Annotated in this window: 49 protein-coding genes, 1 tRNA gene and 1 pseudogene; 32 read left to right on the top strand and 19 right to left on the bottom strand. The window is 66.7% G+C overall.

The genetic code is table 11. The features are described 5' to 3' along the window. Positions 1-64: 64 nt before the first annotated feature. Positions 65-1,264 carry a tyrosine--tRNA ligase gene (gene tyrS, locus EA796_RS21800; RefSeq protein WP_122110138.1) on the bottom strand — a complete coding sequence of 400 codons (1,200 nt, stop codon included), beginning with the start codon at positions 1,262-1,264 and terminating at the stop codon, positions 65-67. Between the two features lie 182 nt (positions 1,265-1,446). Here tyrS and EA796_RS21795 point away from each other — a divergent pair, with 182 nt between their 5' ends. Together EA796_RS21795 and EA796_RS21790 are read left to right on the top strand one after the other, a co-directional pair. Next, positions 1,447-2,874, top strand: coding sequence for a peptidoglycan DD-metalloendopeptidase family protein (locus EA796_RS21795; RefSeq protein WP_122110137.1), 1,428 nt, complete (start codon positions 1,447-1,449; stop codon positions 2,872-2,874). Positions 2,875-2,877: 3 nt separating this feature from the next. After that, entirely contained in the window at positions 2,878-3,969 is a 1,092-nt protein-coding gene (locus EA796_RS21790) for an anhydro-N-acetylmuramic acid kinase (RefSeq protein ID WP_122110136.1), read from the top strand. Between the two features lie 81 nt (positions 3,970-4,050). Here EA796_RS21790 and erpA read toward each other — a convergent pair whose 3' ends face one another. The 4 genes from erpA to argC form a co-directional block, all read right to left on the bottom strand. Continuing rightward, complete coding sequence (gene erpA, locus EA796_RS21785) at positions 4,051-4,401, bottom strand: iron-sulfur cluster insertion protein ErpA (protein WP_021443725.1); 351 nt, start codon at positions 4,399-4,401, stop codon at positions 4,051-4,053. Between the two features lie 73 nt (positions 4,402-4,474). Beyond that, positions 4,475-4,885 (bottom strand): polymer-forming cytoskeletal protein, encoded by a 411-nt coding sequence (locus EA796_RS21780; protein WP_021443726.1) that lies wholly within the window; start codon positions 4,883-4,885, stop codon positions 4,475-4,477. Positions 4,886-4,894: 9 nt separating this feature from the next. Continuing rightward, positions 4,895-5,617 carry a DUF6776 family protein gene (locus EA796_RS21775; protein ID WP_256679243.1) on the bottom strand — a complete coding sequence of 241 codons (723 nt, stop codon included), beginning with the start codon at positions 5,615-5,617 and terminating at the stop codon, positions 4,895-4,897. Beyond that, positions 5,614-6,648, bottom strand: coding sequence for an N-acetyl-gamma-glutamyl-phosphate reductase (argC, locus tag EA796_RS21770; protein WP_021444856.1), 1,035 nt, complete (start codon positions 6,646-6,648; stop codon positions 5,614-5,616). The genes EA796_RS21775 and argC overlap by 4 nt, the downstream gene beginning before the upstream one ends. 133 nt (positions 6,649-6,781) lie before the next feature. Between argC and hemJ the strand changes: the two genes are divergently transcribed. The 5 genes from hemJ (at position 6,782) to EA796_RS21745 (ending at position 11,306) form a co-directional block, all read left to right on the top strand. Further along, positions 6,782-7,210 carry a protoporphyrinogen oxidase HemJ gene (hemJ, locus tag EA796_RS21765; RefSeq protein ID WP_122110135.1) on the top strand — a complete coding sequence of 143 codons (429 nt, stop codon included), beginning with the start codon at positions 6,782-6,784 and terminating at the stop codon, positions 7,208-7,210. Positions 7,211-7,220: 10 nt separating this feature from the next. Further along, complete coding sequence (locus tag EA796_RS21760; RefSeq protein ID WP_122110134.1) at positions 7,221-8,183, top strand: nitronate monooxygenase family protein; 963 nt, start codon at positions 7,221-7,223, stop codon at positions 8,181-8,183. Further along, entirely contained in the window at positions 8,180-9,445 is a 1,266-nt protein-coding gene (locus EA796_RS21755; protein ID WP_122110133.1) for an alanine racemase, read from the top strand. Before EA796_RS21760 ends, EA796_RS21755 begins: the two co-directional genes overlap by 4 nt. Before the next feature lie 97 nt (positions 9,446-9,542). Beyond that, on the top strand, positions 9,543-10,508 hold the full coding sequence (locus tag EA796_RS21750) for a DUF805 domain-containing protein (RefSeq protein WP_122110132.1): 966 nt from the start codon (positions 9,543-9,545) through the stop codon (positions 10,506-10,508). 9 nt (positions 10,509-10,517) lie between these two features. Continuing rightward, positions 10,518-11,306 carry an SDR family oxidoreductase gene (locus tag EA796_RS21745; RefSeq protein WP_122110131.1) on the top strand — a complete coding sequence of 263 codons (789 nt, stop codon included), beginning with the start codon at positions 10,518-10,520 and terminating at the stop codon, positions 11,304-11,306. 149 nt (positions 11,307-11,455) lie between these two features. On the opposite strand, the gene EA796_RS21740 is transcribed toward EA796_RS21745, so the two are convergent. Next, a complete protein-coding gene (locus tag EA796_RS21740; RefSeq protein WP_122110130.1) occupies positions 11,456-12,937 on the bottom strand; it encodes an AAA family ATPase in 1,482 nt (493 codons plus the stop codon). Positions 12,938-13,027: 90 nt separating this feature from the next. Here EA796_RS21740 and EA796_RS21735 point away from each other — a divergent pair, with 90 nt between their 5' ends. Further along, a complete protein-coding gene (locus EA796_RS21735) occupies positions 13,028-13,366 on the top strand; it encodes a histidine triad nucleotide-binding protein (protein WP_021443136.1) in 339 nt (112 codons plus the stop codon). Positions 13,367-13,451: 85 nt separating this feature from the next. After that, positions 13,452-14,099, top strand: a complete 648-nt coding sequence (coq7, locus tag EA796_RS21730) for a 2-polyprenyl-3-methyl-6-methoxy-1,4-benzoquinone monooxygenase (protein WP_021443135.1) — start codon at positions 13,452-13,454, stop codon at positions 14,097-14,099. Positions 14,100-14,147: 48 nt separating this feature from the next. Here the strand turns inward: coq7 and EA796_RS21725 are convergent, their stop codons facing one another. After that, on the bottom strand, positions 14,148-14,570 hold the full coding sequence (locus EA796_RS21725) for an OsmC family protein (protein ID WP_122110129.1): 423 nt from the start codon (positions 14,568-14,570) through the stop codon (positions 14,148-14,150). A 235-nt stretch (positions 14,571-14,805) separates the two neighbouring features. Between EA796_RS21725 and crp the strand changes: the two genes are divergently transcribed. Beyond that, complete coding sequence (crp, locus tag EA796_RS21720; RefSeq protein WP_021443133.1) at positions 14,806-15,450, top strand: cAMP-activated global transcriptional regulator CRP; 645 nt, start codon at positions 14,806-14,808, stop codon at positions 15,448-15,450. 57 nt (positions 15,451-15,507) lie between these two features. On the opposite strand, the gene trpC is transcribed toward crp, so the two are convergent. From trpC to rpe, 6 genes and pseudogenes are all read right to left on the bottom strand, one after another. Beyond that, positions 15,508-16,347 carry an indole-3-glycerol phosphate synthase TrpC gene (gene trpC, locus EA796_RS21715; protein WP_122110128.1) on the bottom strand — a complete coding sequence of 280 codons (840 nt, stop codon included), beginning with the start codon at positions 16,345-16,347 and terminating at the stop codon, positions 15,508-15,510. Beyond that, positions 16,344-17,390: an anthranilate phosphoribosyltransferase gene (trpD, locus tag EA796_RS21710; protein ID WP_122110127.1), complete on the bottom strand. Its 1,047-nt coding sequence runs from the start codon at positions 17,388-17,390 to the stop codon at positions 16,344-16,346. The genes trpC and trpD overlap by 4 nt, the downstream gene beginning before the upstream one ends. Next, positions 17,387-17,983 (bottom strand): aminodeoxychorismate/anthranilate synthase component II, encoded by a 597-nt coding sequence (locus tag EA796_RS21705; RefSeq protein ID WP_021444357.1) that lies wholly within the window; start codon positions 17,981-17,983, stop codon positions 17,387-17,389. Before EA796_RS21705 ends, trpD begins: the two co-directional genes overlap by 4 nt. Positions 17,984-17,995: 12 nt before the next feature. Further along, the gene (trpE, locus tag EA796_RS21700; RefSeq protein ID WP_122110126.1) at positions 17,996-19,474 is read right to left on the bottom strand and encodes an anthranilate synthase component I; all 1,479 of its coding nucleotides are present in this window, start codon (positions 19,472-19,474) and stop codon (positions 17,996-17,998) included. Between the two features lie 66 nt (positions 19,475-19,540). Further along, a pseudogene (locus EA796_RS21695) lies at positions 19,541-20,361 on the bottom strand (phosphoglycolate phosphatase). Beyond that, positions 20,358-21,032, bottom strand: a complete 675-nt coding sequence (gene rpe / locus EA796_RS21690) for a ribulose-phosphate 3-epimerase (protein ID WP_021445645.1) — start codon at positions 21,030-21,032, stop codon at positions 20,358-20,360. Before rpe ends, EA796_RS21695 begins: the two are co-directional and overlap by 4 nt. 136 nt (positions 21,033-21,168) lie before the next feature. Between rpe and EA796_RS21685 the strand changes: the two genes are divergently transcribed. Continuing rightward, positions 21,169-22,161: an alpha/beta hydrolase family protein gene (locus EA796_RS21685; RefSeq protein ID WP_122110124.1), complete on the top strand. Its 993-nt coding sequence runs from the start codon at positions 21,169-21,171 to the stop codon at positions 22,159-22,161. On the opposite strand, the gene EA796_RS21680 is transcribed toward EA796_RS21685, so the two are convergent. Genes EA796_RS21680 through EA796_RS21670 form a run of 3 tightly spaced genes read right to left on the bottom strand, consistent with a single transcriptional unit; the run spans position 22,158 to position 24,614 of the window. Beyond that, positions 22,158-22,919 carry a TerB family tellurite resistance protein gene (locus EA796_RS21680; protein WP_122110123.1) on the bottom strand — a complete coding sequence of 254 codons (762 nt, stop codon included), beginning with the start codon at positions 22,917-22,919 and terminating at the stop codon, positions 22,158-22,160. The two genes, EA796_RS21685 and EA796_RS21680, sit on opposite strands and share 4 nt — an antisense overlap. Position 22,920: 1 nt before the next feature. Further along, entirely contained in the window at positions 22,921-23,592 is a 672-nt protein-coding gene (gene murU, locus EA796_RS21675) for an N-acetylmuramate alpha-1-phosphate uridylyltransferase MurU (RefSeq protein ID WP_122110122.1), read from the bottom strand. Further along, a complete protein-coding gene (locus EA796_RS21670) occupies positions 23,589-24,614 on the bottom strand; it encodes an aminoglycoside phosphotransferase family protein (RefSeq protein WP_122110121.1) in 1,026 nt (341 codons plus the stop codon). Before EA796_RS21670 ends, murU begins: the two co-directional genes overlap by 4 nt. A gap of 125 nt (positions 24,615-24,739) precedes the next feature. On the opposite strand from EA796_RS21670, the gene EA796_RS21665 reads away from it, so the two are divergent. The 12 genes from EA796_RS21665 (at position 24,740) to EA796_RS21605 (ending at position 39,762) form a co-directional block, all read left to right on the top strand. Continuing rightward, positions 24,740-27,520 (top strand): LPS-assembly protein LptD, encoded by a 2,781-nt coding sequence (locus EA796_RS21665; RefSeq protein WP_122110120.1) that lies wholly within the window; start codon positions 24,740-24,742, stop codon positions 27,518-27,520. Next, complete coding sequence (locus tag EA796_RS21660; protein WP_122110119.1) at positions 27,501-28,793, top strand: peptidylprolyl isomerase; 1,293 nt, start codon at positions 27,501-27,503, stop codon at positions 28,791-28,793. The genes EA796_RS21665 and EA796_RS21660 overlap by 20 nt, the downstream gene beginning before the upstream one ends. 100 nt (positions 28,794-28,893) lie before the next feature. After that, positions 28,894-29,892, top strand: coding sequence for a 4-hydroxythreonine-4-phosphate dehydrogenase PdxA (pdxA, locus tag EA796_RS21655; protein ID WP_122110118.1), 999 nt, complete (start codon positions 28,894-28,896; stop codon positions 29,890-29,892). A gap of 130 nt (positions 29,893-30,022) precedes the next feature. Then, positions 30,023-30,832 (top strand): 16S rRNA (adenine(1518)-N(6)/adenine(1519)-N(6))-dimethyltransferase RsmA, encoded by an 810-nt coding sequence (gene rsmA / locus EA796_RS21650; protein ID WP_122110117.1) that lies wholly within the window; start codon positions 30,023-30,025, stop codon positions 30,830-30,832. Between the two features lie 28 nt (positions 30,833-30,860). Then, positions 30,861-31,241 (top strand): Co2+/Mg2+ efflux protein ApaG, encoded by a 381-nt coding sequence (gene apaG, locus EA796_RS21645; RefSeq protein ID WP_021444782.1) that lies wholly within the window; start codon positions 30,861-30,863, stop codon positions 31,239-31,241. Further along, entirely contained in the window at positions 31,241-32,065 is an 825-nt protein-coding gene (locus EA796_RS21640; protein WP_122110116.1) for a symmetrical bis(5'-nucleosyl)-tetraphosphatase, read from the top strand. Before apaG ends, EA796_RS21640 begins: the two co-directional genes overlap by 1 nt. Then, a complete protein-coding gene (gene glpE, locus EA796_RS21635; RefSeq protein WP_122110115.1) occupies positions 32,062-32,391 on the top strand; it encodes a thiosulfate sulfurtransferase GlpE in 330 nt (109 codons plus the stop codon). Before EA796_RS21640 ends, glpE begins: the two co-directional genes overlap by 4 nt. A gap of 623 nt (positions 32,392-33,014) precedes the next feature. Continuing rightward, on the top strand, positions 33,015-34,937 hold the full coding sequence (locus tag EA796_RS21625; protein WP_021444785.1) for a PrkA family serine protein kinase: 1,923 nt from the start codon (positions 33,015-33,017) through the stop codon (positions 34,935-34,937). A gap of 74 nt (positions 34,938-35,011) precedes the next feature. Then, a complete protein-coding gene (locus EA796_RS21620) occupies positions 35,012-36,283 on the top strand; it encodes a YeaH/YhbH family protein (protein WP_122110114.1) in 1,272 nt (423 codons plus the stop codon). Positions 36,284-36,295: 12 nt separating this feature from the next. Further along, entirely contained in the window at positions 36,296-37,861 is a 1,566-nt protein-coding gene (locus tag EA796_RS21615) for a SpoVR family protein (RefSeq protein ID WP_021444787.1), read from the top strand. 61 nt (positions 37,862-37,922) lie between these two features. Next, complete coding sequence (locus EA796_RS21610; protein WP_122110113.1) at positions 37,923-38,435, top strand: DUF4136 domain-containing protein; 513 nt, start codon at positions 37,923-37,925, stop codon at positions 38,433-38,435. A gap of 97 nt (positions 38,436-38,532) precedes the next feature. Beyond that, positions 38,533-39,762 (top strand): multifunctional CCA addition/repair protein, encoded by a 1,230-nt coding sequence (locus EA796_RS21605; protein WP_122110112.1) that lies wholly within the window; start codon positions 38,533-38,535, stop codon positions 39,760-39,762. 52 nt (positions 39,763-39,814) lie between these two features. On the opposite strand, the gene folK is transcribed toward EA796_RS21605, so the two are convergent. Both folK and folB read right to left on the bottom strand, forming a co-directional pair. Beyond that, positions 39,815-40,348, bottom strand: a complete 534-nt coding sequence (folK, locus tag EA796_RS21600) for a 2-amino-4-hydroxy-6-hydroxymethyldihydropteridine diphosphokinase (protein ID WP_122110111.1) — start codon at positions 40,346-40,348, stop codon at positions 39,815-39,817. Further along, entirely contained in the window at positions 40,339-40,695 is a 357-nt protein-coding gene (folB, locus tag EA796_RS21595) for a dihydroneopterin aldolase (RefSeq protein WP_021444791.1), read from the bottom strand. The genes folK and folB overlap by 10 nt, the downstream gene beginning before the upstream one ends. 75 nt (positions 40,696-40,770) lie before the next feature. Between folB and plsY the strand changes: the two genes are divergently transcribed. Then, positions 40,771-41,340 carry a glycerol-3-phosphate 1-O-acyltransferase PlsY gene (gene plsY / locus EA796_RS21590; RefSeq protein WP_122110110.1) on the top strand — a complete coding sequence of 190 codons (570 nt, stop codon included), beginning with the start codon at positions 40,771-40,773 and terminating at the stop codon, positions 41,338-41,340. On the opposite strand, the gene tsaD is transcribed toward plsY, so the two are convergent. Further along, the gene (gene tsaD, locus EA796_RS21585; protein ID WP_122110109.1) at positions 41,337-42,362 is read right to left on the bottom strand and encodes a tRNA (adenosine(37)-N6)-threonylcarbamoyltransferase complex transferase subunit TsaD; all 1,026 of its coding nucleotides are present in this window, start codon (positions 42,360-42,362) and stop codon (positions 41,337-41,339) included. The genes plsY and tsaD overlap by 4 nt on opposite strands. A 203-nt stretch (positions 42,363-42,565) precedes the next feature. On the opposite strand from tsaD, the gene rpsU reads away from it, so the two are divergent. The 8 genes from rpsU to EA796_RS21545 form a co-directional block, all read left to right on the top strand. After that, a complete protein-coding gene (rpsU, locus tag EA796_RS21580; RefSeq protein WP_003296736.1) occupies positions 42,566-42,781 on the top strand; it encodes a 30S ribosomal protein S21 in 216 nt (71 codons plus the stop codon). Positions 42,782-42,928: 147 nt separating this feature from the next. Then, positions 42,929-44,911, top strand: coding sequence for a DNA primase (dnaG, locus tag EA796_RS21575; RefSeq protein WP_122110108.1), 1,983 nt, complete (start codon positions 42,929-42,931; stop codon positions 44,909-44,911). A 67-nt stretch (positions 44,912-44,978) separates the two neighbouring features. Further along, positions 44,979-46,826 carry an RNA polymerase sigma factor RpoD gene (gene rpoD, locus EA796_RS21570; protein ID WP_031303673.1) on the top strand — a complete coding sequence of 616 codons (1,848 nt, stop codon included), beginning with the start codon at positions 44,979-44,981 and terminating at the stop codon, positions 46,824-46,826. A 275-nt stretch (positions 46,827-47,101) separates the two neighbouring features. Beyond that, positions 47,102-50,836 (top strand): bifunctional diguanylate cyclase/phosphodiesterase, encoded by a 3,735-nt coding sequence (locus tag EA796_RS21565; protein ID WP_122110107.1) that lies wholly within the window; start codon positions 47,102-47,104, stop codon positions 50,834-50,836. Positions 50,837-50,852: 16 nt separating this feature from the next. Beyond that, positions 50,853-50,929 (top strand) — tRNA-Ile (locus tag EA796_RS21560). Between the two features lie 422 nt (positions 50,930-51,351). Then, positions 51,352-52,122 carry a nuclease-related domain-containing protein gene (locus EA796_RS21555; protein ID WP_122110106.1) on the top strand — a complete coding sequence of 257 codons (771 nt, stop codon included), beginning with the start codon at positions 51,352-51,354 and terminating at the stop codon, positions 52,120-52,122. Positions 52,123-52,153: 31 nt separating this feature from the next. Further along, positions 52,154-52,555: a lysozyme inhibitor LprI family protein gene (locus EA796_RS21550; protein ID WP_178082593.1), complete on the top strand. Its 402-nt coding sequence runs from the start codon at positions 52,154-52,156 to the stop codon at positions 52,553-52,555. 27 nt (positions 52,556-52,582) lie between these two features. After that, positions 52,583-52,977 (top strand): winged helix-turn-helix domain-containing protein (locus EA796_RS21545; protein ID WP_305956004.1); only part of this gene is annotated, 395 nt, incomplete at its 3' end.

Genomic DNA, 52,977 nt, shown 5'->3' with positions numbered 1-52,977 from the left:
AGCGCTGAAGTGGCGCGCATTCTACCGCCAGCAGAACGCGCGTCAAGCATAAATTGCAGTTTTATTACTCAGCCTTGAGCGTGATGCGCGCAAAGGCCTTCTTGCCGGCCTGGCAAACGTGGGTCGCCCCCACCTTGAACAGAAAGGCCCGATCGACTACTTCGCCATCCACGCGCACACCGCCAGAGCCCAGCAGGTCGCGCGCAACGGCGGCGTTCTTCACCAACCCCGCCTTATTAAGGACGGAGGAAATCGGCATATCCTCGGCCGAGGCCAGTTCCACCTCGGGCAGATCCTCGGGCAGCTCGCCTTCTTTCATGCGGTTGCCGGCAGAACGATGCGCAGTGGCCGCCGCCTCTTCACCATGGAAGCGGGCGACGATTTCTTCGGCCAGCTTGATCTTGATGTCGCGCGGATTGGCGCCCTGCTCGACGTCGAGCTTGAACTGCTCGATCTCTTCCATGGAGCGGAAGCTGAGCAGCTCGAAGTAACGCCACATCAGCGCATCCGGCATGGACACCAGCTTGTTGTACATCACCCCCGGCGCTTCCTGGATGCCCACATAGTTACCCAGGGATTTGGACATCTTCTTCACGCCGTCCAGCCCTTCCAGCAGCGGCATGGTGACAATGCACTGCGACTCCTGCCCATAGGCGCGCTGCAGCTCGCGCCCCATCAGCAGGTTGAACTTCTGGTCGGTGCCGCCAAGCTCGACGTCGGCTTTCAGCGCCACCGAGTCGTAGCCCTGCACCAGCGGATAGAGGAACTCGTGAATGGCAATGGGCTGGTTGCTGGTGTAGCGCTTGTCGAAATCGTCGCGCTCGAGCATGCGCGCCACGGTGTACTGCGAGGCCAGACGAATGAAGTCGGCCGGCTTCAGCGCATCCATCCAGGTGGAGTTGAACGCGACCTCGGTCTTGGCCGGATCGAGGATCTTGAACACCTGCTGCTTATAGGTCTCGGCGTTATCCAGCACCTGCTCGCGGGTCAGCGGCGGGCGGGTGGCGCTCTTGCCGCTGGGGTCACCGATCATGCCGGTGAAGTCGCCGATCAGGAAGATCACCTGATGCCCCAGCTCCTGGAACTGACGCAGCTTATTAATAAGCACGGTATGGCCGAGGTGCAGATCCGGCGCGGTCGGATCGAAACCGGCCTTGATCCGCAGCGGCTGACCCCGCTTGAGCTTCTCGACCAGCTCCGCTTCAACCAGAACCTCTTCCGCACCGCGCTTGATCAGCGCCAGCTGCTCTTCGACCGACTTCATGACAGGACTCGCGACCACTCGAAAATGAAAGGGAACCAACCATACAAGATCGCGAACTAATTACAAGTTTTGCCCCGGGCAAGCGCCCGTACGTCTCCGCTCGGCATGTCAAGGGTTGCCCCACGCCGATTTTGGTTATATTTTATACAGTTAATGCATATTCCAAGAAAACGCCTCACGCCATGACGCAAAATACTCCCAAAGCCCCGCCCTACCCGAAGAGCCATATCCTGGCCGCTAGCGGTGTAGCTGCGCTGCTGAGCCTGGCTCTGCTGGTGTTTCCTTCGCGCGAAGTCGAAGCGCAGAAGACCTTCCTCGACCTGGATCTCGGCAACGATGCCGAACTGGTACTGCAGGAAAAGGACGACCTCCGAGCGGGACAGCCCGCCACCGGCGCCGCCTCGCCTTTCGCCAAGATCGAGCAGGGTGCGGAGAACGCCGAACACAGCGCCGGACATGACGCTGATGATAAGAATCTCGAAACAGCCGACTCCCCCCCCACCGATCCCAGCCAACACAACGTCACCGTCAGCAACGGCGATACGCTGTCTACCCTGTTCGCCAAGGTAGGCCTGAGCGCCAACGACCTGCACGAAGCGCTCAACAGCAGCAAGGAAGCCAAGCGGTTCAGCCGCCTCAAGGTCGGCCAGGTGCTGGCGTTCGAACTGGATGAAGCCGGCAAGCTGAAGCACTTGCAGAGCAAGCTGAACGATCTGGAAACCATCCGCCTGAGTCGCAGCGACAAGGGCTTCGACTTCCAGCGCGACCTGGTCAAGCCGGAAGTTGTCACCACCTACAGCCATGGCGTGATCAACAGTTCGCTGTTCCTCTCCGCCAAGCGCGCCGGCCTCTCCCACGGCCTGACCATGGAGCTGGCCAACGTGTTCGGCTACGACATCGACTTCGCCATGGATATCCGCGAGGGCGACGAGTTCGAGCTGATCTACGAAGAGAAGGTAGTCAACGGCAAGCGCGTCGGCACCGGCAACATCCTCTCGGCGCGCTTCACCAATCGCGGCAAGACCTACACCGCGGTGCGCTACACCAGCAAGCAGGGCACCACCAGCTACTACAACGCCAACGGCGAAAGCATGCGCAAGGCGTTTATCCGCACCCCGGTGGACTTCGCCCGAATCAGCTCGCGCTTCTCCACCGGCCGCAAGCACCCGATCCTGAACAAGATTCGCGCGCACAAGGGCGTGGACTACGCGGCGCCGCGCGGCACGCCGATCAAGGCAGCCGGCGACGGTCGCGTCAGCCTGGCCGGCCGTCACGGCGGCTACGGCAACACCGTGATCATCCAGCACGGCCAGCGCTACCGCACCCTCTACGCCCACATGCAGGGCTTCGCCAAGGGCATCCGCAATGGCAGCACCGTCAAGCAGGGGCAGATCATCGGCTATATCGGCACCACTGGCCTGTCCACCGGCCCGCACCTGCACTATGAATTCCAGGTCAACGGTGTGCACGTCGACCCGCTGAGCCAGAAGCTGCCGATGGCCGATCCCATCGCCGCCAGCGAGAAGCAACGCTTCATGCAACTGAGCAAACCGCTGATGGCGCGCATGGACCAGGAAAAGGCCACCATGCTGGCCGCCAACCAGCGCTAAGCCATGCCTCTCTATCTCGGCGTGATGTCCGGCACCAGCCTGGACGGACTGGACATCGCGCTGATCGAGCAAGAGCAGCACACGCGCCTGCTCGCCACCCTCTACCGGCCCATGCCGGATCGGCTACGCAGCGAACTGCTGGCGTTGTGCGCCTCGGGCGCCGACGAGTTGGCACGCGCGGCGATGGCCGAACAACAGTGGGTCGAACTGGCCGCCGCCGCCATCAATGAGCTTCTGCAGCAGCAGAACCTGACTCCGCAACAGATTCGCGCCATCGGCAGCCACGGCCAGACTGTGCGCCATGAGCCGGCACGCGGTTTCACCATCCAGATCGGCAACCCCGCCCTGCTCGCCGAGCTGACTGCTATCGGCGTGGTCGCCGACTTCCGCCGTCGCGACGTTGCCGCCGGCGGCCAGGGCGCCCCGCTGGTACCGGCCTTCCACCAGGCACTGTTCGGCGATAGCGCACGACATATCGCGGTGCTCAACGTCGGCGGCTTCAGCAACCTCAGCCTGCTCTCGCCCGGGCAGGACGTGCTGGGCTTCGACAGCGGCCCGGGCAACATCCTGCTCGACGCCTGGATTCAGCACTGCCAGGGCCTCGCCTATGACCGCGATGGCGCCTGGGCGGCCAGCGGCAGGGTGCACCCCGAGTTGCTGAACCGGCTACTGAGCGATCCCTTCTTCGCGACACAAGGCCCCAAGAGCACCGGCCGCGAGCTGTTCAATCTCGCCTGGCTGCTTGGCCATCTGCAAGCACTGCCGCCGCTGGCCGCCGAGGACGTGCAGGCGACCCTGGTCGAGCTGACCGCGCGCAGCATAGTCGGCGCCCTGCGCAGCGCGCAGGGCCGTACCGACGCGCTGCTGGTATGCGGTGGCGGCGCGCACAACGCCTGCCTGATGCAGCGTTTGAGCGAGCTGCTGGCGGATACCGAAGTGAGCAGCACCGCCGCTCAGGGCGTCGATCCGGACTGGGTCGAAGCCATGGCCTTCGCCTGGCTGGCCCACTGCGCGCTGGAAGGCATTCCAGGCAACCGCCCGAGCGTTACCGGTGCGAAAGGACTGCGCATCCTCGGCGCCATCTATCCAGCGTAGAAACCTAGCGCAGCAGAGTGGGCGTAGCCCATCAACGAAAACGCCGCGCACAGGGCGCGGCGTTGGTTATCAGCGACAGGCTCAGATCGAGAACGACGAACCGCAGCCGCAGGTGGTGGTGGCGTTGGGGTTCTTGATCACGAAGCGCGAACCCTCCAGACCTTCCTGATAGTCGACTTCGGAGCCGGCCAGGTACTGGAAGCTCATGGCATCGACCACCAGGCTGACGCCTTCGCGCTCGACTATGGTGTCGTCCTCGGCCACGTCCTCGTCGAAGGTGAAGCCGTACTGGAAGCCCGAGCAGCCGCCGCCCGTGACGAACACGCGCAGTTTCAGACGCGGGTTGCCCTCTTCATCGACCAGGGTCTTCACCTTGCTGGCCGCACCCTGGGTGAAGTGCAAAGGGGCGGGGGTGAAGGTTTCGACGCTCATGCTGTGACTCCCGGCGCCATGCGCCATACTGCGTTGGGCGTGCATTATCCGCTTGCCCCAGAAAATTGGTCAACTATTGCTCGGTGTCCAGCGTTTCGGGCAGCTCCAACGGCCGCACGCCGTCCTTCACATGGCACAGGCGGCCTTCGATCTGCGCGCCCATGGCCATTTCCATCAGGCTGTAATGCAGATTGCCGCGCACCCGCGAGCGCGCGCCCAGCTCCAGATGGCCGCTGGCGAACACATCGCCGCTCACCTCGCCGTCGATGACTATATGGGGTGCGCGCACCTCGCCTTCAACCAGGCCGCCGACGCTCACCCGCACCAGCCCCTCGCTGGCCAGCAGATTGCCGGTGACCCGACCATCCACCTGTACCGCCCCCTGAAAACGCATATCGCCCACCAGTTCGGCACCGGCGGCGATCAGGCTGGTCTTGCCGCTGAAACGCTGCAAGTCGGGCTTGGCCTTGTCTTTATTCCACATTGGCGGATGTCACTCCTCATCAATCCATTCGAATGTACGGTCCAGCGGCTTGTCGCCCTTGACCTCGGCGCGAACCTTGACCTGACGCGGCTCGAAGCCTTCCGGCAGCTCCAGTTCGGCGAAGCGTCCGGCTTCGGGGAAGGACTGGAAGTGTTTGAAGGAGAAGGGAATCGCCGCCTCGCCCACTTCGTCGGACAGCGCCGACAGTTCCAGACTGACGTCCTTGCCGCCCTGTCGCCCCTCGATGGTGACGCGCAGCTGCCCCTGCAGCGGCTCGTCGCCCGTGCCGACCCGGCTCAGCAGCAATTTGTAGCGGAAACGCCGCGGGACGTCCGTGGCCTGCAGCTCAAAGGCGCGAATGCGCAGGCCTTCGCGACGACTGGCAGGCGCCAGCACGCCCTTGTAGAAGGCCAGGTCCTGTTGCTGCTTGAAGATCTGCTCCTCGAGCAGCTTGATGGTACGGCGGTTCTGCTCCATGGCCTGCTGGGTGACCTTCTCGCTACTGTCGACCACCGCCAGGCGCTGGCGCAGCAACTCCAGCTCCTGTTCCTGTTCGGCCAGGCGGGTGAGCTGGGCCTGGACCTCAGCCTGCTCGGCCTGTGTCTGCCGCTCGCCCCACCACAGGCCGAGGACAAAGGCCAGCGGCACGCTCAGCAGCAACAGGAGCAGCAGGACGCGGCGCCGGCGTTCGCGGCGCGGGTCGCTGACGCGGACCTCCCAGCCCGGTGTCACGGCAGCAGGGCCGCGTGCGACAGGCCGAGGCGCTCGTCGAGACCGAAGAGGATGTTCATGTTCTGCACCGCCTGACCGGAGGCGCCCTTGACCAGGTTGTCGATCACCGACAGCACCACCACCAGCTCGCCGCCCTGCGGCCGGTGCACGGCGATGCGGCAAACGTTGCCGCCGCGCACGCTGCGGGTCTCCGGATGGCTGCCGGCCGGCATCACGTCGACGAAAGGCTCATTGGCGTAACGTTGCTCGAACAGCGCCTGCAGGTCGACCGCGGTGTCGGCCACGCGCGCATAGAGGGTGGCGTGGATGCCGCGAATCATCGGCGTCAGGTGCGGCACGAAGGTCAGGCCGACCTCGCCACCGGCGGCCAGGCGCAGCCCCTGGCGGATCTCCGGCAGGTGGCGGTGGCCCTTGACCGAGTAGGCCTTCATGCTTTCGCCGGCTTCGCAGAACAGCGAACCGACGCTGGCGCCGCGCCCGGCGCCGCTGACGCCGCTCTTGCAGTCGGCGATCAGGCTGGCGCTGTCGGCCAGGCCGGCTTCCAGCAGCGGGATCAGGCCGAGCTGGGTGGCGGTCGGGTAGCAGCCGGGCACGGCGATCAGGCGCGCGCCCTTGATCGCCTCGCGGTTGACCTCGGGCAGGCCGTACACCGCCTCGGCCAGCAGCTCCGGGGCACCGTGCGGCTGGCCGTACCACTTGGCCCACTCCTCGGCGTCCTGCAGGCGGAAGTCGGCGGACAGGTCGATCACCCGCGTGCCGGCGGCCAGCAGTTCGCCGGCCAGAGCATGGGCGACGCCGTGCGGGGTGGCGAAGAACACCACGTCGCAGGCGCCCAGGGTGGCGACGTCGGGCACGCTGAAGGCCAGCTCCGGGTAGTGCCCGCGCAGGTTGGGGTACATCTCGTCGACGCGCAGGCCGGCTTCGGAGCGCGAAGTGATCACCGCCACCTCCGCCTGCGGGTGCTGCGCCAGCAGACGCAGCAGTTCGACACCGGTGTAGCCCGTGCCGCCGACGATACCGACCTTGATCATCACATGCCCCTTTGCAAAAACCATTGGAAAGGTGCCGATGATAAAGCCGCATCGGCCAAGCTCCAACCGCGCAGGTGACGCAGGCCGTCGCCTGCCTCTACTATCGAGGACATTTTCTGCCCGAGGATCGGCAATGCTCTATCTGTGGCTCAAGGCTCTGCACATCGTCGCCATGGTCTGCTGGTTCGCCGGCCTGTTCTATCTGCCGCGGCTGTTCGTCTACCACGCCATGAGCACGGACGCCGCCAGCCACGAGCGTTTCTGCACCATGGAGCGCAAGCTCTATCGCGGCATCATGATGCCCTCGATGGTCGCCACCCTGGGCCTCGGCATCTGGCTGCTGAGCCTCAACCCCGGCTACTACTTCGCCCAGGGCTGGATGCACGTCAAGCTCACCCTGGTGATCGCGCTGGTGGTCTATCAGCACCTGTGCGGCGCCCAGCTCAAGCGTTTCGCCCGCGGCGAGAACACCCGCAGCCACGTGTTCTACCGCTGGTTCAACGAGGCGCCGGTGCTGGCGCTGCTGGGTATCGTCATTCTGGTCGTCGTCCGCCCCTTCTGAGGAATCCGTCATGTCCCTGCCCGCCCTGCTCGAACAACGCCTGCGCCTGCCGCTGATCGCCGCGCCGATGTTTCTGGTGTCCAACCCGGCGCTGGTCGGCGCCTGCTGCAACGCCGGCATAGTCGGCAGCTTTCCCGCGCTCAATCAACGGGAAAGCGCCGGCTTTCGCGCCTGGCTCGACGAAATCCAGGCCAGCCTGAGCGCCGACGCCGCGCCCTACGCCGTCAACCTGATCGTCCATCACAGCAACCCGCGGTTGCAGGCGGACCTGGCGATCTGCGTCGAGCGCCGCGTGCCCATCGTCATCACCAGCCTCGGCGCGGTGAAGGAAGTGGTGGATGCGGTGCACGGCTACGGCGGCCTGGTGTTTCACGACGTGACCACCCGCCGTCATGCGGAAAAGGCCGCCGAAGCCGGCGTGGACGGCCTGATCGCGGTCGCCGCCGGCGCCGGCGGCCATGCCGGCACCTGGAGTCCCTTCGCCCTGCTCGCCGAGATCCGCCAGTTCTTCGACAAGACCCTGCTGCTGTCCGGCTGCCTCAACCACGGCCATGAGCTGCTCGCCGCGCAACTGCTCGGCGCCGACCTGGGCTACATGGGCACGCGCTTTATCGCCAGCCAGGAGAGCAACGCCTCCGACGATTACAAGCGCATGATCCTCGCCGCCCACGCCGCAGATATCGTCCACACCCCGGCGGTCTCCGGGGTGCCGGCCAGCTTCATGCGCCAGAGCCTGGAGCAGGCCGGCTACGACCTGAAGCAGCTGCAGAACAAGGCCGACATCAACTACGGCGAAAAACTCAAGCCGGTGGACGACGAGGCCAAGGCCTGGAAGACCGTGTGGTCGGCCGGCCAGGGCGTCGGCGGCATCGACGACCTGCCCGCGGTCGGCGAACTGGTGGCGCGCCTGGACGGCGAGTACCGCGCCGCCCTGCAGCAGGCCGACAAACTGGGGCAACGCTGGCCGCGATGAAGCGCCGTCAGCTGCTCGGCCTCGCCGCCCTCGGCCTGCTCGGGGCCTGGGCGCTGCGGCCGCGCGACCGCGGCCAGGTGCACGACGCCTATTTCGCCGGCCTCAACCGCCTCATGCACGCCGAAGGCAACGGCATTGCGTCGCTGCTGCTCGATCTGGATCGCCTCGACGCCAACGCCGAACTGCTCGCCCAGCAACTGCCCGAGCGCTTGGCGCTGCGTCTGGTGGCCAAGTCGCTGGCCAGCGCCGGGCTGCTCGACTACCTGGCCAAGCGCCTGCGCACCCAGCGCTTCATGGCGTTCCACCAGCCGCAGCTGAACCAGCTGGCGCGCAGCTTTCCGCAGGCCGACCTGCTGCTGGGCAAGCCGCTGCCGGCACAGGCGGCGCTGAACTTCTATCGCCAGCTGCCGCAGCACCTGGGCTTCGACCCCGCGCGCCAGCTGACCTGGCTGATCGACAGCGAGACGCGCCTGAGCCAGTACGCCGAGCTGGCCAGGGCGCTGGGGCAACCGCTGCGCATCGCCCTGGAAATCGATATCGGCCTGGCCCGCGGCGGCTTCGCCGATCCCCAGGCGCTGGGCCAGACCCTGCAACGGCTGCGCCGGCAACCGGGGCAGCTCCAGCTGCAGGGGTTGATGGGCTACGACGCCCAGGTCGCCCACGCCCTGCCCTGGCTGAGCCAGGAGCGTGCGTTCGCCCAGGCCAACGCGCGCTATCGCGAGTTCGTCGCGGTGGCGCGAGGCTTTACCGAGCTGTGGCCGGCGCAGCCGCTGCTCAACGGCGGCGGCAGCCTGACCTACGCCCTGCACAGCCGACTGGACAGCCCGCTCGGCGAAGTTGCCCTCGGCTCGGCCCTGCTCAAGCCGGGCGACTTCGATACGCCGCTGCTGGAGCAGCACCAAGCGGCACTGTGGATCGCCAGCCCGGTGCTCAAGGCGGTCGACGGCGCCCTGCCCTTCCTGCACGCGGCGCAACCGCTGCTCGCCGCCTGGAACCGCAATCGCCAGCGCGCCTACTACCTCCAAGGCGGCCGCTGGCCGGCGACGCCGGTATCGCCGCCCGGCCTCGCCTACGACTCGCTGTACGGCCGCAGCGCCAACCAGGAACGCCTGATCGGCAGTGCCGCCAGCGGCCTGAGCACAGACGACTGGGTCTTTCTGCGCCCGGCGGTCAGCGAGGGCCTGCTCGGCGACTTCGGCGAACTGCAGCTGCTGCGCGGCGGCCGCCTGGTCGGACGCTGGGCCGCCCTGCCCGGCGGCTGAAAGACCGGCGCGAACTGCGGCGCAGGCCGCTTGTGTATTGGCCTGTCGGCACTCTAGGCTTAGCTGACCTCCACTTCCCGCAGACAAGGAAGCTCGCATGAATCAACCGCGCTACAAGATAGTGTTCGACGGCGAACTGATGCCCGAGATGACGCTGGAGTCGGTGAAGGACAACCTCGCCCGCCTGTTCAAGAGCGATATGGCGCGCATCAACGGCCTGTTCAGCGGCGCCCAGGTGGCCCTCAAGCGCGACCTCGGGGAAAACGAGGCCGACCAGTACCTCAGCGCCCTGCACAAGGCCGGCGCCAAGGTGCGCAAGGAGCTGGACCAGGCCGCCAGCCTGAGCCTGGTGTCTACCGACGACCACGCCGAGGCGGATGCTGCACCGACCGATACCGCCGCCGGCATGAGCTGTCCCAAGTGCGGCCATCGGCAACCCCAGGCGGACGAGTGCGCGGCCTGCGGCATCATCGTCGAGAAGTATCTCGCCCGTCAGGCGCAACTGAGCGCCATGAGCCAGCCGACGCCGGCGCCCGCCAGCGCCTCACCCTACGCACCGCCGCAGGCCGACGTCGCCGAGCAGTTGCCGCAATTCGGCGAGCTCAAGGTATTCGGCGTCAACGGCCGGATCGGCCGCGTGCGCTACCTGGGCTGGAGCATGGCCATGTTCCTCTGCGCGCTGCCGGTGCTGCTGCTGGGCATGGGCGCCGCCGCGCTGTCCGATGCCCTGGGCATGGTGCTGCTGGTGGCCGCCGGCCTGGCCATGATGGTGCTGAGTATCTGCTTCGGCGTGCAGCGCCTGCACGATATCGGCTGGTCCGGCTGGCTGTGGCTGATCAACTTCATCCCCCTGGTCGGCGGCGTGTTCGCTCTGCTGATGTTCATTGTTCCCGGCAACCAGGGGGTCAACCGCTTCGGCCCGCCGCCGCCGCCCAACAGCACCGCGGTCAAGCTGCTGGCCTGGTTGTGCCTGCTGGTGCCGATCAGCGGCATCCTCGCCGCCATCGCCATTCCGCAGTACCAGAGCTACGTCGAGCGCGCCGCCGAAATGCAGGGACAGTGACCCCGCGCCATGCCCAGTTATGCACTGATCACCGGCGCCTCCAGCGGCATCGGCCTGGCCCTGGCCGAAGCCCTGGCGCGCCGCGGGCGCAACCTGATCCTGGTGGCGCGGCGCCGCGACGCCCTGGAAAGCATCGCCTGCGAGTTGGCCCAGCGCTTCGGCGTCGAGGTGCTGTTTCGCCTCTGCGACCTCAGCGAGCCGCTGCAACTTTCCGGCCTGCTGCTCGAACTGGAACAGGGCCAGTGGCGCATCGACCTGCTGGTGAACAACGCCGGCCTCGGCTGCGCCGGGCCCTTCCTCGAACAGGACTGGGGCCGCGAGCTGGAACAGCTGGAAGTCAACGTACTGGCCCTGACCCGGCTGTGCCACGCCATCGGCCAGCGCATGGCCGAACAGGGCGGTGGGCAGATCCTCAACGTCGCCTCGATCGCCGCCTTCCAGCCCGGCCCCTGGATGAGCAGCTACTACGCCAGCAAGGCCTATGTGCTGCATTTCTCCGAGGCGCTGCGCGAAGAACTGCGCGAGCACGGCGTGCGCGTCTCCGTGCTGTGCCCGGGGCCGACGCGCAGCGCCTTCTTCCGCAGTGCGCAGATGAACGCCGCCCTTCTGGACGCCAGCAAGCTGCTGATGAGCGCCGAGGAAGTGGCGCTGCTCGCGGTGCGCGCGCTGGAGAATAACCGCGCCATCATCGTCCCCGGCTGGCGCAACCGGCTGCTGGCGCTGAGCCCACGCCTGGCGCCGCGCTGGCTGGTGCGCAAACTCAGCGGGCGGCTGACCCGGCCCTTCACCCGAGGTTGAGCAGCCCCAGAACCTGCTCCCGATCTCGCGAGCTAGAGATAAACAGCGGCGAAAGCGGCCGAGGAAGCGGAGTTTACGAAAGTAAATGAGCATTCCGAGGCTGTTTTCAACGCCGTTTAGCCGACACGCAGCAGATCGTGAGCAGGTTCTCAGCCGGCGTTGACCGTGCGCCCATCAGCCCAGCCGCGCAGCGCCGCGAGCTGCTCGGCCATCACCACCGACAGCGGCGCCGTGCCTTGCAGCGCGCGCAGCAGCAGTGCCTGATCCACCGCCTGCTGCTGCGCCTGAGCGGCATACAGGGCGCTGACCACCGCCTGCTCGATCTCAGCCCCGGAAAAGCCCGCGCTGGCCGCGGCCAGCTGCGCCAGGTCGAAGGCGCCAGGCTCCAGCTCGCGGCGCTGCAGGTGGATGCGGAAGATCTCCGCGCGCACCTCGGCAGCGGGCAGATCGACGAAGAACAGCTCGTCGAAGCGGCCCTTGCGCACCAGCTCCGGCGGCAGGCGGTCGATGGCATTGGCGGTGGCGACGACGAACACCGGCGCCTTGCGCTCGGCCATCCAGGTCAGCAGGGTGCCTAGCACGCGCTGGCTGACGCCGCCGTCGTGGTCGCCGCTGGCCAGGCCCTTCTCCACCTCGTCCATCCACAGCACGCAGGGCGCCATCTGTTCGGCCAGGCGCAGCGCCTCGCGCAGGTTGCGCTCGGTCTCGCCGAAGAACTTGTTGTACAGGCAGGCGAAATCCAGGCGCAACAGCGGCAGGCCCCAGAGTCCGGCCACCGCCTTGGCCGCCAGGCTCTTGCCGCCACCCTGCACGCCGACCAGCAACACCCCCTTGGGCGCATCGACGCCCTTACCCTCGAGAAAGCCGACCTGGCGCTCGGCCAGCCAGCGCTTGAGGTTGAGCAGGCCGCCGACGTCGGCGAAGCGCGCGGTGTCGTACTCGAAACTGAGCACGCCCTCCAGATCCAGGAGCTGGAACTTGGTCTTGTTCAGTTCGGGGATGTCTTCCTGGGTGATCGCGCCGTCGTCGCAGATCACGTTGCGCGCCAGCGCCCGCGCCTCGGCGTGGCTGAGGCCGCGCAGGTTCTTCACCACCTGCTGCAGGGTGCGATTGTCGGTGCGCACCCGGGCGCCGCGGTTGCGCTCGCTCCAGCGCGTGGCCTCGTCGCGGACGATGCTCAGCAGCTCATCTTCCGACGGTAATGCCAGGCTGAAGCGCGCGGCATGGCGCTGCACCTCGGCCGGCAGCCTGAGCGCGTGGGACACCAGCACCAGGGTCGGCTTGTGCGCCGCCTCGCTCATGGCGATCTCCTTGAGCAGGCGCACCAGGCGGGGATTGTCTTGCAGATACGGATGCAGGTCGCACATCACGTAGAGGTTCGGCTGCTGATCGGCCTTGATCAGCTTCAACGCCGCCTCCGGCTCCAGGCTCGCCTCCTCGCCCAGCGGCGCGCCGCCGAAACCCAGGCGCTGCAGGCCCTCGGTCACCGACCAGGTGTGCAGGCCGAGGCCGCGTTTGACCGCCAGGCTGGTCAGGGTTTCCAGCACGCGCAGCTCGTCCCAGGACTCGATGACGACCAGCTTGACCTTGGAATCCAGCACCAGGCCGAGATCGTGGATATCGTTCTTCACCGCCGCTCCTTGTGGGCGCGCCGCCGATTGGCCGGCCTTGGCGCACGCGATTAAACTCAGGGCTTCCAGCAATGGCTCGGGAGCCTGCCCATGGACTGCCTGTTCTGCAAGATCGTCGCCGGTGAGATTCCGGCGCGCAAGCTCTACGAGGACGATCAGCTCGTCGCCTTCCACGATATCGGCCCGCAGGCGCCGGTGCATTTTCTGGTGATCCCCAAGCGCCACATCGCCACCCTCACCGACCTCACCGAAACCGACAAGGCGCTGGCCGGCCACCTGCTGTACACCGCCCAGCAGCTGGCCAGCGAGCAGGGCTGCGCCGAGGGCTTTCGCCTGGTGATGAACTGCAACGAGCTGGGCGGACAAACCGTCGGCCACATCCATATGCACGTGCTCGGCCAGCGCCAGCTGCACTGGCCGCCGGGCTGATGTGCCAGTCGGTCGCGGCGGCGAGGCGCACTCGCCGCCGCGCTTTGCAGTAAACTGGAGCCTTCGTGTTCCCCGGAGGTGCCCCATGGCCAGCGAACGCCAGTACTCCCCAGTCGACCGCCTGCTGCTGCAGGCCGATGCCGCCCTGCGCACCCTGCTGCCGTTCAGCGGCGCGTCGAGCCGTCCCTCGCCGGCCATCGTGGAGAACGAGGCCGAACTGTCCAGCGAGGAAACCCGCCATATCGCCGGGCTGATGCGCATCAACCACACCGGCGAGGTCTGCGCCCAGGCGCTGTACCAGGGTCAGGCGCTGACCGCCAAGCTGCCGCAGGTGCGCAGCGCCATGGAGCAGGCCGCCGATGAGGAGATCGATCACCTGGCCTGGTGCGAGCAGCGCATCCGCGAGCTCGGCAGCCAGCCGAGCCTGCTCAACCCGCTGTTCTATGGCCTGTCGTTCGGCGTCGGCGCGGTGGCCGGGCTGGTCAGCGACAAGGTCAGCCTGGGCTTCGTCGCCGCCACCGAGGATCAGGTGTGCAAGCACCTGGACGAGCATCTGGAGCAGATTCCCGAGCGCGACGCCAAGTCGCGGGCGATTCTCCAGCAGATGCGCATCGACGAACAGCAGCACGCCGACAGCGCCCTGGATGCCGGCGGCCTGCGTTTTCCCGCACCGGTCAAGCTGGGCATGACCCTGCTGTCCAAGGTGATGACCAAGAGCACCTATCGCATCTGAACGAACAAGGGCGCCGATTGGCGCCCTTGTCGTTTGCAGCGAAGCGATTCAGCCCAGCTCGATGATTTCGTAGTCATGGCTGATAGCCACCCCGGCACGGCCGAGCATGATCGAGGCCGAGCAGTACTTCTCCGCCGACAGCTCCACCGCGCGCTTGACCTGGGCCTCTTTCAACCCGCGGCCTTTGACCACGAAGTGCAGGTGGATCTTGGTGAACACCTTGGGCTCCTCACCGGCGCGCTCGGCGTCGAGGAACACCTCGCAGCTCTCCACCGGCTGGCGCGACTTGCGCAGAATGCTGACCACGTCGAAGTTGCTGCAACCGCCGAGGCCGACCAGCAGCATCTCCATCGGGCGAATGCCCAAATTGCGCCCACCGGCTTCCGGCGGACCGTCCATCACCACGGCATGGCCGCTGCCGGACTCGCCGAGAAACAGGGCTTCGCCGGCCCACTGCACACGCGCTTTCATCGATCCAGACTCCCTCGGTTGCAAAGGTTCGCAGGTTAGCACAGGCGCCGAGCGAACCGATGGGCGGCCAGCGCGCTAAAGTTCCCCGGCGTTGTGTTAGCCAGGTCGCAAAATACGCCCTGGTCATAGTATGTCTGTTAAGCTGGCGCCGGATTGCTGGCACACTGGTACGGATAACCAATAAGAAATTGCCTGTTGGACAAAGGCTTATCTTTTTTATATTCGGGACTCGGGCATGGTCGCTATTACCCTTACACCTAAAATCAAGAACCTCGACAAGCTCCTCGCACACTGTCACCGCCGCCGTTACACGGCGAAAAGCACCATCATCTATGCGGGCGACCGCTGCGAAACCCTGTTCTTCATCGTCAAGGGCTCGGTCACCATCCTGATCGAAGACGACGATGGCCGCGAAATGATCATCGCCTACCTCAACGCCGGCGACTTCTTCGGCGAGATGGGCCTGTTCGAGAAGGACGGCGCGGAGAAGGAACGCAGCGCCTGGGTACGTGCCAAGACCGAATGTGAAGTGGCGGAGCTGAGCTACGCCAAGTTCCGCGAACTGACCCAGCAGGATCCGGACATCCTCTACGCCCTCGGCAGCCAGATGGCCGAACGCCTGCGCAACACCACGCGCAAGGTCGGCGACCTGGCCTTTCTCGACGTCACCGGCCGCGTCGCCCGCACCCTGCTCGACCTGTGCAAGCAGCCGGACGCCATGACCCACCCGGACGGCATGCAGATCAAGATCACCCGCCAGGAGATCGGCCGCATCGTCGGCTGCTCGCGCGAGATGGTCGGTCGCGTGCTCAAGGCCCTGGAGGAACAGGGCCTGGTCCACGTCAAGGGCAAGACCATGGTGGTCTTCGGCACCCGCTGATAAACAGCGCGTATAAAAAAGCCGGCAGGGATGCCGGCTTTTTTATACGCGCGGGTGTCAATCGGGATCCTTGCCGATCACCGCCGGCCGCCCCCGCTCGGGAAAGAACAGGCGCTGCAGTTCGCCGCCCGGGCTCTCGGCGCGCATAAAGGCCTCACCGACCAGGAAGGCGTAGACCTCGTTGATCTCCATCAGCTCGACGTCGGCGCGGTTGAGAATGCCGCTCTCGGTCACCACCAGGCGCTCGCGCGGAATGCGCGGCAGCAGGTCCAGGGTGGTTTCCAGGGACACCTCGAAGCTGTGCAGGTTGCGGTTGTTGATGCCCAGCAGCGGCGTATCCAGGGTCTTCAGCGCCCTGTCCAGCTCGTCGCCGTCGTGCACCTCCACCAACACGTCCAGCCCGACCTCCTTGGCCACCGCCGCCAGTTCGGCCATGCGCACGTCGTCCAGGCAGGCGACGATCAGCAGCACGCAGTCGGCGCCGAGGGCGCGCGCTTCCACCACCTGATAGGGATCGACCATAAAGTCCTTGCGGATCACCGGCAGCGCACAGGCCGCGCGGGCCTGCTGCAGGTACGCATCGGCGCCCTGGAAGAAGTCGATATCGGTGAGCACCGACAGGCAGGTGGCGCCGCCGGCCTCGTAGCTGCGGGCGATATCGGCCGGCACAAAGTCGGCGCGCAACACGCCCTTGCTCGGCGAGGCCTTCTTGATCTCGGCGATCACCGCCGGCTGCTTGCGCGCGGCCTGTTCCAACAGCGCACGGGCGAAGCCACGCGGCGCATCGGCGCCGCGGGCGGCCGCTTCGAGCTCAGCGAGGCTGACCTGGGCGCGGCGCGCGGCCACTTCCTCGAACTTACGGGCGACGATCTTCTCCAGTACGGTTGGCACGCTCACCCTTCGTTCTCCTGTTTGAATACTGCGGTAAAGGACACCAGCTCCTCCAGCTTCTCCCGCGCCAGCCCGGTGTGCAGGGCGTCGTGAGCCAGCTGCATACCTTCGCGCAGGCTGCTGGCATGGTCGGCGGCGTAGAGCGCGGCGCCGGCGTTGAGCACTATCATGTCGGCGGCCTTCTGGCCGTTGTCGGTCTTGCGCCGGCCCAGCGCATCGCGGATCAGCTCCAGCGACTGCTGGGCGTTGTCGACGGTCAGGCCGATCAGGCTCTGGCTCTTGATGCCGAAGTCCTCGGGCTGGATGCGGTACTCGCTGACCACGCCGTCCTTGAGCTCGGCGACGAAGGTCGGCGCGGCCAGGCTGATCTCGTCCAGGCCGTCCTGCGCGTGCACCACCAGCACGTGCTGGCTGCCCAGGCGCTGCAGCACCTCGGCCATCGGCCGGCACAGCGCCTGGCTGAACACGCCGATCACCTGATGCCTGGCACCAGCCGGGTTGGTCATCGGGCCGAGCATATTGAACAGGGTGCGCAGGCCCAGCTCGCGACGCGGGCCGATGGCGTGCTTCATCGCCCCGTGATGGGACGGGGCGAACATGAAACCGACGCCCACGCCTTCGACACAGCGCGCCACCTGCTCGGGCTTGAGCCCCAGGTAGACGCCGGCGGCTTCCAGCAGATCGGCGCTGCCACTCTTGCCGGAGACCGCGCGGTTGCCGTGCTTGGCCACCTTGCCGCCGGCCGCGGCGACGACGAAGGCCGCGGCGGTGGAGACGTTGAAGATGTTCATGCCGTCACCGCCGGTGCCGCAGGTGTCGACCAGGCGTTCGGCGTCGATCACCACCGGCGCGGCCAGCTCACGCATGACGCTGGCCGCGCCGACGATCTCGTCGATGGTCTCGCTCTTCATGCGCATGCCCATGAGGAAGGCGCCGATCTGCGCGTCGGTGCACTGCCCGGTCATGATCTCGCGCATCACGTCCTGCATTTCCTCGGTGCTCAGGTCGAGCTGGGCGACGATGCGGCCCAAGGCTTCCTTGATATTCATGCGCGCACGCCTCCGGTCTGCTTGAGGAAGTTGGCGAACAGTTCGTGGCCCTGCTCGGTGAGGATGGACTCGGGGTGGAACTGCACGCCCTCGATGTTCAGGGTCTTGTGGCGCAGGCCCATGATTTCGTCGACCGAGCCGTCGTCATGCTGGGTCCAGGCGGTGATTTCCAGGCAGTCCGGCAGGGTTTCGCGCTTGACCACCAAGGAATGATAGCGGGTCACGGTGAGCGGCTTGTTGAGGCCGGCGAACACGCCCTTGTCCTGGTGGAACACCGGGCTGGTCTTGCCGTGCATCACCTGGCGCGCGCGCACCACGTCGCCGCCGTAGGCCTGGCCGATGCTCTGGTGGCCGAGGCAGACGCCGAGGATCGGCAGCTTGCCGGCGAAATGCAGGATGGCCTCGATGGACACCCCCGCCTCGGTCGGCGTACAGGGGCCGGGCGAGACCACGATGCGCTCGGGCTGCAACGCCTCGATCTCGGCGATGGTCAGCTCGTCGTTGCGGATCACATGCACCTCGGCACCCAGCTCGCCGAGGTACTGCACCACGTTGTAGGTGAAGGAGTCGTAGTTATCGATCATCAGCAGCATGTCACGCTCCCCTTATTCGGCGGTCTGTTCGGCAAGGGCGACGGCGCGGAACATGGCGCGGCGCTTGTTCAGGGTTTCTTCCCACTCCAGGGCGGGCACCGAGTCGGCGACGATGCCGGCACCGGCCTGCACGTGCAGCTCGCCGTCCTTGATCACCGCGGTGCGAATGGCGATGGCGGTGTCCATATTGCCGTTCCACGCGTAGTAGCCGACCGCGCCGCCGTAGACGCCGCGCTTGACCGGCTCGAGCTCGTCGATGATCTGCATGGCGCGGATCTTCGGCGCCCCGGACAGGGTGCCGGCCGGCAGGATGGCGCGCAGCGCATCCATCGCCGACAGTTCGGGTTTCAGCTGGCCGGTGACGTTGGAGACGATGTGCATGACGTTGGAATAGCGCTCGATGACCATCTTCTCGGTGAGCTTGACCGAGCCGATCTGCGACACGCGGCCGGTGTCGTTGCGGCCCAGGTCGATCAGCATCAGGTGCTCGGCGATCTCCTTGGCGTCGGACAGCAGGTCCTCTTCCAGCGCCAGGTCGGCTTCTTCATTGGCGCCGCGCGGGCGGGTGCCGGCGATCGGGCGCACGGTGACCAGGCCGTCCTCGACCCGCACCAGCACCTCAGGCGAGGAGCCGACCACGTGGAAGTCGCCGAAGTTGAAGAAGTACATGTAGGGCGTCGGGTTGATGCAGCGCAGCGCGCGGTACAGGTCGATGGGCGCGGCCTTGAACGGGATCGACATGCGCTGGGAGATCACCACCTGCATGCAGTCGCCGGCGAGGATGTATTCCTTGATCGCGCTGACCGCCGCCTCGTAGTCGCCACGGCTGTAACTGGAACGAAATGCCGGCTCGGCGCCGGGCGGCGCGCCGAGATCGACGCCCAGACGCGGAGTGATCGGCTGGCGCAGTTGGCGCAGGATCTCGCCCAGGCGCGCCTGGCCCTGTTCGAAAGCATCCGGCTCGGCCGGATCGGCAAGAACGATGGCGTGCATCTTGCCGGCCAGGTTGTCGAACACCACCACGGCATCGGAGACCATCAGCAGGATATCCGGCGTACCCAGCGGATCGGGGTTGGGGCAGCTGGCCAGCTTCTGCTCGACGTAGCGCACGCTGTCGTAGCCGAAGTAGCCGACCAGGCCGCCGTTGAAACGCGGCAGACCGGCAATGGTCGGCACCTTGTAGCGCGCCTTGAACTGCTCGACGAAGGCCAGCGGATCGACGCTCTGCTGGCGCTCGACCTCGACGCCGTCGGTGCTGACCAGGATGTCGTGGCCGTGCACGCGCAATACGGTGCGCGCCGGCAGGCCGATGATCGAGTAACGCCCCCACTTCTCGCCGCCCTGCACGGATTCCAGCAGGTAGGAGTTGGGCGCATCGGCCAGTTTCAGGTAGATGGACAGCGGCGTGTCGAAATCCACCAGGGTTTCGCAGGCCAGGGGGATGCGGTTGTAGCCTTCGGCGGCTAAACGCAGGAATTCTTCATGGGTCATGATCAGCCTCATGGCTCGGGGAAAACGGTCGGGTACAAACGGGTCGCGCGCGGCGACCGGACGAAATCAGGCGCGCCAGCGCCAACGGGCCAGGGCCTTGATCACTTTCATCCAGAGTTTGCAGCTGACCACCACGGTGCGATCTCGACAGGCGGGGGAATAAGGAGAGCGGCCACGGTAGCGCAGCCGCTCGGCCTAAGCAACCGTCAGAGCAGCGCAGCCAGGCTATCGACCACCAGACTCGGCTGTTCCTCGGCAATCGGCCGACCGTGGTTGTAACCGTAGCTCACCGCCACGCAGGGCACGCCGGCGGCGCGCGCCGCCAGCACGTCGTTGCGCGAGTCGCCGACGAACAGCGCCTGTGCCGCGTTGACGCCGGCCAGACGCATCACCTGCAGCAGCGCGGCCGGGTCCGGCTTCTGCTGCGGCAGGGTGTCGCCGCCGACTATCCAGCGAAAGTAGCCGCCCAGGCCGACCTGCTCCAGCAGCGGCGCAACGAAGCGCTCCGGCTTGTTGGTCACCACCGCCAGCTCCACCGCCGCCGTGCTCAGCGCCTCGAGCAGCTCGTGCACGCCCGGATAGAGCGCGGTCAGCTGGTGGCAGTCGGCGTAGATATCGAGAAAGCGCACCAGCGCGACGTCCGCTTCGGCCTCGCTCACCGCCGCATGCTCCAGGCCGCCGGCCAGGGCACGGCGCACCAGCACCCGCGCGCCGTTGCCGACCCAGTCGCGCACGCGGTCGACGCCGACCGGCTCGCGGCCCAGTTCGACCAGCATGCGGTCGACCGCCGCGGCCAGGTCCGGTACCGAATCCACCAGGGTGCCGTCCAGGTCGAACATCACCAGACGCGGCAGCTCGCCGCGGCACAGCGCGCGCAGCGGTTTCATCCGCGCACCTGGGCCAGTTCGGCGCGCATGGCGTCGATCACGGCCTTGTAGTCCGGCTGGTTGAAGATCGCCGAGCCGGCGACGAAGGTGTCGGCGCCCGCCGCAGCGATCTCGCGGATGTTCTGCACGTTGACCCCGCCGTCGATCTCCAGGCGGATCTCGCGGCCGCTGGCATCGATCAGCGCGCGCGCCTCTTTGAGTTTATCCAGGGTGGCGGGGATGAACTTCTGCCCGCCGAAGCCGGGGTTGACGCTCATCAAGAGGATCATGTCGACCTTGTCCATCACGTACTTGAGCACGTCCAGCGGGGTGGCCGGGTTGAACACCAGGCCGGCCTTGGCGCCGCCGGCCTTGATCAGCTGCAGCGAGCGGTCGATATGCTCGGACGCTTCCGGGTGGAAGGTGATGTAGGAGGCGCCGGCCTCGATGAAGTCGCCGATGATGCGATCCACCGGCTTGACCATCAGGTGCGCGTCGATCGGCGCGGTGATGCCGTACTTGCGCAGCGCCGCGCAGACCATCGGGCCGATGGTCAGGTTGGGCACGTAGTGGTTGTCCATCACGTCGAAGTGAACGATGTCCGCCCCGGCGGCGAGCACGTTGTCGACTTCCTCGCCCAGACGGGCGAAGTCGGCGGAGAGGATCGACGGGGCGATGGCGAAGGGTTGCATGGCGCACCTCGGGAGGCATTCACGAAAAGGTGCGCATTGTAGCAGCCCCGACCCAAGGTCGGGCGCCGCCCGCGGTCGCTGACAAGCGCCAGCGGAACCGGCTAGGCTGCAGGGCAGATTGCCCGAGGAGCCCGTCATGCCCGCACGTTTTTCCCCGCTCGCCCTGGCCCTGCTGCTGGCGCTGCCCGTCCTGGCCGAACAGCAGGACAGCCCACCCGGCAGCGCCGCGGCAGCCGAGACGCCTAGCGAGGACGCCGCGCCCGAGCGCCCGGCCCTGCCCGAGCGCAGCGTCAGCGAGGCACAGGCGCTGGAACAGCGTCTGGAGCAGCGCGAACAGCAGTGGCTGCAGGCCGGCGACGAGCGCTTCCTCGCCCTCTGGCTGCCGGCCAATGTCGGCGAACCCAGTGGCGCGGTGATCCTCTTGCCCGGCGATGCGGAAAACGCCGACGGCGCCACCGCCGTCGGCCCGTTGCGGCGCAAGCTACCCGATGGCGGCTGGCACAGCCTGAGCCTGACCCTGCCCGATCCGGACCACGACGCGCCGCCGCTGCGCCTGCCTGAGCCGCCGACCAGCGCAGCCACAGAAGCTGCGGCCGACGACGAGGCCCCGGGCGAAGCCGAGGCGGCGCCAAGCGCCGCGCCCGATCCGACGGCGAACGACGCCGCCCGCCGCAGCGCCCATGCGCAGCGGCTGATGGCGCGCATCGACGCCGGCATCGCCTTCGCCCGCCAGCAGCAGGCCAGCCGCATCGTCCTGCTCGGCCACGGCAGCGGCGCCTACTGGGCCGCCCAGTACCTGGCCGAACGCCAGCCGGAAGATATCCACAACCTGCTGCTGGTGGCCGCCGCCGTACCGGCCGGCTTTTCCCCGCCGCTGGACGAGCTGGTGCCGCAACTCGAACTGGCCACCGGCGACTTCTATTACAAGGACCAGGCCGGCGACCGCCAGGCCGCGCTCAGGCGCCTGCAGGCCAGCAAGAGGGTCAAGCACCCGACCTACGTGCAGGTGGCGATGAAGGCCCTGCCGGGCAATCGAGGCATCGAGCAGGAACAACTGTATCGCCGCCTGCGCGGCTGGCTGAGCCTGAATATCCGCGCCGCGGCGCCGAGCGCGATGAGCGGCGGCTAACGCCAGCCACGCCGCTCGCGAATCAGCGCATAGGCCTGGTGCAGCTGGCGGGTGGTTTCGGTGGCTTCGCGCAGGCGCGCAGGCGACGCCCCGGCACCAGCCAGCTTGTCCGGATGGTGTCGACTGAGCAGGCGGCGATAGGCGCGCTTGACCTGCTCGGGCTCGGTGTCCGCCGCCACCCCCAGCAGCCGCAGCGCCTCCTTGTAGCTGCCGCCGGTGGCCACCGGCGACTGACTGCGGCGCGGCGCGTACTCCTCGCCCAGGGCCTCCAGGCGAGCACCGTTCCAGCCCAGCCATTTGCCCCACAGCAGCATCAGTTCGTGCTCCGCCGCGCCGACCCGACCGTCGACCCAGGCCATGCGCCAGCAGGCGCGCAACAGGGCCTCGCCGCGCTCGGCCTGGCGCTGCAGCGGGGCGCGCAGGTTGTCGCGAGCGGTCTTGCCGCGGGAGAAGGCCTCGATGGCGCGGCGCTGGGCGAACTCGTCCAGACCCAGGCGCTGCATCTCCGAGCGTGCCTGCTGGATATGGCTCGGCAGCACGCGGCCGTCGCTCTTGGCCAGGCGCCCGAGCATCAGAAACAGCAGCTCCTCGTCGGCCGGCGCCGGGCGCCCGCCGAGGCGTTCGCGCAGGTTGGCCCAGTCGTGCAGACGCAGGCGGCGATCCAGCACCTGGCCGAGCAGGCCGCCAAGCAGGGCGCCGGGAATGCTGGCCACCGCCAGACCAGCCACGGCGCCGAGCAGGGTCACCGGCCAGAGCACCTCAGCGCCCCAGCGCCAGCAGGCGCTCGACTTCGGCCAGGCGCTCGTGGGTGCCGACATCCACCCAGCGTCCGACGTAGCGCTCGCCGCTGACCAGTCCCGCGGCCATGGCCCGGCGCAGCAATGGCGCCAGCTTGAAGGCGCCCGGCTGGCAGTCGGCGAACAGTGCCGGCGACAGCACGGCCAGACCGCTGTAGGTCAGCCCCGTACCCGCGCCGTGGAGCTCGCCCACCCGACCGTCGGCGAGGCGAAAGTCGCCCTGGGCGTGGTGCGGCGGGTTGTCCACCAGCACCAGGTGGGCCAGCCCCTGCAGCGGACGGCGCAACTCGGCGAAGGGGTAGTCGGTGAAGATATCGCCGTTGACCAGCACGAAGGGCTCATCGCCCAGCAAGGGCAGCGCGTGGAAGATGCCACCACCGGTTTCCAGCGGCTCGCCCTCGGCGGAATAGGCGATGCGCAGGCCGAAGCGCGCGCCGTCACCGAGATGCTCCTCGATCTGCCGGCCGAGCCAGGCATGGTTGATCACCAGCTCGGTGAAGCCGGCGGCGGCCAGGCCGCGCAGGTGGTACTCGATCAACGGCACGCCGGCGACACGCACCAGCGGCTTGGGCGTATGCAGGGTCAGCGGGCGCAGGCGCTCGCCCTTGCCCGCGGCGAGAATCATGGCCTTCATGCGCGGGCGACCTCGGCCTGCGCCAGGCTGGCGAGCAGCGCGCCCAGCTCGGCCAGCTCCGGCCGGCGGGCCAGCACCGCCTCGATATAGGCGAAGAAGCGCGGCACGTCGCCGAGGTACTTGGGCTTGCCATCGCGGTGGCAGATGCGCGCGAAGATGCCGATCACCTTGAGATGGCGCTGCACGCCCATGAGGTCGCTGGCGCGCAGAAACTCGTCGAGCGAAGGCTGCACCGGGATGCCGGCCGCCTGCGCCCGCTCCCAGTAGCCCTGCAGCCAGCCCCGCACGCGCGCCTCGGGCCAGCTGAGGAAGGCGTCCTTGAACAGGCAGGTGATGTCGTAGGTGACCGGGCCGTAGACGGCGTCCTGAAAATCCAGCACACCGGGATTGGGCGTGCTCTGCATCAGGTTGCGCGGCATGAAGTCGCGGTGCACCAGCACCTTGGGCTGGACCAGGGCGCTGTCGATCAGCAGGGCGCAGATGCGCTGCCAGGCCGCCTGCTGCTTCGCGTCGAACTCGTAGCCCAGATGGCGCTGCACGTACCACTCGGGGAACAGCTGCAGCTCGCGACGCAGCAGCGCCTCGTCGTAATGCGGCAGATCGCCGTCCAGCGGCAGGCGCTGCTGCAGCAGCAAGGCCTCGACAGCGTCGTCGAACAGGGTGTCGGCGTTGTGCTCGTCGATCACCTCCAGATAGGTCTGGTGGCCAAGATCGTCCAGGATCAGAAAGCCCTGCTCCAGATCGGCGGCCAGCACTTCGGGCACATGCACGCCAGCGCCGGCCAACAGCGCAGCGATGCGCACGAAGGGCGCGCAGTTCTCCTGCGGCGGCGGCGCGTCCATCAGGATCAGGCTGCGCTCGCCCGCCTGCCAGCGGAAATAGCGGCGAAAACTGGCGTCGCTGCTGGCGGGCGTCAGCTGCGCAGGCGGTACCGGGCCCCAGCCGCGAGCGGCGAACAGGGCGGGTAATTGCTGAGCGAGCCAGGTGTGCAGCTGTTGCAGACGTACATCGTGTTCAGGCATCAGGGGGGTCTCCGACGGCGCTAGCCGTTGCGCGGGTCATGCTTTATTATCCAGCATCTTTTTCAGCCCATCGAGAGGCGTGCGGCCCCTGGGCCGATAGCGCGCAGGAAGCCCGGACTAACAAGATGGCAGTAAAATACCCCGCGTTCCGCAAGAAATTCCCGCTGCTGGTCACCGGCAGTCTTCTGGCCCTACAACCCGCCGTCAGCCTACAGGTTTTCGCCGCCGAGCAGTTCGACTGCCAGGTGTCGCCCAGCGGCGGTTGGGCCTGCGCGCCCAAGGCCCCTGCCGCCAGCCTGCCGCCCCGTCCTCAGCACAGCACCAGCGCCGTCAGCGCGAGCGACGCCAGCAGCGGCAAAGCCAGCGCCAAGCAGGAAACCACCACCCTGGTCACCGAGAGCAAGGGCCGCGCCCTGGCCTCGCGCAGCGCCGACTACAGCCACCTCGACTGGGTGCCGCGCGACAAGCTGACCGCCGCCCAGCTGGCCGAAGCCGGCCCTTACTGCGCCGGCGCCTATGTCGAGCCGCTGCGCCCGGGCATGGACGACGACACGCCGCTGGACGAAGCGCCGATGTTCGTCTCGGCCAAGGCCTCGCGTTACGAGCAGGAAAAGCAGGTGGCGACCCTCGCCGGCGACGTGATCCTGCGCCAGTCCGGCATGCAGGTGGAGGCCGACGAGGCCAGCCTGCACCAGACCGAGAACCGTGGCGAGCTGATCGGCAACGTGCGTCTGCGCGACAAGGGCATGCTGGTGGTCGGCGACCGCGCCGAGCTGCAACTGGACAACGGCGAAGCCAAGATCGACAACGCCGAGTACGTGATGCACGAAGCCCACGTCCGCGGCAGCGCACTCTATGCCAAGCGCGAAGAGACCGCGATCATCCGCCTCAAGGACGGTACCTACACCCGCTGCGAGCCGGGCGACAACGCCTGGCACCTGAAGGGCAACAACGTCACCCTGAACCCGGCCACCGGCTTCGGCACCGCGACCAACGTGACGCTGCGGGTCAAGGACATCCCGGTGTTCTACACCCCCTACATCTATTTCCCGATCGACGACCGTCGCCAGTCCGGCTTCCTGCCGCCGAGCATGGGCACCTCGAGCGACAACGGCTTCTCGCTGCAGACGCCCTACTACTTCAACCTGGCGCCGAACTACGACGCCACGCTCTACCCGACCTACATGGCCAACCGCGGCCTGTTGATGGAGGGCGAGTTCCGCTACCTGACCGAGAGCAGCGAAGGCCAGATCGGCGCCGCCTACCTCGACGACAGCGAAGACGAGCGCAAGCTGCAGTCCGAGTACGAAGACCAGCGCTGGCTGTACAGCTGGCAGCACAAGCAGGGCCTGAACTCGCGCCTGCTGGCCGAGGTCGACTACACCGACATCAGCGACCCCTACTACTTCCAGGACCTGGATACCGACCTGGGTATCGACACGCCCACCTACGTCAACCAGCGCGGCAGCCTGACCTACCGCGGCGACAGCTACCGCGCGCAGCTCAACCTGCACGCCTACGAGCTGGCCAATATCACCGACGTCACGCCGTACGACCGCCTGCCGCAGCTCACCCTGGACGGCAAGCTGCCGTTCAATCCGGGCGGCCTGGACTTCACCTACGGCAGTGAATACGTGCGCTTCGACCGCGACCTGCGCTCGGGCAACTTCATCAACGAAGACGGCGTAGCCGAACAGACCTGGTACGACACCCGTATTCGCGGCCTGGCCCGCGCCAACGGCGAGCGCCTGCACCTGGAGCCGGGCGTAGCCCTGCCGCTGGACTGGACCTGGGGCTTCCTCAAGCCGCAGATCAAGTACCGCCAGACCCACTACGACATCAGCCTGGATCAGCAGGGCAAGAACAGCCTGCTGGCCGAGCAGGAGTTCGACAGCACGCAGAACCGCGGCGTCGGCCTGTTCAGCGTCGACAGCGGCCTGTACTTCGACCGCAACACCCAGCTGTTCGGCAAGGACTTCCGCCAGACCCTGGAGCCGCGCGCCTTCTACCTCTACGTGCCGGAAGAAGACCAGACCGACATCCCGGTGTTCGACAGCGGCGAGCCGACCTTCAGCTACGCCTCGCTGTGGCGCGAGAATCGCTTCTCCGGCAAGGATCGCATCGGCGACGAGAACAAGCTGTCGCTGGGCGTGACCAGCCGCTGGATCGAGCCCAACGGCTTCGAGCGCCAGCGCTTCAGCATCGGCCAGGCCTTCTACTTCGAGGACCGCAAGGTGCAGCTGGCCGGTATCGACTACCGCACCCGTCCGGATGCCACCGCCGACGTCTCGCCCTATGCGCTGGAGTACCTGTACCGCTTCAACCGCGACTGGCGCGTGTCGTCGACCTTCAACTGGGACCCGGATACCCACCGCACCCGCTCGGGCAGCGCGATGTTCCACTACCAGCCGGAAGACAACCCGAACAAGGTGGTCAACCTCGGTTATCGCTACCGCAACGACACCGTGCGCTACGACCGCGACAGCGGCACCTGGACCACCAACCCGGACTACGGCAACCCGACCCTGGGCGACGGTTCGCCGAACCCGAACTACATCAAGAACTACTACAAGATCGACCAGCATGACTTCTCCGTCATCTGGCCGCTGGTTCCACAGTGGAGCCTGATCTCGCGCTGGCAGTACGACTACGGCCGCAACCGTACCCTGGAAGCCTTCGGCGGCTTCGAGTACGACAGCTGCTGCTGGAAGCTGCGCCTGATCAACCGCTACTGGATCGACTACGACGAAGTCAGCCTCAACCCGTCGCTCAACGACGAGGCCGACCGCGGCATCTTCCTGCAGATCGTCCTCAAGGGCCTCGGCGGCGTAGTGGGCAACAAGGTGGAAACTTTCCTCGACCAAGGCATTCAAGGTTACCGTGAACGTGAAGACCAAGCTTTCTGATTGCCTGCGCCCCCTGCTGTTGGGCGCAGCGCTGCTCGCGGCGACGGCCCAGGCCGACGTCCGCCCGCTGGACCGCGTGGTGGCCATCGTCGACAACGACGTGGTCATGCAGAGCCAGCTCGACGCCCGCCTGCGCGAGGTGCAGCAGACCATCGGCAAACGCGGCGGCGCCCTGCCGCCCGAGCACGTGCTCAGTCAGCAGGTGCTCGAGCGCCTGATCATCGAGAACATCCAGCTGCAGATCGGCGACCGCTCCGGCATCCGCATCACCGACGAGGAGCTGAACCAGGCCATGGGCACCATCGCCCAGCGTAACGGCATGAGCCTGGAGCAGTTCCGCCAGGCTCTGGCGCGCGACGGCCTGTCCTACGCCGACGCCCGCGACCAGGTGCGCCGCGAGATGATCATCAGCCGCGTGCGCCAGCGCCGGGTCGCCGAGCGCATCCAGGTCACCGACCAGGAAGTGCAGAACTTCCTCGCCTCCGACCTGGGCAAGATGCAGCTGTCGGAAGAGTTCCGCCTGGCCAACATCCTCATCCCGGTCTCCGAAGGCGCCTCCTCCAGCGAGATCCAGGCAGCCGACCGCCAGGCCCGCGAGCTGTACCAACAATTGCAACAGGGCGCCGACTTCGCCCAGCTGGCGATTTCCCGCTCCGCCAGCGAAACCGCCCTGGAAGGCGGCGAGATGGGCTGGCGCAAGGCCGGCCAGCTGCCGCCGCCGTTCGACTCGATGGTCAGCGCACTGAGCCCGGGCGAAGTGACCGAACCGCTGCGCACGCCGGGCGGTTTCATCATCCTCAAGCTGCTGGAGAAGCGCGGCGGCGACACCCAGGTGCGCGACGAAGTGCACGTGCGCCATATCCTGATCAAGCCCAGCGAGATTCGCAGCGCCGAGGAAACCCGCCGCCTGGTCGAACGCCTGTACCAGCGCATCGTCGCCGGCGAGGACTTCGCCGAGCTGGCCAAGAGCTACTCGGAAGACCCGGGCTCGGCGCTCAACGGCGGCGACCTCAACTGGATCGACCCCAACGCGCTGGTGCCGGAGTTCCGCCAGGTGATGAGCGAGACCGCCAGCGGCGAGCTGTCCAAGCCGTTCCAGACCCAGTTCGGCTGGCACGTGCTGCAGGTCATGGGCCGTCGCGCCACCGACAGCAGCGCGCAGTTCCGCGAGCAGCAGGCGGCCAACCTGCTGCGCAACCGCAAGTACGACGAGGAACTGCAGGCCTGGCTGCGCCAGATCCGCGACGAAGCCTACGTCGAGACCAAGCTGTAACGGCGGTTTCGCACACAAGAGCCCGGCCCCGCGCCGGGCTTTTTCGTTATCGGCCCAGGCAGCGTAAACTGGCGCCCCCGCGGCGCAACCGAGAATGCCCATGAGCGCACCCCGAGTCTTTGCCCTGACCCCCGGCGAACCGGCCGGCATCGGCCCCGACCTCTGCCTGCTGCTGGCCCGCCAGGCGCAACCCGAGGCGCTGGTGGCCATCGCCAGCCGCCAGCTGCTCGGCGAGCGCGCCGCCCAGCTCGGCCTGCACATCGCGCTGCTGGACGTCGCCCCGGGCCGCTGGCCGAGCGCCCCCGCGCCGGCCGGCAGCCTGTATGTCTGGGACACCCCGCTGGCCGCCCCGAGCCAAGCCGGCCGGCTCGATCCGGCCAACGCCGGCTACGTGCTGGAAACCCTCACCCGTGCCGGCCAGGGCTGCCTGGACGGCAGCTTCGCCGCGATGATCACCGCACCGGTGCACAAGGGCGTGATCAACGAAGCCGGCATCGCCTTCTCCGGCCACACCGAGTTTCTCGCCGAGCTGACCCACACGGAGCAGGTGGTGATGATGCTCGCCACCCGTGGCCTGCGCGTCGCCCTGGTCACCACCCACCTGCCGCTCAAGGACGTCGCCGCCGCCATCACCAGCGAGCGCCTGGAGCGGGTCGCGCGCATCCTGCATGCCGATCTGCAGAGCAAGTTCGGCATCGCCGCGCCGCGCATCCTGGTCTGCGGACTCAACCCCCATGCCGGCGAAAGCGGCCACCTCGGCCGCGAGGAAATCGAGATCATCGAGCCGACGCTGGAGCGCCTGCGCGGCGAAGGCATGACCCTGATCGGCCCGCTGCCGGCCGACACCCTGTTCACCCCCAAGTACCTGGAGCAGGCCGACGCGGTGCTGGCCATGTACCACGACCAGGGCCTGCCGGTGCTCAAGTTCAAGGGCTTCGGCGCGGCGCTCAACGTCACCCTGGGTCTGCCGATCATCCGCACCTCGGTGGATCACGGCACGGCGCTGGACCTTGCCGGCAGCGGCAATATCGATACCGGCAGCCTGCAGGTGGCCCTGGAAACCGCCTACCAGATGGCCGCCGCTACCAGCCGCAAGTAGACGGCAGCCCAGCCCGGATTGCATCCGGGCTACGGGTGTTGTCGCTTTTTGCCTTAAACTACCCGACTTCGTTTTTTCGCTTTGCGCTCTTGCTTGATGCTTGCAGCTTGAAGCCTGGAGCTGCCCTGCCATGTCCGAATACCAACACCGCGCGCGCAAGCGCTTCGGCCAGAACTTCCTGCACGATGCCGGCGTCATCGACCGCATCCTGCGCGCCATCCGCGCCAAGGAGGACGAGCGCCTGCTGGAGATCGGCCCGGGCCAGGGCGCGCTGACCGAGGGCCTGCTCGGCAGCGGTGCGCAGCTCGACGTGATCGAGCTGGACCTCGACCTGATCCCCATCCTGCAGAGCAAGTTCGGCGCCAACCCGCGCTTTCGCCTGAACCAGGGCGATGCGCTGAAGTTCGACTTCGCCCGCCTCGAGGCCGCCCCCGGCAGCCTGCGGGTGGTCGGCAACCTGCCGTACAACATCTCCACCCCGCTGATCTTCCACCTGCTGGACAACGCGGCGCTGATCCGCGACATGCATTTCATGCTGCAGAAGGAGGTGGTGGAGCGTCTGGCCGCCGGCCCCGGCGGCGGCGACTGGGGCCGTCTGTCGATCATGGTGCAGTACCACTGCCGGGTCGAACACCTGTTCAACGTCGGCCCCGGCGCCTTCAACCCGCCGCCCAAGGTCGACTCGGCCATCGTCCGCCTGGTGCCGCACGCGGTGCTGCCGCATCCGGCCAAGGACCATCGCCTGCTCGAGCGGGTGGTGCGCGAAGCCTTCAACCAGCGGCGCAAGACCCTGCGCAATACCCTCAAGCAGCTGCTGCCGGCCGAGGCCATCGAGGCCGCCGGCGTCGATGGCAGCCTGCGCCCGGAACAGCTGGACCTGGCCGCCTTCGTCCGCCTGGCCGATCAACTGGCGACGCACCTGGCCGCCAGCCAGGGCTAAACTGCCATACGCCATACGGGTTACTCGCATGTCCGACCCTCGCTACCAGATCGATGTCAGCGTCACCACCCGCTACCTGGCCGCGCAGTCGCAGCCGGAGCTGGGCCGCTACGCCTTCTCCTACACGGTGACCATCCGCAACCAGGGCCAGCTGCCGGCCAAGCTGCTGTCGCGCCACTGGATCATCACCGACGGCGACGGCCGCGTGCAGGAAGTGCGCGGCGCCGGCGTGGTCGGCCAGCAGCCGCAGATCGCCCCGGGCGCCAGCCACACCTACAGCAGCGGCACGGTGATGACCACCCAGGTCGGCACCATGCAGGGCAGCTACCAGATGCTCGCCGAGGACGGCAAACGCTTCGACGCCGTCATCGCGCCGTTCCGCCTGGCCGTGCCCGGAGCCCTGCACTGATGGCGCTGTATGCCGTCGGCGACATCCAGGGCTGCCTGCGACCGCTGCAATGCCTGCTCGAGCGGGTGGCCTTCGACCCGGCGCAGGACCAGCTGTGGCTGGTCGGCGACCTGGTCAACCGCGGCCCGCAATCGCTGGAAACCCTGCGTTTTCTCTATTCCATCCGCCAGGCGGTGACCTGCGTGCTGGGCAACCACGACCTGCACCTGCTGGCCGTGGCGCACAACATCGAGCGGCTGAAGAAGGGCGATACCCTGCGCGAGATTCTCGACGCGCCGGACCGCGCCGACCTGCTCGACTGGCTGCGCCTGCAGAAGCTGGTGCACCACGATGCCGAGCGCCGGGCCACCCTGGTGCATGCCGGCATCCCGCCGCAGTGGAGCCTGACCAAGGCGCTGCGCCGCGCCGCCGAGGTCGAGGAGGCGCTGCGCGACGACGCCCGCCTGCCGCTGTTTCTCGACGGCATGTACGGCAACGAACCGGCCAAATGGCACAAGGACCTGCACGGCGTCACCCGCCTGCGGGTGATCACCAACTATTTCACCCGCATGCGCTTCTGCAAGGCCGACGGCACCCTGGACCTGAAGAGCAAGGAAGGCGTCGGCAGCGCACCGCCCGGCTACGCCCCCTGGTTCAGCCACCCGCAGCGCAAGATGCGCGGCGAGACCATCATCTTCGGCCACTGGGCCGCCCTCGAAGGCAACTGCCAGGAGCCCGGCCTGTATGCGCTGGACACCGGCTGCGTGTGGGGCGGCGCGATGACCCTGCTCAACGTCGACAGCGGCGAACGCCACCGCTGCACCTGCCCCAAGGAGCACCCATGAGCGAATTCCAGCGTATCTCTCCCCAGCAGGCCCAGGCCCTGCGCCAGCAAGGCGCCGTGGTCGTGGATATCCGCGACCCGCAAAGCTTCGCCGCCGGGCATATCCAGGGCTCGCGTCACCTGGACAACCACTCGCTGTACGACTTCATTCGCAACGCCGACCTCGACGCGCCACTGATCGTCTCCTGCTACCACGGCAATTCCAGCCAGGGCGCCGCCGCCTACCTGGTCGGCCAGGGTTTCAGCCAGGTCTACAGCCTCGACGGCGGTTTCGAGCTGTGGCGCGCCACCTACCCCGACGACACCGCGCAAAGCCCCGCAGAATAATTTTGATGGCCTGCCATCCCTGGCGGCCACCCTTNTACAGCCTCGACGGCGGTTTCGAGCTGTGGCGCGCCACCTACCCCGACGACACCGCGCAAAGCCCCGCAGAATAATTTTGATGGCCTGCCATCCCTGGCGGCCACCCTTCGGGCCGTCGCTGCGCGACGTTAAAAATGCCTGCCGGCCATTTTTTGATGGCCTGCCGTCCCTGGCGGCCACCCTTCCGGGCCATCGCTGCGCGACGTTAAAAATGGCTCCCGGCCATTTTTTGATGGCCTGCCGTCCCTGGCGCCCCCCCCTTCCGGGCCGTCGCTGCGCGACGTTAAAAATGGCTCCCGGCCATTTTTTTCCGAGCCGGCAGGCCGCGCCTCCTCTGGCCTGCCAAGGATTCCCGACGGACGGTAACATCTGGTTATCCTTGTCCCCGCCTTGACCCCCGCCAGAAAGAACTATCCTGTAGCTCAGGCCATCCAACTCAAGGTAGAGCCGGCCAACCGGCATCGGGCCATCGGTAACGACCTTTAGGTGTTCTGGGGGATTCTTCCCGGCCAAGTCCCAGGCCGGGGCTACCAAGCACCCGCACGACCGAACCCGAACCGGCTTTCAGCATCGAGCGAGGTGAAGTCATGAGTATTTTCAGCCACTTCCAACAACGTTTCGAAGCGACCCGCCAGGAGGAGTACTCGCTGCAGGAGTACCTCGAACTGTGCAAACAGGATCGCAGCGCCTACGCCACTGCGGCCGAGCGCCTGCTGATGGCCATCGGCGAGCCGGAGCTGCTCGACACCTCGACCAACTCGCGTCTGTCGCGCATCTTCTCCAACAAGGTGATCCGCCGTTACCCGGCCTTCGCCGACTTCCACGGCATGGAAGAGTGCATCGACCAGATCGTCTCCTACTTCCGCCATGCCGCGCAGGGCCTGGAAGAGAAGAAACAGATCCTCTACCTGCTCGGTCCGGTGGGCGGCGGCAAGTCGTCGCTGGCCGAGAAGCTCAAGCAACTGATGGAGAAGGTGCCCTTCTATGCCATCAAGGACTCGCCGGTGTTCGAGTCGCCGCTGGGGCTGTTCAACGCCGCCGAGGATGGCGCCATCCTCGAGGAGGACTACGGCATCCCGCGCCGCTATCTCAATTCGATCATGTCGCCCTGGGCCACCAAGCGCCTGCAGGAATTCGGCGGCGACATCAGCCAGTTCCGCGTGGTCAAGCTCTACCCCTCGATCCTCAACCAGATCGCCGTGGCCAAGACCGAGCCGGGCGACGAAAACAACCAGGACATCTCCGCGCTGGTCGGCAAGGTGGATATTCGCAAGCTGGAGGAATTCCCGCAGAACGACGCCGACGCCTACAGCTACTCGGGCGCGCTGTGCCGGGCCAACCAGGGCCTGATGGAATTCGTCGAGATGTTCAAGGCGCCGATCAAGGTCTTGCACCCGCTGCTGACCGCCACCCAGGAAGGCAACTACAACAGCACCGAAGGCCTCGGCGCGATTCCCTACAGCGGCATCCTGCTGGCCCACTCCAACGAATCCGAGTGGCACAGCTTCCGCAACAACAAGAACAACGAGGCCTTCATCGACCGCATCTACATCGTCAAGGTGCCCTACTGCCTGCGCGTCACCGACGAGGTCAAGATCTACGACAAGCTGCTGATCAACAGCTCGCTGGCCAAGGCCCACTGCGCCCCGGACACCCTGAAGATGCTCGCCCAGTTCAGCGTGCTGAGCCGCCTGAAGGAGCCGGAGAACTCCAACATCTACTCGAAGATGCGCGTCTACGACGGCGAGAACCTCAAGGACACCGATCCCAAGGCCAAGTCGATCCAGGAATACCGCGACAGCGCCGGCGTCGACGAGGGCATGACCGGCCTGTCGACCCGTTTCGCCTTCAAGATCCTGTCCAAGGTGTTCAACTTCGACCCGCACGAGATCGCCGCCAACCCGGTGCACCTGCTCTACGTGCTGGAGCAGCAGATCGAGCAGGAGCAGTTCCCCGCCGAAGTGCGCGAGCGCTACCTGCGCTATATCAAGGAATACCTGGCGCCGCGCTATATCGAGTTCATCGGCAAGGAGATCCAGACCGCCTACCTCGAGTCCTACAGCGAGTACGGACAGAACATCTTCGACCGCTACGTGCTGTACGCCGACTTCTGGATCCAGGACCAGGAATACCGCGACCCGGAAACCGGCGAGATCCTCAACCGCGTGGCGCTCAACGAGGAGCTGGAGAAGATCGAGAAGCCGGCCGGCATCAGCAACCCGAAGGACTTCCGCAACGAGATCGTCAACTTCGTGCTGCGCGCCCGCGCCAACAACAACGGCAAGAACCCCACCTGGCTCAGCTACGAGAAGCTGCGCGTGGTCATCGAGAAGAAGATGTTCTCCAACACCGAGGACCTGCTCCCGGTCATCAGCTTCAACGCCAAGGGCAGCAAGGAGGAACAGCAGAAGCACAACGACTTCGTCAAACGCATGGTCGAGCGCGGCTACACCGAGAAGCAGGTGCGCCTGCTGTCGGAATGGTATCTGCGGGTACGCAAGTCGCAGTGATCCGCACCCGGCGCGCGCCGCGCGCCGGGCTATCCGCCGCACGCCCGTGGCCACGGGCGTGCTAGGGAGACGTCATGAGCTACGTGATCGACCGGCGCCTGAACGGCAAGAACAAGAGCACGGTAAACCGCCAGCGTTTCCTGCGGCGTTACCGCGAGCACATCAAGAAGGCGGTCGAGGAGGCCGTCAGCCGGCGTTCCATCACCGACATGGAGCACGGCGAGCAGATCAGCATTCCCGGCCGCGACATCGACGAGCCGGTGCTGCACCACGGCCGCGGCGGCAAGCAGACCATCGTTCACCCGGGTAACAAAGAGTTCACCGCCGGCGAACGCATCCCCCGCCCGCAGGGCGGTGGCGGCGGGCGTGGCAGCGGCAAGGCGAGCAACTCCGGCGAGGGCATGGACGAGTTCGTGTTCCAGATCACCCAGGAGGAATTCCTCGACTTCATGTTCGAGGACCTGGAACTGCCCAACCTGGTCAAACGCCACCTGACCGGCAGCGACACCTTCAAGACCGTGCGCGCCGGCATCAGCAACGAGGGCAACCCCTCACGCATCAATATCGTCCGCACCCTGCGCTCGGCCCATGCGCGACGCATCGCCCTGTCCGGCTCCAGCCGCGCCAAGCTGCGCGAGGCCAAGGCCGAACTGGAGCGCCTGCGCCGGGAAGAGCCGGATAACTTCGGCGATATCCAGGCAATAGAGGCGGAAATCGAACGCTTGAGCGCACGCATCCACCGCGTGCCCTTCCTCGACACCTTCGACCTCAAGTACAATCTGCTGGTCAAGCAGCCCAACCCCAGCTCCAAGGCGGTGATGTTCTGCCTGATGGACGTCTCCGGCTCCATGACCCAGGCCACCAAGGACATCGCCAAGCGCTTCTTCATCCTCCTCTACCTGTTCCTCAAGCGGAACTACGACAAGATCGAGGTGGTGTTTATCCGCCACCACACCAGCGCCAAGGAGGTGGACGAGGAGGAGTTCTTCTACTCCCGCGAGACCGGCGGCACCATCGTCTCCAGTGCGCTCAAGCTGATGCAGGAGACCATGGCCGCGCGCTACCCGATCAACGAGTGGAACATCTACGCCGCCCAGGCCTCGGACGGCGACAACTGGAACGACGACTCGCCGGTGTGCCGGGATATATTGATCAACCAGATCATGCCGTTCGTGCAGTACTTCACCTACGTCGAGATCACCCCGCGCGAACACCAGGCGCTGTGGTTCGAGTACGAGCAGGTGGCCGAGGCATTCGCCGACACCTTCGCCCAGCAGCAACTGGTGTCGGCGGCGGACATCTACCCGGTGTTCCGCGAGCTGTTCCAGCGCCGGCTCGCGACCTGAAGGAGGCGTGACATGAGTGCCAGCAGGAAGGAACGCAAGCCCATCTCCACCGGCTCGGAATGGACCTTCGAGCTGATCCGTCAGTACGACAAGGAAATCGCGCGCATCGCCGAGCGCTACGCGCTGGACACCTACCCCAACCAGATCGAGGTGATCACAGCCGAGCAGATGATGGACGCCTATGCCTCGGTGGGCATGCCGCTGGGCTACCACCACTGGTCCTACGGCAAGCACTTCCTGGCCACCGAGAAGGGCTACAAGCGCGGGCAGATGGGCCTGGCCTACGAGATCGTGATCAACTCCGACCCCTGCATCGCCTACCTGATGGAGGAGAACACCATCTGCATGCAGGCCCTGGTGATCGCCCACGCCTGCTACGGCCACAACAGCTTCTTCAAGGGCAACTACCTGTTCCGCACCTGGACCGATGCCAGTTCGATCATCGACTACCTGGTGTTCGCCAAGCAGTACATCATGCAGTGCGAGGAGCGCCACGGCATCGACGCGGTGGAGGAGCTGCTCGACTCCTGCCACGCCCTGATGAACTACGGCGTCGACCGCTACAAACGGCCCTACCCGATTTCCGCCGAGGAGGAGCGCAAGCGCCAGAAGGACCGCGAGGAGCACCTGCAGAAGCAGATCAACGACCTCTGGCGCACCATCCCCAAGAGCGCCGGCAAGCACAGCGACCAGGACAACAAGCGCTTTCCCGCCGAGCCGCAGGAAAACATCCTGTACTTCCTGGAAAAGCACGCGCCGCTGCTAGAGCCCTGGCAGCGCGAGGTGATCCGCATCGTGCGCAAGATCGCCCAGTACTTCTATCCGCAGCGCCAGACCCAGGTGATGAACGAGGGCTGGGCCACCTTCTGGCACTACACCCTGATGAACGACCTGTACGACGAGGGCCTGGTCACCGACGGTTTCATGATGGAATTCCTCCAGTCGCACACCAGCGTGGTCTACCAGCCGCCGTTCGACAGCCCCTACTACAGCGGCATCAACCCCTACGCCCTGGGTTTCGCCATGTACCGCGACATCCGCCGCATCTGCGAGGAGCCCACCGAGGAGGACAAGCACTGGTTCCCCGACATCGCCGGCAGCGACTGGCTGACCACCCTCAAGTTCGCCATGGCCAGCTTCAAGGACGAAAGCTTCATCCTGCAGTTCCTCTCGCCCAAGGTGATCCGCGACTTCAAGCTGTTCGGCATCCTCGACGACGACCAGAAGGACGAACTGCTGGTGCCGGCGATCCACGACGAGCCCGGCTACCGCACCATCCGCGAGCTGCTCGCGGCGCAGTACAACCTGGGCAACCGCGAGCCCAACGTGCAGATCTGGAGCATCGACCGCCGCGGCGACCGCTCGCTGACCCTGCGCCACCAGCAACACGACCGCAAGCCGCTGGGCGACTCCACCGAGGAAGTGCTCAAGCACCTGCACCGCCTGTGGGGTTTCGACATCCACCTGGAGGTGTGCCAGGGCGACCAGCTGATCACCACCCAGCACGTGCCGCCGCGCGGCGAGGCGGAGGGCGACGGCGACTACCCGCGCCTCGACCTGATCATTCCACCCATTTGATCGGTTGCCGGGCATGCGCCGCGCACTCAGCATCGGCGGCAGACTCCGCGAGACGCCGTGCATGCGTGTATTTCTGGTTTTCCTGCTGTGCCTGGGGCTGGCCACCTGCGCCAGCCATATCCCCCAGGCGCAGATCCTCAGCCCCGCCGACGCCGCGCTGGCCGGGCGCCACAGCTTCGAGCTGATCGACCCGCAGCACAGCCTGGCCGGCGAGCCGCCCTTCCCCGAGCGCTACCGCCAGCTGCCGCAGCTGCTGCGCCATGGCCTGTCGTCCCGCGGCTACCATGAAAGCCAGCAGCCGCAACTGCGCCTGTACTACTGGCTGGCGGTGCAGGACGGCCCGCTGACCTTCAGGGTCGACGTGCCGCCGCCCAACGCCCTTGGCCCCTACCAGGCGATCCATCGCCTGCGCGACGAAACCGGCACGCTGCGCCTGCGCCTCACCGACCTGGACCAGCGCGTGCTGTGGGAAGGGCTGATCAGCACCGGCCTGAGCCCGGCACGCGACAGCGCCGAACTGCTGGAACGTGCCGCCCAGGCGCTGATCGAGCAGATTCCCCAGGCCACGCCGTAGCCCGGAGGCAATCCGGCCGCGTAATCCCCGGAGTGCATCCGGGCTACCCCGCGCGGCCGGCCAGCCGCTATCCTCCGCACTCAGCGGAGGAACAACGATGCAGATCTACAAAGTCGGCGGCGCCGTGCGCGACCGCCTGCTCGGCCGCCCCGTCGAGGAAATCGACTGGGTGGTGGTGGGCGCCAGCGCCGAACAGATGCTCGAGCTGGGCTATCGGCCGGTGGGCGCCGACTTCCCGGTATTCCTGCATCCAGACAGCGGCGAGGAATATGCCCTGGCCCGCACCGAGCGCAAGAGCGGGCGCGGCTACGGCGGCTTCGTCTTCCACGCCAGCCCCGAGGTCACCCTGGAGCAAGACCTGATCCGCCGCGACCTGACCGTCAACGCCATGGCCGAAGACGACCAGGGCAGGCTGATCGACCCCTATGGCGGCCAGCGCGACCTGCAGGCGCGCGTGCTGCGCCACGTTTCCCCGGCCTTCGCCGAAGACCCGCTGCGGGTGCTGCGCGTCGCCCGCTTCGCTGCCCGCTATGCGCCGCTGGGCTTCAGCGTGGCGACGGAAACCCTGGCGCTGATGTGCCAACTGGCCGAGTCCGGCGAACTGGCCCACCTCACCGCGGAGCGCAGCTGGAAGGAAATCTCCCGTGCACTGCTGGAGCCGCGCCCGGACGTGTTCGTCCAGGTGCTGCGCGACTGCGGCGCCCTGGCCGCCCTGCTGCCGGAGGTCGACGCGCTGTTCGGCGTGCCGCAGCCGGCCGCTCATCACCCGGAGATCGACACCGGCGTGCATGTGCTGAGCGTGCTGCGCCAGTGCGCCGAACACGAGCAGCCGCTGACGGTGCGCTGGGCCTGCCTGCTGCACGACGTCGGCAAGGGGCTGACACCCGAGACGGAGTGGCCGCGGCATATCGCCCACGAGCCCAAGGGCCTGCGCCTGATCCAGGCCATCAACCAACGCTGCAAGGCGCCGCGCGACTGCGCCGAGCTGGCGCTGCTGGTCGGCGAATTCCACACCCACGGCCATCGCGCGCTGGAACTGAAGCCCTCGACCCTGCTGGAACTGCTGCAACGCTTCGACGTATTCCGCCGCCCGCAGCGTTTCGCCGAGTTCGTCGCCGCCTGCGAGATGGACGCCCGTGGCCGCCTGGGGCTGGAGCAACGCGAATACCCGCAGGCCGCCTACCTGCTCGGCGCCGCCGAGACGGCGCGCCAGGTGGCGGTCAAACCGCTGCTGGAAAAGGGCTTGAAGGGCGCGGAGCTGGGCGAGGCGCTCGCTCGCGAACGCCTGCGGGCGCTCAAGGCCTACCAGGATCAGCAGGCGCAGTAGCCCGGATGCAATCCGGGGCGGTTCCGGGGGCGAGTCCCGGATTGCAGCCGGGCTACGAAGAGCGCGTCCGCAACAGCGCTGCGGGCGTCAGCTCGACGCCGCGCCACTGGAAAGCAGCCGGCCACAGTTGCTGATCGATTTGCGCCGACGCCCACAACTCGGCGAACGAACGTCCATCCACCGGGTGCTGCAGCTGCGGCGCCAGCAGTGCCAGCGGCCAGAGCACGAAGGCGTTCTTGAGGATTTCCGCGCGCGGCAGCACCAGCCCGTTGAAGTTGCCGACCTGTTCGCCGTACAGCAGCACGTCGATGTCCAGCGGCAGGCCCCTGCGCTCCGGCGCGTAGCGGCCATTGTCGGCCTCGATGAACTTGAGCCGGCGGTCCAGCTCCAGCAGCGGCAGCTCGGTCTGCCCGGTCACCACCAGATTGAAGAAGTTGCCGCTCTTGATGCCCACCGCATGGCTCTCGAATACCGGCGAGCAGCGCATGTCGCCGAGCAGGTCGGCCAGCGCATCGAGCCCGGCGCCAAGGTGAGCCTCGCGCTCGATATTGCTGCCGAGGCCGAGGTAGACCCGAGTCAGAGGCATCCGCGCTCGATCTCCACGCCCACGCCGCCACGCGCGGCCGGTACTGCGCCGGGCTTGGTCAGCTTGAGGCGCATCCAGGGGATGTGGAACTCCTCCATCAGGGTCTGCACCAGGCGCTCAGCGAAGGTTTCCACCAGGATGAACTGCGACGCCTCGGCGAAGGCCTGCACCCGCGCGGCGACGCTGGCGTAGTCGAGCGCCTGGGCGAGGTCGTCACCGGCCGCGGCCGGACGGTTGTCCCAGCCCATCTGCAGGTCGAGACGCAGGCACTGGCGAATCTCGCGCTCCCAGTCGTAGGCGCCGATCACCGTATCGACCTCCAGGCCCTCGATAAATACTCTGTCCACCCGCACTCTCCGCGCCACGACAAGGGCGCCGCACCTCGTTAGAATCGGGCCACCCCATGCCCTGGAATGGCCACCATGTTCTGGCTTCTGGCGATCCTCGCCTACCTGCTCGGCTCGCTGTCCTTCGCCATCCTGCTCAGCCGCCTGGCCGGCGGCCCGGACCCACGCGCCAGCGGCTCGGGCAACCCCGGCGCCACCAACATGTTGCGCGTGGCCGGCAAGAAACTCGCCGGACTGACCCTGCTCGGCGACCTGCTCAAGGGCCTGCTGCCGATCCTGATCGCCAAACTGTTCGGCCTCGACCTGCAGCAACAGGCCTGGATCGGCCTGGCCGCGGTGCTCGGCCATCTCTACCCGCTGTACTTCCGCTTCCGCGGCGGCAAGGGCGTGGCCACCGCCGCCGGCATGCTGCTGGGCCTCTACCCGCCGGCCGCGCTGCTGGCCATCGGCGCCTGGCTGCTGGTGTTCGTGCTGACCCGCACCAGCTCGCTGGCCGCGCTGATCGCCACGCCGCTGACCCTGCCGCTGCTGGCCTGGCAGCAACCGGCGGCGCTGCTGCCGGTCTGCGTACTGACCGGGCTGATCGTCTGGCGCCACCGCGGCAACCTGCGCGATCTGTTCGCCGGCCGCGAGCGCCGCTTTTAAAGCGCCGGCAACGACTCCATCGGCCAACGCGCCTGCACCTTGATCGCCAGATCCTCGTGCTGCCCGGCCAGCAGCCGCTGGCAGCCGGCGTAGGCGATCATCGCGCCGTTGTCGGTGCAGAAACGCGGCCGGGCGTAGAACACCTTGCCCTTCAGCTCGCCCAGCATGCGTTCCAGATGCTCGCGCAGGGCCTTGTTGGCACTCACCCCGCCGGCGATCACCAGGCTGTTCAGCCCGGTCTGCTTGAGCGCGCGCTTGCACTTGATGGTGAGAGTCTCGACCACCGCCTGCTGGAAGGCCAGGGCGATGTCGCGGCGGGCTTGGTCGAGGTCGTCATCGCCGTCGCGGCACTGCTGCCAGGTGTTGAGGGCGAAGGTCTTCAGCCCGCTGAAACTGAAATCCAGGCCAGGGCGGTCGGTCATCGGCCGCGGGAAGACGAAACGCCCCGGCGTGCCCTGCTCGGCCAGCCGGGCGATCTCCGGGCCGCCGGGATAATTCAGGCCCATCAGCTTGGCGGTCTTGTCGAAGGCCTCACCGGCGGCGTCGTCCAGCGACTCGCCGAGCAGCTGGTACTGGCCGATGCCATCGACCCGCACCAGCTGGGTATGGCCACCGGACACCAGCAGGGCGACGAAGGGAAAGGCCGGCGGCTGCTCTTCGAGCATCGGCGCCAGCAGGTGACCTTCCATATGGTGCACGCCGACGGCCGGCACACTCCAGGCAAAGGCCAGGGCCTGGGCACAGGAGGCGCCCACCAGCAGCGCGCCGACCAGGCCGGGGCCGGCGGTGTAGGCCAGCGCATCGATATCGGCCGGCTCGCGCCCGGCCTCGTCCAGCACCTGGCGGATCAGCGGCAGCATGCGCTTGACGTGGTCGCGCGAGGCCAGTTCCGGCACCACGCCGCCATAGATGCGGTGCAGGTCGATCTGACTGAACAGCGCGTCGGCCAGCAGGCCGCGCTCGCTGTCATAGAGCGCGACGCCGGTTTCATCGCAGGAGGTTTCCAATCCCAGTACGAGCATGGAGCTTGAGCCTTGATTTGCCGCGGGGAACAAAGGCGCGCATGATAAGCGCCGCTCGGCGGAGCGGCTACTGCTTTTCGACCTAAGGCCTTTGCATTCCGCACGGCGAGGCGGTAACATCCGCAACCCTTAAAAACCGACGCAACCCGAGCCAATTTGCCGGGAACGCGTTCACCCCGGTAATTAATGAAGGTACGACCTGGATGCCAGCCGTCAAAGTTAAAGAGAACGAACCCTTCGACGTAGCCCTGCGTCGTTTCAAGCGCTCCTGCGAAAAGGCCGGTGTACTGGCCGAAGTTCGCAGCCGCGAATTCTACGAAAAGCCGACCTCCGAGCGTAAGCGCAAGGCTGCTGCCGCTGTTAAGCGTCACGCCAAGAAAGTGCAGCGCGAGCAGCGTCGCAGCGTCCGCCTGTACTAATCAGTACGCGCAACGCCCGAATGCCCGGCCTAGGCCGGGTATTGCATTTCAGGAAACTCCGCCTCGCCGTTCGGCGAATGAGCGGAGTTTTCTGCTTTCTGCCCGAGACTGTCCAGCCCCGCGCCACGACAGTATGCTGAGCACCCTATGGCCGGCCTGATTCCGCAATCCTTCATCGATGACCTGCTCAACCGCACCGACATCGTCGATGTGGTGAGTTCGCGCATCCAGCTGAAGAAGACCGGCAAGAACTACAGCGCCTGCTGCCCCTTCCACAAGGAAAAGACCCCCTCCTTCACCGTCAGCCCGGACAAGCAGTTCTACTACTGCTTCGGCTGCGGCGCCGGCGGCAACGCCCTCGGCTTCGTCATGGACCACGATCAGCTGGAGTTTCCCCAGGCGATCGAGGAACTGGCCAAGCGCGCCGGCATGGACGTGCCGCGCGAGGAAGGCGGTCGCGGGCGCACGCCGCGCCAGCCGGTGGACTCGCCGCTCTACCCGCTGCTGGAGGCCGCCGCCGAGCACTACCGCCAGGCGCTGAAGAGCCACCCGCAGCGCAAGTACGCGGTGGACTACCTCAAGGGTCGCGGCCTGACCGGCGAGATCGCCCGTGACTTCGGCCTCGGCTTCGCCCCGCCCGGCTGGGACAACCTGCTCAAGCAACTGGGCGGCGACGTCCTGCAGCAGAAGGCGATGATCGACGCCGGCCTGCTGATCGAGAACGCCGAGAACGGTCGGCGCTACGACCGCTTCCGCGACCGCATCATGTTCCCCATCCGCGACAGCCGCGGCCGGGTGATCGCCTTCGGCGGCCGGGTGCTGGGCGACGACAAGCCCAAGTACCTCAACTCGCCGGAAACCCCGGTGTTCCACAAGGGCCAGGAGCTCTATGGCCTGTTCGAGGCGCGCAGGCACAACCGCGACCTCGACGAGATCATGGTGGTCGAGGGCTATATGGACGTCATCGCCCTGGCCCAGCAGGGCCTGCGCAATGCCGTGGCCACCCTGGGTACCGCCACCAGCGAAGAGCACCTCAAGCGCCTGTTCCGCATCGTGCCCAGCGTGCTGTTCTGCTTCGACGGCGACGCCGCCGGGCGTAACGCCGCCTGGCGCGCCCTGGAGTCGACCCTGCCGAGCCTGCAGGACGGCCGCCGCGCGCGCTTTCTGTTCCTGCCCGAAGGCGAAGACCCGGACACCCTGGTGCGCGCCGAGGGTACCGACGCCTTCCGCGCCCGGATCAACCAGCACGCGCAGCCGCTGGCCGACTACTTCTTCCAGCAGCTGTCCGAAGAGGCCGACCCGCGCTCGCTGGAAGGCAAGGCGCACTTGGTCACCCTGGCCGCACCGCTGATCGACAAGATTCCCGGCAACAACCTGCGCGCTCTGATGCGCCAGCGCCTGAGCGAGATCACCGGCCTCTCCGGCGAAGCCCTCAGCCAGGTCGCCAGCGCCCCGCGCAGCCAGCCGAGCCACGCCAGCCCGGCGCCCGGCGGCGACTACCCGGACTACGCCGACATCCCCGACAGTGCCTTTTACGACGCCGCGCCGGATCTGGGCGGCTACGAGCAGCCGGCGTCCGCGCCGAGCTACGAACGCAGCACCGGCAAGGGCAAGGGTGGCTGGAAGAAGGACGGCGGCAAGTGGAGCAAGAAGGGCCAGGGCGACTTCGCCCCGCGCGCGCCGCGCACCGCGGTCAGCGTCGAATCGCCGCACCTCAGCGCCCTGCGCACCCTGCTGCACCATCCGCAGCTGGCGCAGAAGGTCGAGGACGTCAGCCACTTCGCCGACGAAGACGACACCTACGCCCAGTTGCTGGTGGCCCTGGTCGGCGCCCTGCAGAAAAATCCCGGGCTGCGTTCGCTGCAGTTGATCGCACGCTGGCACGGCACCGAACAGGGCCGTCTACTGCGGGCCCTGGCGGAAAAGGAATGGCTGATTTCAGCGGACAACCTTGAACAACAGTTTTTCGACACTATAACTACTCTTGCAGCCCGCCAACGCGAGCGCAGCCTTGAACAACTGCTGCGCAAGGCCCGTCTAAGTGAGTTGAGCGCAGAGGAAAAAGATCAGCTGCGCGCCCTGCTAAGCCGTAACGCATCACCAGTCTCCCCCTCCCCAACTGGCGCGTAAGGGTCTTAATCAGGTATAATCCGCGGCTTGTTTTCAGCCCGCCAAGACCTTCAGTGGATAGGGTGTTATGTCCGTAAAAGCGCAACAGCAATCTCGTTTGAAAGAATTGATCAGCCGCGGTCGCGAGCAGGGCTACCTGACGTACGCGGAGGTCAATGACCACCTGCCGGAAGATATTTCCGATCCGGAACAGGTGGAAGACATCATCCGCATGATCAACGACATGGGGATCAACGTATTCGAGAGTGCTCCGGATGCGGACGCCCTGTTGTTGGCCGAAGCCGACACCGACGAAGCCGCGGCCGAAGAAGCCGCTGCCGCCCTCGCCGCCGTTGAGACCGATATCGGCCGCACCACCGACCCGGTGCGCATGTACATGCGCGAAATGGGTACCGTGGAACTGCTGACCCGCGAAGGCGAGATCGAAATCGCCAAACGCATCGAGGAAGGCATCCGCGAGGTGATGAGCGCCATCGCCCACTTCCCCGGCACCGTCGACGGCATCCTCGCCGAGTACACCCGCGTCACCACCGAGGGCGGCCGTCTGGCCGAAATCCTCAGTGGCTATATCGACCCGGATGACGGCAGCGTACCCGACGAAGCCGCCGCCCCCGTCCCCGTCAAGGAAGGCGCCGCCGCCGCAGACAGCGACGACGACGAGGAAGAAGAGAGCAGCGACGACGAGGAAGAAGAAGGCGACGGCGGTCCGGACCCGGAAGAGGCGGCGCGCCGCTTCAATGCCGTGGCCGAGCAGCTGGACAAGGTGCAGAAGGCGCTGAAGAAGCATGGCCGTGGCAGCAAGCAGGCCACCGAAGAGCTGGCCGCGCTGGCCGAGCTGTTCATGCCGATCAAGCTGGTGCCCAAGCAGTACGACGCCCTGGTCAGCCAGGTGCGCGACGCCCTCGACCGCCTGCGTGCCCAAGAACGCGCCATCATGCAGCTGTGCGTCCGCGATGCGCGCATGCCGCGTGCCGACTTCCTGCGCCTGTTCCCGGGCAACGAAATCGACATGGCCTGGGCCACCGACCTGGCCAAGGGCAAGGCCAAGTACGCCGAAGCCCTGGGCAACCTGCAGGCCGACATCCAGCGCTGCCAGCAGAAGCTGGCCGACCTGGAAGCCGAGTGCAGCCTGAGCCTGGCCGAGATCAAGGACATCAACCGGCGCATGTCCATCGGCGAAGCCAAGGCTCGCCGCGCCAAGAAGGAAATGGTCGAGGCCAACCTGCGTCTGGTGATTTCCATCGCCAAGAAGTACACCAACCGCGGCCTGCAGTTCCTCGACCTGATCCAGGAAGGCAACATCGGCCTGATGAAGGCGGTGGACAAGTTCGAATACCGTCGCGGCTACAAGTTCTCGACCTACGCCACCTGGTGGATTCGCCAGGCGATCACCCGCTCGATCGCCGACCAGGCGCGCACCATCCGTATCCCGGTGCACATGATCGAGACGATCAACAAGCTCAACCGCATCTCCCGGCAGATGCTCCAGGAAATGGGTCGCGAGCCCACTCCGGAAGAGCTGGGCGAGCGCATGGAGATGCCCGAGGACAAGATCCGCAAGGTGTTGAAGATCGCCAAAGAGCCGATCTCCATGGAAACCCCGATCGGCGACGACGAAGACTCGCACCTGGGCGACTTCATCGAGGACAGCACCATGCAGTCCCCGATCGACGTAGCCACGGTCGAAAGCCTCAAGGAAGCCACTCGCGAAGTGCTGGCCGGCCTCACTGCCCGTGAAGCCAAGGTCCTGCGCATGCGCTTCGGGATCGACATGAACACCGACCACACCCTCGAGGAAGTGGGCAAGCAGTTCGATGTCACCCGCGAGCGTATCCGGCAGATCGAAGCCAAGGCGCTGCGCAAGCTGCGCCACCCGACGCGCAGCGAGCATCTACGCTCCTTCCTCGACGAGTGACAACAGAACCCCCGGCCCAGGCCGGGGGTTTTGCTTTAGCGCTGTCCCAGTCAGCTGTTGCCAGGGCTCCAAGCAAGGCTCGGGGGTCTTAGGCGGCGATCCGCCGTGACCCACGCCAGCCGCCATTGCCGGGCTAACGCCCAGCCTACGGGCCTTTGCCCCCATTCCCGAGCATTGATGCAGACATCGCCTCTGCTTTAGTGCGCAGGCAAACTGCCATCTATGCGGCAGCCGGTCTACACTGCGACAGGTACTGGTTCCGAAACGAGGCTGTTATGCCACGCTTGCCGGCCATTCTGTTGTTGTGCCTGGCGTACTGGACGACCCCGGCCTCGGCTCTGACCCTCAGCGAGGAGGAACGCCGCTGGCTGGCGGCCCATCACGAGCTGCGCCTGGGCGTCGATGCCTCCTGGCCGCCCTTCGAATTCCGCGATGATCAGGGTCAGTACCAGGGTCTGGCCGCCGACTACGTGCGGCTGATCGAAAGCCGCCTGGGCGTACGCCTGCAGCCGGTCGAGCCGAGCAGCTGGAGCGAAGTGCTGGCGCAGGCCCGCGCCGGCGAAATCGACCTGCTGCCCGGCATCATGTCGACCCCGGAACGCCAGACCTACCTGGCCTTCACCCGCCCCTACCTGGATTTCCCCATCGTCATCCTGGCCCGCAACGGCGGCCCACAACCCAGGCACATGGACGACCTCTACGGCCTGAAGGTCGCCGTGGTGGCCAACTACGCGCCGCACGAGCTGCTGCGCCAGCGCCACCCCGACCTCAACCTGCAGCCGCTGCCCAGCGTCGCCGCGGCCCTGCAGGCGCTGGCCACCGGCCAGGCCGACGCCCTGGTCGGCGACCTCGCCTCCAGCGTCTGGAGCCTGCGCCAGCTCAAGCTCGACGGCCTGTTCATCAGCGGCGAAACGCCCTACCGCTACCAGCTGGCCATGGCCACCCCGCGCGACCAGCCGGTGCTGATCGGCATCCTCGACAAGCTGTTCGCCGAACTCAGCCCCAGCGAGATCGCCGTGCTCCAGGCGCCCTGGGTCGGCGGCGTGCTGGATCGCCGCAGCATCTGGCGCGAGGTGCTGCTCTACGGCCTGCCGGCGCTGCTCGGCCTGCTGGCGGTGATCGCGATCATCCTGCGCATCAACCGCCGCCTGCACAGCGAGATGCAGCGCCGCGCCGAGCTGGAACAGGAGCTGCGCAGCCGCGAGCAGCACTTCCGCGACCTGGTGGAAAGCCTCTCGGCCATCGCCTGGGAGGCCGAGCCGGGCGACCTGCGCTTCACCTACGTCTCGCCGCATGCCGAGAAGCTGCTCGGCTACCCGCAAGGCGACTGGCTGCAGCCGGGCTTCTGGCAGCAGCACCTGCACCCGGACGACCACCAGCGCACCCTGCGCCAGTGCCTGGAGCACTGCAGCGCCGGCCAGGATCATGTTCTCGAATACCGTCTGCAGGCCGCCGACGGCCGCAGCGTGTGGGTGCGCGACATCATCACCCTGCTGCAGCGCGGCGAACGCCAGGTGGTGCGCGGCCTGATGATCGACATCAGCGAGACCAAGCAGACCGAGCAGGCGCTGCGCCTGTCGGAACAGAAGTTCGCCTCGGTGTTTCAGCAGTGCCCGGACATCCTGGTCATCGCCCGCCGCGCCGACGGCGTGCTGCTCGAGGTCAACGCCGCGTTCACCGAGCAGACCGGCGTCAGCGTCGAACGGGCGATCGGCAAGACCGCCACCGAACTGGACATCTGGGGCGTGCCCGGCATCGGCCCGAACCTGCTGCTGCGCCTGCAGAACGAGACCCTGCGCAACCTCGAGCTGCCCTTCCGCCGCGCCGACGGCAGCCTGTTCACCGGGCTGATCTCGGCCGAGGCCTTCCAGCTCGCCGACACCCCCGCGCTGGTGGTGGTGGTGCGCGACATCAGCCAGCTCAAGGCCACCCAGGAGCAGCTGCAGATTTCCGAGGAGAAGTTCGCCAAGGCCTTCCACGCCTCGCCCGACGGCCTGCTGATCACCCGCCTGCGCGACGGCCTGCTGGTCGAAGCCAACGAGGGCTTCAGCCGCATCACCGGCTACCGCCTCGACGAGATCGCCGAGCAGAGCACCCTGAGCCTGGGCATCTGGGCCGACCCGCGGGATCGCCAGCGCCTGGTCGACGCCATCCGCCTGCGCGGCCGGGTGCGCGAGATGATCGCCCCGGTGCGCACCAAGGACGGCCAGCTGCGCCTGTGCGAGCTGTCGGCGCAGCCCTTGCCGATCGGCGGCGAAGACTGCCTGCTGACCATCGCCCGCGACATCACCGAGCGCCAGCAGATGCAGGAGGAACTGCAGCAGGCCGCCACCGTGTTCGAGAGCACCGCCGAAGGGGTGATGATCACCGACCTGGAGCAGCGCATCACCGCGGTCAACCGCGCCTTCACCCAGATCACCGGCTACGCCGAGGCCGAGGCGCTCGGCCAGCGCCCCAGCCTGCTCGCCTCCGGCCAGCATGACAGCGCCTTCTACGCCGCCATGTGGCACAGCCTGGCGGCCAACGGCCACTGGCAGGGCGAGATCTGGAACCGGCGCAAGAACGGCGAGCTCTACCCCGAATGGCTGACCATCAGCGCGGTGCGCAACGCCGAGGACCGGGTCACCCACTTCGTCGGGGTGTTCGCCGACATCTCCAGCCTCAAGCACGCCCAGGCCCGCCTCGACCACCAGGCCCACCACGACCCGCTGACCGGCCTGCCCAACCGCCTGCTGTTCGAGAACCGCCTGCGCAGCGCGCTGGAGGGCTCGCGCGCCGACGACCAGCTGGGCGCCGTGCTGTTCCTCGACCTCGACCGCTTCAAGCAGATCAACGACAGCCTCGGCCACCCGGTCGGCGACCTGCTGCTCAAGGCCATCGCCGAGCGCCTCAAGCTGCAGCTGCGCGACATCGACACCGTGGCCCGCCTCGGCGGCGACGAATTCATCATCCTGCTGCCCGGCCTGCACCAGCCGCAGGACGCCGAACAGGTCGCGCAGAAGCTGCTGGAGTGCTTCGCCGCACCCTTCCAGATCGACAACCACGAGTTCTTCATCAGTGCCAGCATCGGCATCAGCCTCTACCCCAAGGACGGCGCCGACGTCGCCACCCTGGTGAAGAACGCCGACGCCGCCATGTACCAATCCAAGGCCAAGGGGCGCAATCGCAGCGAACGCTACACCCGCTCGCTGACCTTCCAGGTCAACGAGCGCATGGCCATGGAACAGGAACTGCGCCGCGCCCTGGAGCGCGACGAGCTGTGCCTCCATTACCAGCCAAAACTCTGCCTGCGCAGCCAGCGCCTGGTCGGCGCCGAGGCCCTGGTGCGCTGGCCGCACCCGGTGTTCGGCGACATCCCGCCGGATCGCTTCATCCCGGTGGCCGAGGAAAGCGGACTGATCCTGCCGCTGGGCGACTGGGTGCTGCAGCAGGCCTGCCGCCAGCTGCAGCACTGGCAGGAGGAACACGGCAGCTTCGGCCCGCTGTCGGTCAACCTGGCCGGCGCCCAACTGCACCAGGCCAACCTGCTCGCACGCATCGACGAACTGCTGCAACAGCACGGCCTGGCGCCGCAGCGGCTGCAGCTGGAGATCACCGAAAACTTCATCATGAACCAGGCCGAGGAAGCACTGGGCATCCTCCACCAGCTCAAGCAGCTTGGCGTGCAACTGGCCATCGACGACTTCGGCACCGGCTACTCCTCGCTCAGCTACCTCAAGCGCCTGCCGCTGGACGTGCTGAAGATCGACCAGTCCTTCGTCCGCGGCCTGCCGGACGACCCACACGACCTGGCGATCACCCGCGCCATCATCGCCCTGGGCCACAGCATGCAGCTGACGGTGATCGCCGAAGGGGTGGAAACCAAGGCCCAGGAGCTCTGCCTGGCCGCCGAGGGTTGCCTGCAGATCCAGGGCTACGTGGTCAGCCGCCCCCTGCCCGCCGACGCCTTCGCCCGCAAGTTTCTCTCGCCCGGTCACGCGGTTGGCACTGGCGAGAGCGCGCCGGTATAATCCGCCGGCCTTCTGGGGGCCTATAGCTCAGTTGGTTAGAGCACTCGACTCATAATCGATTGGTCGCAGGTTCAAGTCCTGCTGGGCCCACCACCTTCAAAGCCGCGCATTGCGCGGCTTTCGTGTTTCTGGCCCACCAGGCGGCCACGAGTCACCGCGGTACGACGCATTCACGCTACGCGGGCCTGCTTGCAGCGCCTTGCTGCGCCAGCCTACAGAACCGAAACGTGAGCGAATGCAGCGCATGATTCGGCTCACCAGGTGAGCCGAACAGCATTCCTAATCGGCTCACACGGGGATGACCGCCGGCGACAGGCTCCCTCACACCGCCACGGATACAGCGTGCCACCTGAGCCCTGACGACCCGCCGCATCGCACTCGCCGGCCATAGGACAATGGTCGCGCCCCCTTGAGCCATACAAAGCAATTAGCCATTATCCAGGGCAGTGCCAGGCGCCTGGATTTCGGCACGCCTGCTCGCCCGACCCTCAAGCGGCTTTGCTCAAGGAAGAAAAATGGATTACAGCCCGATAGTCGCCCAGGTCTGGGGCATGCTGAGCTGGTTCATCCCGGCAGCCCTGCTGATCGGCCTGCTCAAGTCGCCCTGGGCCAAGGGCCAGATCGGCGAGCTGCTGGTGCGGCTGTTCGCCCACTGGCAGCTGGACCAGCAGACCTACCGCCGCCTGCACAACGTCACCCTGAACACCCCGGACGGCACCACGCAGATCGACCACGTCTTCCTCTCGCCCTACGGCATCTTCGTGCTGGAAACGAAGAACATGAGCGGCTGGATCTTCGGCAGCGAGAAGCAGCCACAGTGGACGCAGAAGCTCTACAAACGCACCTTCAAATTCCAGAACCCGCTACGGCAGAACTACAAGCACCTCAAGGCCCTGGAAGCCACCCTGGGCGTCAGCCCCGAGCACCTGCACTCGGTCATCACCTTCGTCGGCGGCAGCACCTTCAAGACCGAGATGCCGGCCAACGTCACCCAGGGCATCGGCTTTATCCGCTATATCCAGTCATTCCAGCAGCCGGTATTCAGCGCGGCCGAAGTCGACGCCATGCTGCAGGCCCTGCAAAGCGGCCGCCGCTCGCCGACCCTCGCCACCCATCGCGAGCATGTACAAAACCTCAAGCGCCGCAGCGATCCGACGGCCGAACGGCAATGCCCGAAGTGCGGCAGCGCGCTGCTGATACGCACCGTGAAATCGGGGGCGAAGGCGGGGCAGCAGTTTTGGGGGTGTTCGGCGTTTCCCAAGTGCCGAACCATGCAGAGCCTTTAATACTCATCCATCGATACGCAGGACGCTCATCATGCAATCAAGCAAAACCTGGCTGCTGGCCATTGCCGTTACCACGCTCAGCGTTGGCATACACGCAGCAGACGATGGCTACAGCACGACCTATACCGCCTGCATGGACGAGTCCGGCGGCGTGACGATGAATATGCTCGATTGCATGGGCAGCGAGACGGAACAGCAAGACGCCCGCCTGAACCAGAATTACAAAGCCGCCATGCAGGCGCTAACACCCACCCAGCAAACACAACTGCGCGACGCGCAGCGGCTATGGATCAAATTCCGCGATGCCGATTGCGCCCTGCTTGGCAGTTTGACTGGCGGCACCATCGACAGCGTCAACAGTGCCTCATGCTTTCTGGATATGACCAAGAAGCGCGCCGATGACCTCGCCTGGCTCGCCAAGCAAGACCAATAGCTGCATCACTCAGCACCTGGAGCCACGATGTCCGTTCCAACCTACGACCAGTTTATTGAGCCGATCCTGCGCTACCTGGCCGCAACCCCCGAAGGCGCGTCAGCACGTGACGCCCATGAAGCCGCTGCCGATGCGCTGAACCTGTCGGAAGCGCAGCGCCAAGAGCTGATTGCCAGCGGCCAAGCCACCTACAAGAACCGCGCAGGCTGGGCCCATGACCGCCTCAAGCGCGCCGGCCTGTCCAGCAGCGCCAAACGTGGCTACTGGAAGCTGACTGACGCAGGCATTACCTATGCCGTCCAGCACCCCGCCCCTCTGACTGCGGATAAGGTCGAACAGCTCGCCATCGGTTTTATGAATGTAAAACTCAAGACCCCGACAGATGCTGTACCATGGTCTGCCCCGGAACTGGTGGACAGGTA

The organism is Pseudomonas sp. AOB-7 (assembly GCF_003696305.1).
Lineage (GTDB): Bacteria > Pseudomonadota > Gammaproteobacteria > Pseudomonadales > Pseudomonadaceae > Aquipseudomonas.
Note: the sequence above shows the minus strand (reverse complement) of the source record. Positions and strands in the feature narration are given on the sequence as shown.

Bases quoted from the DNA above. Each gene is read 5' to 3' on its own strand.
- erpA (WP_021443725.1), bottom strand. From the start codon at position 4,401: ATGAGCGTCGAAACCTTCACCCCCGCCCCTTTGCACTTCACCCAGGGT.
- EA796_RS21670 (WP_122110121.1), bottom strand. From the start codon at position 24,614: ATGCCTGAACACGATGTACGTCTGCAACAGCTGCACACCTGGCTCGCT.
- EA796_RS21665 (WP_122110120.1), top strand. From the start codon at position 24,740: ATGGCAGTAAAATACCCCGCGTTCCGCAAGAAATTCCCGCTGCTGGTC.
- EA796_RS21790 (WP_122110136.1), top strand. From the start codon at position 2,878: ATGCCTCTCTATCTCGGCGTGATGTCCGGCACCAGCCTGGACGGACTG.
- rpoD (WP_031303673.1), top strand. From the start codon at position 44,979: ATGTCCGTAAAAGCGCAACAGCAATCTCGTTTGAAAGAATTGATCAGC.
- trpE (WP_122110126.1), bottom strand. From the start codon at position 19,474: ATGACCCATGAAGAATTCCTGCGTTTAGCCGCCGAAGGCTACAACCGC.
- crp (WP_021443133.1), top strand. From the start codon at position 14,806: ATGGTCGCTATTACCCTTACACCTAAAATCAAGAACCTCGACAAGCTC.
- EA796_RS21780 (WP_021443726.1), bottom strand. From the start codon at position 4,885: ATGTGGAATAAAGACAAGGCCAAGCCCGACTTGCAGCGTTTCAGCGGC.
- EA796_RS21760 (WP_122110134.1), top strand. From the start codon at position 7,221: ATGTCCCTGCCCGCCCTGCTCGAACAACGCCTGCGCCTGCCGCTGATC.
- EA796_RS21640 (WP_122110116.1), top strand. From the start codon at position 31,241: ATGGCGCTGTATGCCGTCGGCGACATCCAGGGCTGCCTGCGACCGCTG.
- EA796_RS21605 (WP_122110112.1), top strand. From the start codon at position 38,533: ATGCAGATCTACAAAGTCGGCGGCGCCGTGCGCGACCGCCTGCTCGGC.
- coq7 (WP_021443135.1), top strand. From the start codon at position 13,452: ATGGCCAGCGAACGCCAGTACTCCCCAGTCGACCGCCTGCTGCTGCAG.
- EA796_RS21565 (WP_122110107.1), top strand. From the start codon at position 47,102: ATGCCACGCTTGCCGGCCATTCTGTTGTTGTGCCTGGCGTACTGGACG.
- EA796_RS21725 (WP_122110129.1), bottom strand. From the start codon at position 14,570: ATGAAAGCGCGTGTGCAGTGGGCCGGCGAAGCCCTGTTTCTCGGCGAG.
- dnaG (WP_122110108.1), top strand. From the start codon at position 42,929: ATGGCCGGCCTGATTCCGCAATCCTTCATCGATGACCTGCTCAACCGC.
- EA796_RS21745 (WP_122110131.1), top strand. From the start codon at position 10,518: ATGCCCAGTTATGCACTGATCACCGGCGCCTCCAGCGGCATCGGCCTG.
- EA796_RS21550 (WP_178082593.1), top strand. From the start codon at position 52,154: ATGCAATCAAGCAAAACCTGGCTGCTGGCCATTGCCGTTACCACGCTC.
- murU (WP_122110122.1), bottom strand. From the start codon at position 23,592: ATGAAGGCCATGATTCTCGCCGCGGGCAAGGGCGAGCGCCTGCGCCCG.
- folK (WP_122110111.1), bottom strand. From the start codon at position 40,348: ATGCCTCTGACTCGGGTCTACCTCGGCCTCGGCAGCAATATCGAGCGC.
- tyrS (WP_122110138.1), bottom strand. From the start codon at position 1,264: ATGAAGTCGGTCGAAGAGCAGCTGGCGCTGATCAAGCGCGGTGCGGAA.
- EA796_RS21625 (WP_021444785.1), top strand. From the start codon at position 33,015: ATGAGTATTTTCAGCCACTTCCAACAACGTTTCGAAGCGACCCGCCAG.
- EA796_RS21735 (WP_021443136.1), top strand. From the start codon at position 13,028: ATGGACTGCCTGTTCTGCAAGATCGTCGCCGGTGAGATTCCGGCGCGC.
- EA796_RS21750 (WP_122110132.1), top strand. From the start codon at position 9,543: ATGAATCAACCGCGCTACAAGATAGTGTTCGACGGCGAACTGATGCCC.
- rpe (WP_021445645.1), bottom strand. From the start codon at position 21,032: ATGCAACCCTTCGCCATCGCCCCGTCGATCCTCTCCGCCGACTTCGCC.
- pdxA (WP_122110118.1), top strand. From the start codon at position 28,894: ATGAGCGCACCCCGAGTCTTTGCCCTGACCCCCGGCGAACCGGCCGGC.
- EA796_RS21615 (WP_021444787.1), top strand. From the start codon at position 36,296: ATGAGTGCCAGCAGGAAGGAACGCAAGCCCATCTCCACCGGCTCGGAA.
- argC (WP_021444856.1), bottom strand. From the start codon at position 6,648: ATGATCAAGGTCGGTATCGTCGGCGGCACGGGCTACACCGGTGTCGAA.
- trpD (WP_122110127.1), bottom strand. From the start codon at position 17,390: ATGAATATCAAGGAAGCCTTGGGCCGCATCGTCGCCCAGCTCGACCTG.
- EA796_RS21555 (WP_122110106.1), top strand. From the start codon at position 51,352: ATGGATTACAGCCCGATAGTCGCCCAGGTCTGGGGCATGCTGAGCTGG.
- rsmA (WP_122110117.1), top strand. From the start codon at position 30,023: ATGTCCGAATACCAACACCGCGCGCGCAAGCGCTTCGGCCAGAACTTC.
- EA796_RS21795 (WP_122110137.1), top strand. From the start codon at position 1,447: ATGACGCAAAATACTCCCAAAGCCCCGCCCTACCCGAAGAGCCATATC.
- EA796_RS21620 (WP_122110114.1), top strand. From the start codon at position 35,012: ATGAGCTACGTGATCGACCGGCGCCTGAACGGCAAGAACAAGAGCACG.
- EA796_RS21685 (WP_122110124.1), top strand. From the start codon at position 21,169: ATGCCCGCACGTTTTTCCCCGCTCGCCCTGGCCCTGCTGCTGGCGCTG.
- EA796_RS21755 (WP_122110133.1), top strand. From the start codon at position 8,180: ATGAAGCGCCGTCAGCTGCTCGGCCTCGCCGCCCTCGGCCTGCTCGGG.
- hemJ (WP_122110135.1), top strand. From the start codon at position 6,782: ATGCTCTATCTGTGGCTCAAGGCTCTGCACATCGTCGCCATGGTCTGC.
- plsY (WP_122110110.1), top strand. From the start codon at position 40,771: ATGTTCTGGCTTCTGGCGATCCTCGCCTACCTGCTCGGCTCGCTGTCC.
- EA796_RS21610 (WP_122110113.1), top strand. From the start codon at position 37,923: ATGCGTGTATTTCTGGTTTTCCTGCTGTGCCTGGGGCTGGCCACCTGC.
- tsaD (WP_122110109.1), bottom strand. From the start codon at position 42,362: ATGCTCGTACTGGGATTGGAAACCTCCTGCGATGAAACCGGCGTCGCG.
- apaG (WP_021444782.1), top strand. From the start codon at position 30,861: ATGTCCGACCCTCGCTACCAGATCGATGTCAGCGTCACCACCCGCTAC.
- EA796_RS21705 (WP_021444357.1), bottom strand. From the start codon at position 17,983: ATGCTGCTGATGATCGATAACTACGACTCCTTCACCTACAACGTGGTG.
- rpsU (WP_003296736.1), top strand. From the start codon at position 42,566: ATGCCAGCCGTCAAAGTTAAAGAGAACGAACCCTTCGACGTAGCCCTG.
- glpE (WP_122110115.1), top strand. From the start codon at position 32,062: ATGAGCGAATTCCAGCGTATCTCTCCCCAGCAGGCCCAGGCCCTGCGC.